We start from the raw sequence: 57671 nt of genomic DNA on the forward strand, positions 1-57671 counted from the left end.
TGGACGCCAACGACAAGATCCATTTCGATATCGGCGGAATTGCTTGGTCCTGTTATGAAATTAATGCAGGAAGGAACCAGTTCACCTCGAGTGACTTTTGAACGAATGGCCGCTGCAGCCTGGGTCATTCGCGGAACGATGGTGCTTTTTGGGATGATGGAAACATGGCAGGAGGGAAGGAAGCTGATGGAACGGCCATGATCCTTGCTGCTGAACAAGACGACGGTCGCTGATTCTGCCAGTGTCATTTCACTGAATGTGATTCCGATGTTAGCACTTTCAGCTTTCTCGATATTTTTTTTCCCTGCTTGATGATCCCATATATGGACACCTTTTTCCTTTAAGGTATGCTCCAAGTCATAGTCAGAAAATCGATCGTCCTTCGGGATGATCAATGGTCCATTTCCAAGCTCCTCGATCACCTGTTTTAAACACTGCATCACTTGCTTGGAGTCGGTGAGGTGAAACTGTGTATGTACCCGTTTGCATTGCTCCTGCAATTCCTCGACAAGATCATTTTGTGTCGCATGTTTCAAAACCTCTTTTTGGGGGGCGTGCTTCCATACTGGAACGGAAATACCTTCCGTTATCGGAGCTCTTCCCAGGTTTTGTGCAATTTTATTTAAAAACGTCCCTTCATTATGGATGGTTCCATTCATGATGGTTTCCCTCCTTTTTCACGATTTTTGAACCAGTCCCGAAAGCTTTCTTTGCCTGGAGCAGGGAACTCGCGGCTTTCGGTCCACGTTTTGAGTGGTCCCGGTCCTTTTGAGATGATATCCCCCGTTTGAAAAGGAGACATCGCTGATGGGACCATTTTGGAACCGAACTTATAAAGCATGGGAGAGGCTGCACCGATTCCGAAGGCCTTCATGGCGATCTTTTCTGATAATGGAGCCATTTTTTCCTTTTCGACGATTACCTCACGATGCTTTCTTAATAAATCGTGCAGAGGGATTTTTACCGGACAGGCATCTGTACAGGCTGCACAAAGAGTCGAGGCATATGGCAGCTCCTTGAAATCATCATATCCTCCGAGCAAGGGAGAAAGCACGGCACCGATGGGACCCGGATAAATAGAACCGTATGAATGGCCGCCAACCTGGCGATAGACCGGGCATACATTAATACAGGCAGCACAGCGAATGCATTGAAGGACGGATTGAAACTCGGTTCCTAAAATGGAGGAACGTCCATTATCTACGATCACAAGGTGGAATTCCTCAGGTCCATCGACATCGCCTTCATCACGTGGACCGGTAAGTGCAGTGATGTAGCTGGTCAATCTTTGACCGACAGCGCTTCTGGTCAATAAACTGACTAGGACCTCGAATTCATCGAAAGTAGGGACAAGCCGTTCCATTCCCATTACGGTAATTTGCGTTTTTGGAAGGGCTGTGACCAAATCGGCGTTTCCTTCGTTCGTGACCAAACCGATCGAGCCCGTTTCCGCAATCGCAAAATTACAGCCGGTAATGCCTACATCGGCGCTTAAGAAATCTTTACGGAGAATGCCCCGGACATGGGCGGTAAGCTCTTCCGGCTTTTCGGTTTGCGTATATGCAAGCTTCTCTTTAAAGACATCCCTTATTTGTTCTTTATTTTTATGGAGAGCAGGTGCGACGATATGGGAAGGGGGATCATGATCATCCACTTGTAATATGTATTCACCAAGGTCGGTTTCAACAACATCAAGGCCAACAGCCTCCAGGGTTGCATTCAAATTGATTTCTTCCGTGACCATCGATTTGGATTTCACGACCTTTTTAGCTTTCTTTTTGACAATGACATCCTTGATGTATCCGCTTGCTTCTTCAGCCGTTTCAGCGAAAAAGACATGACCACCCCTTTTCGAAACGTTTTCTGCAAGCTGGTGCAAATAAAAATCAAGGTTGCTAAGGACATGCTGACGGATTTCCTGCCCAAGGGAACGCCAATCTTCCCAGCTTCCCAATTCATCAACGGCTGTCAGACGCCGGCCGTGTAATCGTTCTTGGGCACTCGATACGGCCAAGCGCATAAAATCATTTTGTATTCCTTCATCCACCCGGTCTTTAAACTTGGCAGAGCTTGTTTTCATAGCCATAATTTTTCCCTCCTCGCATTTCTTAAATACTATTCAGGACTTCCGCAATATGAAGCACCTTCACCGGCTGCCCCTTCCTTTGGATACGTCCGCCGATATTCATCAAGCACCCCGCATCCCCGCCAATTAAAAAATCGGCTCCGGTATCTTCAATATTGCAAACTTTCTCCTCCACCATTTGTCCGGATATATCACCCATCTTAACTGAAAACGTTCCACCGAACCCACAGCAGTTTTGAGCATCTGGAAGAGGTGTCATTTCCAGGCCTTTAACATGACTTAACAAAATGGCAGGGGCTTCTTTCACTTTAAGCAGCCGTGTCATATGGCACGAAGTATGATAAGTTGCCTTCCCCTTAAGCGTTGCTCCGACGTCGGTTACTTTTAAGACATCCACGATGAATTGGGTCAATTCATAGGTTTTTTCCGCTAATGTGGCGGCCTTCTTTTCCCATTCGGCATCGCCTTTGAATAGGACCGGGTATTCTTTGAACATCGCTGCACAGGAACCGGAAGGAGTTACGATGTATTCAGCATGCGCAAACGTATTAATCATCTTTTTCATAGCTACCTTCGAATCTTTCGTATACCCGCTATTATATGCCGGCTGTCCACAGCATATCTGGGATTCCGGGAAATCAATCTCGCAGCCTAATCTTTCGAGTAGCTCCACTGTTGCCTTCCCGACATTGGATTGAAATAAATCAACTAAACATGTTGCAAAGAGAGTCACTTTCAATCTGAACTCCTCCTTTTTTTATTTAAGTTAACAGGTCATCTGATGACTAAAAAATGGAAAAAGGAAATGGTTAATATACCAATTTCCAAGAATTTTAAATGAAGAAATCGTTTTCAAAATAATATATCAATTTTATCTTTGTTTGTATAGAGTTTTTTGAAAATTAAAGAAAGATCAACTATTCTATTGCTGATTTTTTTGGATGACCCTATCCAGTGCTTCTTCTACACTTTGAAGGTGAAAGAGCATGGCATTGCGGGCTCTAGCTTCATCTTGTTCCACTATCGCATCATATATCAGGACATGCTGCTGGTAAAGCTGTTTAAGCGTCATTTCTTCAGAATATAGCGCAACCCGTCTTATATCACCCATCTTTTCCGTCATTAATTCAGAGACGTGGTTCATCAATGTAATCAGCAACTCATTCTGGGAAGCGTTTGCCACTGCAACATGGAAGGCTATGTCCGCTTTATCACTCAGTTCTTCATCATCAGATACCTGTTCCATATCAGAAAGCTTTTCCTTGAGTTCGCTAAGGTTTTCTTCCGTTCTTTTCTTTGCAGCTACTTCTGCCGTACCGGACTCAAGAATTTTCCGAACTTCCAGCAGATGCTTGATATTGTCTTTATCCATCAAAAGGGCAGCAGACAAGGGATGGTTCATGATAGTCGGGTCGAATGTTTTAACGAATGTTCCTTCCCCTTGTTTGATTTCAATGAGGCCCATTGAACTTAATGCACTTAATGCTTCACGGATGGCTGGACGCCCGACTTGGAAATTCTCCGCAAGCTGTTGAATGGAATCCAATTGTTCACCTGGTTTCAGGTTACCGGACCGAATCATTTCATAAAGTTCATCGCTGACTTCTTCATAAATTTTTTTCGGCTTTATTTTTTTATATACCAAGTAGTAGCACCTCTATTTTCTTTGAGTTTCTCTGGTTAATATTATATAACACAAATGATCATTCACACTTCTGGAAGGGTAAAAATCACAAAAAATAAAAAAAAATATTGATTTTATATTTTTAATCATTTAATTTTAATGAATACTCATCAAGTCATCTGATGTCTAAGAATATTTAGATATGTAAGGGTTTTCACATCGAGGTAGATTTCTGAAATTTTAAAAAAATTCAAAGAAAATGGAGTCGAAAATGAATGACATGGACACAAAACTTTACGCCGATCACCGATAATTTAGTTTTATCTTCTCTTGTCGCACTCATCCCAATTCTTTACTTTTTCTGGGCCCTTACCATCAAACGGATGAAAGGCTATATTGCAGGCCTAACGACTTTGCTTATCGCTCTTGCAGTGGCTATATTACTTTACGGAATGCCTGCAGGGACGGCAGTGATGTCTGCTTCACAAGGAGCGGTTTACGGGCTGCTCCCAATCGGTTGGATAATCATCACTTCGGTTTTTTTGTACAAAATGACTGTCAAAAGCGGACAATTCAATATTATTCGTTCTTCAGTGCTTTCACTTACCGAAGACCGCCGCCTTCAGGCCTTATTGGTCGCCTTTTCTTTCGGCGCCTTTTTGGAAGGTGCCGCTGGATTTGGTGCACCGGTTGCCATTTCAGCCGCACTTTTGGTTGGTCTAGGTTTTAACCCGCTATATGCAGCCGGGATTTGTTTGATCGCGAACACCGCTCCAGTAGCATTCGGGGCGGTTGGCATACCGATCATCGCCATGGAAGGCCCCACTGGTATCGCCGCGATGGAGATATCAAAAATGGTCGGCCGTCAATTGCCATTCCTTTCGGCCTTCATTCCGCTTTATCTCATATTGATAATGACAGGGTGGAAAAGGTCACTCGAAGTCCTGCCAGCCATTTTAGTTTCCGGATTTTCCTTTGCCATCACCCAGTACTTAAGTTCAAATTTCCTTGGGCCAGAGTTACCGGATATCCTCTCTGCATTAGTGTCACTATTTGCTTTAGCGATCTTTCTTAAATTTTGGAAACCTAAAACGATCTTTCGTTTTGCATCCGAGGAAACGGCAGCAGCTGTCGAACCATTGGATGATATGGCCGAAGCCAAAACTACGTACACGAAAATGCAGATATTCCATGCTTGGTCCCCCTTCCTTTTGTTAACGCTTTTCATAACAATATGGGGGATGAACCCAATAAAGCCGGCGCTATCCGGTCATTATGAAGGCAGCAATGTGTTGCTTGGCGGAATCAATGAAATCGGGAAACTATTAACCTTTCAAATCCAAGTGCCAGGTCTACATAACGAGATAATCGGAAGCAATGGATTGCCGATTGCCGCTTTCTATAAAATAGAACTGCTTGGAGCAGCGGGAACGGCCATTTTATTGGCTGCAATCGTCACGAAGTTCATTGCACATATGTCTGCAAAAGCCTTTTTTAACACATTTGCCGAAGCGATGAAAGAGTTGGCAAAACCGATCCTGATGATTTCTTCCGTGGTGGCTTTTGCTTACGTGACGAATGCTTCCGGCATGTCGACTACACTCGGGATGACTCTTGCGAAATCCGGGGATTTGTTTCCGTTCTTCGCACCTGTTCTCGGCTGGCTGGGTGTGTTTATAACCGGGTCGGATACATCAGCTAATCTCCTATTCGGCAGTCTTCAAAAAGTAACGGCTCTTAAAGTGGGGATGGAACCGGTCCTGGCGCTTGCAGCGAACTCATCCGGAGGGGTCACCGGGAAGATGATTTCACCTCAATCGATAGCGATTGCTTGTGCTGCCGTTGGATTGGCAGGCAGGGAATCAGAATTATTAAGGTTCACGATCAAACATAGTTTATTCTTATTGCTGCTTGTTTGTGTGATTACTTTCTTGCAAAATGGCGTCCTTTCCTGGATGATACCATAAGTAGAATGGGGCTCCCTTTTGAAAGCCTCCATATTTTCCAAGGACATTCGAAAAGGAGGACATCTTATGCAATTGGCAGCTGTCGCAGAAAAGCTAGTTCAAGAGGTTCGAAAGCTGATTGATGAAGAAATCATCATTATTGATCATGCAGGCACGATTATCGCAAGCACTGATAACAGCCGTATTGGATCCTATCATGAAGGTGCCATACACGCTTTCAAAAATCGTGAGAAATTGATCATCAATAAACAGGATGAACAAAGTTGGATAGGTGTGAAGGCGGGAATAAACCTACCTATTTTCTTCAATCAGGAAGCTGTTTGTGTAATTGGAATCACCGGAGACCCTAAACATGTTTCCCCCTATGCAGAACTATTGAAAAAGATGACGGAGATGTTCATTCAAGAAAGCTATCACTTTGAACAAGCGGAGTCCCAATCACGTCTGATGGAATTCTTTGTATTTGAATGGCATCAGCTGCAAAGTTTCAATGAGCCATTCCTTCAGAAGGCAAAGCTGCTTGGGATCGATGTTCATGCAGACCGGATCATCATTCTTGGTGAATTTAATACTGAAAAAATCATAGAACCCCATGTGTGGAGAACGCTTCAAATCTACATAAAGCAGCAGCATCCATTGGATATCGCAGTCCGATGGGGGAGGAACCAGTTCGTCATTCTTTCAATAGCCGACTTTATCGGTTCAAAAATCCAACAATTATCGAAGCTGAGCCTACTTCAAAGAAAGCTAGAAGAAAGTTCCGGTTATAAAGTGAGTATAGGGGTTAGCTCTCGCACACCAGGATCCTCATTCCGGCAAGCGTTTTTTAAAGCAGAACGTTCCTTGAAAATTGCGTTCCCCTCATCGGGAATCATCTTTGATGAGGACTTGAAGCTTGAAGTCCTGCTAGATGAAGTCACTCCTGAAACAAGACATGAATATTTATCGCGGACGATTTCAGATTTGCTTCCTAATGAGGAGCTGCTTAAAACCCTTTCCATGTATTTTGCATGTGATCTATCTTTGAAGGAAACAGCGGCAGCCCTCCATATACACATCAATACTCTCCATTACAGGCTCAAACGCATAGAAGAGATGACACAACTGAACCCTAAAAAGCTAGCTGATTTAGTCACTATGTATCTAGCGCTAAGAGTATTGGATAAACCTACAAATTAATGCTATGGAAAGTAGTAAAATCTATATGTTCATACATAGAAGGTTGAGTGGTTTATTCCTTATACTTGAATCATATGAAAAATATCGAATGTAGTTTTTATATGAGGGGGATGTATATGTTAACAAAGCAGGTTAAGCAACTACTTATTAACATCGTTGGTCAGGAAAATTACGATGAGTCGAAAGTGGAATGTCTTGTCTATTCTTATGATGCTACACCAGGGTATCAAGCGATGCCGGATGCGGTCATTAAACCGGGCTCCACAACCGAGGTGGCAGCCATTGTCAAGGTTTGCAACGAATACAAGGTTCCAATCGTTCCACGCGGGTCGGGGACGAATTTGAGCGGAGGTACATGCCCGACAAAGGGTGGGCTTGTCCTACTATTCAACCGAATGAATTCATTGCTTGAAATAGATCAGGAAAACTTAACGGCGACGGTACAACCTGGGCTCATCACATTGGACTTGATATCAGCAGTGGAAGAGAAGGGATTGTTTTATCCGCCCGATCCAAGTTCGATGAAAATCTCCACGATTGGCGGCAACATTAATGAAAACTCTGGTGGTCTTCGAGGGTTAAAGTACGGAGTCACCCGTGATTATGTCATCGGGCTTGAAGTGGTCCTTCCAAATGGGGACATCATTCGAACAGGGGGCAAGCTTGCCAAAGATGTAGCAGGGTATGATTTAACGAGGCTTTTCGTCGGCTCCGAGGGAACACTTGGTATCGTTACGGAAGCGACCTTAAAACTGATTCCCATTCCGGAAACGACAAAGACGATGCTTGCCCTATATCAAGATCTGGATGCTGCAGCTCAATCAGTGGCCAAGATCATTTCAAACAAAATCATTCCTGTCACTCTTGAATTTCTGGATCGGCCGACGTTGATCGTGGTAGAGGAATTCGCGAAGATCGGTTTGCCCACCAATGTGGAAGCGGTGCTGCTGATTGAACAGGATGGTCCCCCTGAAGTGGTTGACCGTGATATGAAAAGGATGGCCGATATCTGTATAGAGGAGAAGGCTGTTTCCGTGGAAATTGCCGAAACGGAATCTGACGCAACTGCCTTGAAAACGGCTAGACGTACAGCCCTTTCCGCACTAGCACGCCTGAAGCCTACGACTATTTTGGAAGATGCAACCGTTCCTCGATCGGAAATTGCCAAAATGGTCAGAGCGATTAATGAAATCGCCAGTAAGCATAACGTGAACATATGTACATTCGGTCATGCAGGGGATGGGAACCTCCACCCAACTTGCATTACTGACGCTCGTGATCATGATGAAATGGAGAGAGTGGAGCTCGCTTTTGCCGACATTTTTGCCGTGGCAATCGACCTTGGCGGGACGATTACCGGAGAACATGGTGTGGGAGAGATGAAGGCCCCATATCTTGAATGGAAGTTGAAGAAAGAAGGAATTGCCGCCATGAGAGCGATAAAACAAGCATTCGATCCTAATAACATCATGAATCCCGGCAAAGTATTTGCCAAGGAGAGCAGGAAAAGGGTGGTGGTATCTTCATGACGACCGTTCAGGAAAGGGAAACCATTGCCACTCAATTCGCGGAGAAAATGAATGAAGATGAATTATTGAATTGCATGCGCTGCGGCTTTTGCTTACCCCATTGCCCGACATATATTGAATCGGGTTTAAAGGAATCCCATTCACCAAGGGGCCGGATTGCACTTATGAAAGCGGTGACGGATGGTGTGATCGAGCCAGACGAAGATGTCGAACGTTCATTAAGCCTATGCCTCGGCTGTAGGGCTTGTGAGCCTGTTTGCCCTTCTGGTGTGAAGTATGGACATCTTCTCGAAGAAGCAAGGGATATCATCCATCAGAATAAAAGGCACAGTTTCCCTGTAAAAACAATCCGTAAGGCCGTTTTTAGTGGATTATTCCCGCATCAGGAGCGAATGCAGACCATGACTAGTTTGCTTGGCTTCTATCAAAGGTCAGGCCTGCAATACATGGCCCGAAAAACGGGAGTCTTAAACATGCTTCCGGATAATTTGGCAACCATGGAAAAAGTGCTGCCGAAAGTCCCAAAAAAATCAGAAATGAAAAATAGACCAACCGAACTGCCTGCAATTGGAACTGCATTGAAAAAGGTGGCATTCTTTTCAGGCTGCTTAATGGATACGATGTTTTTGGAAACGAACAAGGCCACACTAAAGCTTCTTCAGCTTGCTGGATGTGAAATCGTGATTCCAAAATCCCAGGCTTGTTGCGGAGCATTACATGGGCACAGTGGTGAAAAAGAAGGAGCAAAGCAACTGGCCAAGCGTAATATTGAAGCTTTTGAAGCGGACGAAGTTGATTATATTATTACGAATGCCGGCGGTTGTGGGGCTTTTCTCACTGATTATGACCATTTGCTTCAGGATGAAACGGTATGGCACGATCGTGCAATCGCATTTAAGAATAAGATGAAAGATATTAGTGAAATTCTTGTTGATTTGCGTTTTCATGAAAAGGTTCGCCTGAAGCTGCCAGCTCAATCCATAACCTTTCAAGATTCCTGTCACTTACGGAATGTAATGAATACCTCCCTGGCTCCGCGGATTCTCCTACAATCGATAGAAGGAATCGATTTCAGGGAAATGAAGGATGCGGATCGGTGCTGCGGCTCGGCAGGTATTTACAATATCGTTGAATCAGAAATGTCCATGAATATTCTCGACTCGAAAATGGAGCACACTAAATCGACTCAGGCGGATATAGTTGTCACGGCAAACCCTGGTTGTTTGCTGCAAATGCAATTGGGAATCGAGAGGGAAAACTTGGGGGAGTGTACGAAAGCGGTGCATATTGTGGACCTGCTAATGGAGGCCGTGGCTTTATAATAGAAGAAAAAAGATTTCAAGCAGTATATGAAAATAATGAATAGCAGTATTTGGTTAAACATTACAATTTTAAAAATGGGGAAACCCTTGTATAGCCTAGAATTCATTTGAAGGCACGGCCTGTGCTGAGAACGAATTGTAAATGATATAACAAAAATGAAATAATGATTCCTCGTTTACTTAGGAGCATGGTGGGTAGTGTTTATATATAGCATCCACTTAACGAAACAACAAAACCTAAGGAGGAATGTAAAATGAATAAAACAGTATATGGAGTATATGAATCAAATGCAGAAGTGATCCAAGCAATTAATGCACTTAAGGCAAAGGGGTTTGAAGGGGACGATATTACGGTCGTCGCAGACAAGGAAGAAACTTTGGATTTCACGAATCATCAACGTGAAACGGATGTTCATACTATGACGAATATACCTAGCGACGAATCATTTATGGACAAGGTGGCACGTTTCTTCATGCCGGATGATACGGCAGACCTTTCAACAAGATTGGCAAATGCAGGTCTTTCGAATAGTGAAGCGGCGGAACATGTCTTTGATGTAGAAAACGGAAAAGTCCTGGTTCTTGTCGATGAAAGTGAAGGCCACTTTGGAATGGAAAAGGATAAATTCACGACTGGAACAACGGACACCGCCGGTACAAGGCTCGATACAAACTCCACCAACCCACTTTATAACGGTACTGAAAAAAACGATGCATTAAATAAAGAAGATATATATGGAGTGAACGGACAAGGTCGTGAATCGAATCTGGAAACCGGGAGCATTAAAGATGGAGAAACCTTACGTATTCCCGTTGTGGAAGAACAGTTGGAAGTTTCAAAAAAACCGGTTGTCACAGATGAAATAGTCATCAAGAAACATGCTGTACAAGAAACGGAACAAGTTCAGGATACGCTTAAAAAGGAAGATATCCAGCTTGATAGTACAGATGAATCGATCGTGAATGAGAAAAAGGCAATTGGAAGTAGAAGCGACCGCTTCTAAGAGTGAAGGAAATGGCCTGCAGTTATAAAAACTGCAGGTTTCTTTTTGATTTTAAAGACTGATTAAAGGTTCGAATCTAGGTCAGGTAAACCTTTAAAGGGTCATTTTTTGTTTAATTAGCACCCATCAGGGTATAAATACACATAAGAAGAAATATCGGAATAATACGAGGAGGAAGATGCATGGGAAAAACATTATATGGAGTTTTTCGTACGAATACGGAAGTTACTCAGACCATACAATCGCTCAAGGAAAAGGGAGTTCATGAAGGGAAAATAACCGTAATAGCTGATAAAAAAGGAGATTTGGATTTTGTGAATGAAAAGCGGGATCCGGATGTAGATGTCGTTACCAACTCAAGTGAAGTTTCCTTCATAGATAAGATGAAACACTTCTTCCTGAACGAAGGTTCTGAAGATATAAGGAACCGACTAGGTGATTTAGGGCTTGCCGATAGTGAAGCGACCGCTTATATAAACGAAGTGGAGGCAGGGAAATTCCTGATTCTTTTAGATGAAACTGATACCGCATCAACAAGAGAAGGAGTGACTTTCAACGGCTGGCAGGATCAGGACGAACTATTTACAGATAATCCGCTGAAAACAGGTGTGGTGAACAATCCGGATCCGAACCTTTTTCCGGAGACAACAACGAATGCCTTTCAAACAAGGGAAGTGGAAGCACAGCCCGGAAGAAGCGAAGAACTTCACGGAAATTCTGCCAACATCTTTGATAACGAAGAGCTGGATACGAGGCGAGCCCAAGAAAGGGAAATCAGGGGGAACTCCACCGAAAAATATGAGGAGCAAAAGCCAGGGAATTATGAAGGGACACTAGCGAATGCCAGCGGGCAGCAAGAGGAAGATTTGAGGGATGAATATATCAAAAATAGAATTAATACCGACAATCTGTAATACGCAAAATAACAGCCTGAACAAGGCTGTTCAGACTGTAGACAAACTAGATGAAAATCGAGTTTGTCTACAGTTTCTTTATGGCTTGTAAAATTTGGACGTTGATTTCCATACCAGGCACTCGCTTTCCGCAGGCGGTCCACCCTCAACGCTCTTTTCGGCTGTGGGGTCTCCCTTAGACTCGCTTTTGCCGCAGAGTCTCGCACCTTCCACTCCAATGCAACTTTGTTATAAAAGATACAAATCATACCTAAGGAGTTGAAGGTTTGCTTGGTTCAGTTGGATCAGGAACATCATTTGATGAAAGATATATTTTCCGAACCCTTTTTATCTACAAACTGAAACAGTCAGTTATTTTCTTAAAAAACCTTTAGGCAAAGGGCTCCCTCGTTCATTAGTTAGGAATCCCCATTAGACTATTTGCTTGTTTATTGTTAAAGCGGCAAGGTATAATTACAAAGGAATTTTATTTTATGTAGAGTAACAAGGAGGGGGAGAAACATGGAAAAAAACGTATATGGTGTTTTTGACTCTAATCCGGAATTACTTGCTGCAATTCAAGAATTACAAGCTAAAGGCGTGACTGGCACCCAAATGACAGTAGCAGCTGATATAAAAAATGATGTGCAGCTTGGAAATGAACATACGGATATCCTGATCATCGCCAATCAGGATAAGGAGGACACTCTTTTTTTAAGAATCTTCCACTACTTCACAGATGAAGGATCTGGAGATTTACGCAGCTTTTTTACGAAATACGGCTACTCATTTGCTGAGACAAAAGCGATGCTTAAAGAAGTGAGCGCAAAAAAATTCATCTTGCTGCTCGATGAAGAAGTGTCCATTGAAGAACTGAAGGCTGGCCATGATAAAGTAGTACCGATAAAGAAGTAAGCGAATCAAAAAAATAACAGCCTGCGAGGGCTGTTATTTTTTTAGTCCTGATTCTAGGGTAGTGATCATTTCCTGTTTTTCCTGCTCTGATGAATTTTGCCAGATGACCTCGAATAATACTCCCAAGCCAGGAAGCATTTTTTCCTCGCCATTCTGTATGGCATCGACAATCGTGTCTTCCAGCTGATCTTGCGAATTTCCGCTTACATTTTGGATGATCGCATTACGTAGGTTTAAGTTCACATTTATTCCTCCTCTAACACATAATGACTGACATTAATAGCATTTCACAAACTGGCATGCAATATGTATGTGAATTGCGTTATAATAGGAAAATCAGTGTGAAATTAAAGGAGCGTTTACCCTTGAAATATATCGAATCCGTAAAAAACCCGCAAGTGAAGCAATGGAAAAAGCTATTGACGAAAAAAGAGCGAGATAAAACAGGGAAATATTTAGTCGAGGGTTTTCACCTTGTTGAAGAAGCTTTAAAAGTAGATATCGTCATGGAAGTGATCATCAATGAAGAAACAGAAATGCCTGCTCATTTTAAACTGGAAGGCGCAGAAGTCATTTATGTCAAAAATGATATTATGAAAGCGATTTGCGATACCGAGGCACCACAAGGAATTGCGGCGGTCTGTGAACAGAAGTCAATGAGCATGACATCCATTAATCCGGATAAACTATTGTTGATTGATGCTGTCCAGGATCCAGGAAATATTGGAACGATGATCAGGACCGCGGATGCGGCAGGGATCGATGCGGTCATTCTTGGCGAAGGCTGTGCAGACTTGTATAACCCTAAAGTGGTCCGTTCGACGCAAGGAAGCCTATTCCATATGCCTGTCATCAAAGGGAACCTTGCAGATATCATCGATGAGCTGAAAGAGCGCGGCACACCGGTTTATGGCACGGCTCTTGAAGGGGCTTCACCATTTGAAGAAGTGGAAAAGACCTCCCGATTTGCCCTGCTGGTCGGTAATGAAGGCAAAGGCGTATCGAAGGAATTACTGGAGAAAACGACGAAAAACCTTTATATTCCCATTTACGGAAAAAGCGAGTCATTGAATGTGGGGATCGCCGCCGGGATTTTAATGTACCATTTACGAAAATCAATTTGAAACGGCCGACGAATTATAATATAATAAAACAGAATTTTATAATGAAAACAACGATGACAAAGAATAGTAACTTAAGTTATCCATATCCAGGGAAAAAATGCCTCGACTGAAAGCATTTTTATGGCGCTGCTTAAGGGAATTCACCTTTCGAGTTGGCATTGGGAAGACATATAGTCCGAAAAATGTTCCGGTGAAGAGCCGTTATTTTTATGAAGTGAGTGCGTAGTTTGTTTGTTTGTGCACTAATAAGGGTGGTACCGCGATACATAAACCTCGTCCCTTTCTGGGATTGAGGTTTTTTTGTGTTCATTTTTTTAAAAGGAAAATAAAGGAGGAAGACATGATGCAGGAACGTTTATTAGAACTGCAGGAAGAAGCGTTGCAAAAAGTGGCCGCAGCTTCCGAATTAAAGGAACTGAATGAAGTCCGAGTTGCTTATTTAGGGAAAAAAGGACCAATCACTGAGGTATTGCGTGGCATGGGTAAATTGTCAGCTGAAGAGCGTCCGAAAATCGGGGCACTTGCCAATGATGTCCGGGAAGCGATCGCTACAAAGATTGAAGAGAAACAAAAAGCTCTTGAAACTGAGGCTGTCAATGCAAAGCTAGCAACAGAAACGATAGACGTCACACTTCCAGGACGTCCGGTTAACAAGGGGAATCTTCATCCATTAACACGTGTCGTGGAAGAAGTCGAAGACCTGTTCATCGGTATGGGGTATACCGTTGCGGAAGGTCCGGAAGTCGAAAGCGACTACTATAACTTTGAGGCACTTAACTTGCCGAAAAGCCATCCGGCGCGTGATATGCAGGACTCTTTCTACATTACGGATGAAATCTTGATGCGTACTCACACTTCACCGGTTCAAGCAAGAACGATGGAAAAACATAAAGGACAAGGTCCTGTTAAAATCATCTGCCCAGGAAAAGTATACCGCCGTGACAATGATGATGCCACACACTCCCATCAATTCCAGCAAATTGAGGGCTTGGTCATCGATGAGAACATCAGCATGAGCGACCTGAAAGGTACACTTGAAGTTTTTGCGAAAAAAGTATTCGGGCAAGACCGTGAAATCCGTCTTCGTCCAAGTTTCTTCCCATTTACAGAGCCTTCAGTTGAAGTGGATATTTCTTGTAAAATCTGCGGCGGAAAAGGTTGCAGCGTTTGTAAACAAACAGGCTGGATCGAAGTGCTTGGCGGCGGGATCGTTCATCCGAACGTCCTTGAAATGGCTGGATTCGATTCCAAGAAATACTCTGGATTTGCATTCGGAATTGGCGTGGAACGGATTGCCATGTTGAAATATGGCGTGGATGATATCCGTCACTTCTATACGAATGATGTTCGATTCTTAAAACAATTCAACCATCACGAAGCATAAATTTTTATTTTATAAAGGAGGACCTACCATGTTTGTGTCATATAAATGGTTACAAGATTATGTTGACCTTTCAGGCATCAATGCAACGGAGCTTGCTGACAAAATCACAAAAAGCGGCATTGAGGTTGAAGGGGTGGAAAAGAAAAGCGAAGGGCTTAAAGGAGTGGTCATCGGGCATGTTATTGAACGTGAACAGCATCCTAACGCGGATAAATTGAATAAATGCCTAGTTGATATCGGGGCAGAAAATCCCGTTCAAATCATCTGTGGAGCACCGAATGTCGATAAAGGCCAAAAAGTTGCAGTCGCAACTGTCGGGGCAGTCCTTCCAGGCAATTTCAAAATTAAGAAAGCGAAACTTCGCGGTGAAGAATCGCACGGGATGATTTGCTCGCTTCAAGAATTGGGCTTCGAATCCAAACTCGTGTCCAAGGATTATGCAACAGGTATCTTCGTCTTCCCAAATGATGTCGAGGTAGGTAAAGATGCATTGGAAGAGCTTGGTTTAAGCGATGAAGTACTGGAACTTGGGCTGACTCCAAATCGTTCTGATGCATTGAGTATGCTTGGTGTTGCTTACGAAGTGGGAGCCATTCTTGGCCGGGAAGTGAAATGGCCGGTTATCGAGAAAGAAGAAGTAACTGAAAAAGCAACTGATTACATCAGTGTCAAAGTGGAAGCGAAAGAGGATAACCCGCTATACATCGCCAAAATCATCAAAGGTGTAAAAATCGGGCCATCGCCGCTTTGGATGCAGACTCGGCTAATGTCTGCAGGTATCCGACCTCATAATAATGTGGTCGATATCACGAACTACATCCTGCTTGAATACGGTCAACCGCTGCATGCCTTTGATTATGATCGCTTTGGTTCAAAGGAAATCGTCATCCGCAGAGCGAAAGATGCTGAAAAAATCGTAACATTGGATGAAGCCGAACGCACTTTGACACAAAATCATTTAGTGATCACAAATGGCACCGAGCCGGTTGCGATAGCAGGTGTGATGGGCGGAGCCGATTCCGAAGTGAAAAATGATACAACGAATATCATTATTGAAAGTGCATATTTTGCAGGCACAGTAGTCCGTAAAGCATCAAAAGACCACGGCTTACGCAGTGAAGCAAGTGCCCGCTTTGAAAAAGGCGTCGATCCGGCCCGTGTTCGTGAAGCTGGAGAACGTGCGGCACAATTGATTGCACAATATGCTGGCGGAACCGTTTTACAAGGAGCAGCTGAAGTTGATGAATTGACAATGGAACCAGCGGTCATTAGCATCACACTTGAAAAAATCAACACCCTTCTTGGAACGAGCATGACCGTAGCTGAAGTGGAGTCCATTTTCAAACGCCTGCAATTCGGAGTGGAACTTGACAATGAAACGTTCACGATCACTGTGCCTACACGCCGTGGTGATATCACGATTGAAGCAGATTTAGTTGAAGAAGCGGCACGTTTGTATGGATATGATAACATTCCCGTTACACTGCCGATCGGTTCGGCTACTCCAGGCCAACTGACAGACTATCAAATAAAACGCCGGAAAGCTCGCCGCACACTTGAAGGCGCAGGCCTTTATCAAGCAGTGACCTATTCATTGACGAGCGAGGAAAAAGCTTCCCAATTTGCGTTGGAAACTCGCGAATCCATTCGTTTGGCAATGCCAATGAGTGAAGAACGGAGCCAACTGCGCTTGAGCATCGTGCCACAATTATTAGAAGTCGTGAAATACAATAATGCTCGCCAACTTGATTCACTTGCTTTGTATGAAATCGGTTCAGTATTCTTTAAGAAGGACGGACAAGAGCTTCCTGAAGAGAAAGAACATATTGCAGGAGCCATCACAGGCCTTTGGGAAGCGCACCTATGGCAAGGGGAAAAGAAACCAGTGGATTTCTTTGTTGCTAAAGGCGTGATCGAAGCGTTATTCGATACACTGGGATTAGCTGACCAAATCAGTTACCGCCAAGCGGAAATCAATGACATGCATCCAGGACGTACTGCCGAAGTACTATTGAATGGAAATGTGATCGGCTTTATCGGCCAAGTGCACCCAACTGTCCAAAAAGACTTGGATATTAAAGAAACATATATTTTCGAACTTTCCTTAAAAGCGCTGTCAGAAGCCGAAGTGGCGCCTATTGCATATGAAACCATTCCGCGCTTCCCATCGACAACACGCGATATCGCGCTTGTTGTGGATCAAGCGACAAAAGCTGGTGACATTCAAGGTATTATTGAAGAAGCCGGAGGCAAGCTACTCAAAGAAGTAAGCATCTTCGATTTATACGAAGGCGAAAGAATGGAGGAAGGCAAGAAATCCATTGCCTACTCACTGAAATACTTCGATCCGGAACGTACGCTAACGGACGAGGACATTACGAAAGCACATGAAAAAGTTCTTGAAGCCGTGAAAGAAAAGGCTGGCGCAGAACTAAGAGGATAAAAACAAAAAGACAGCTCCCAGAAATCATGGGAAGCTGTCTTTTTATGAACTCACGAGTAAAGCATGCCCTTATTAATCGTTCTTACAGAAATGGCGGCTGTTCACGGAAGAACAGCCCATTTTCGCTTATTTATGATATTTCTTTTGATATAATCGCTTCGCTTTTTCTGTATTGGCAAAGTGGGTTTTTGTGAATTCGTGCAATGAATCGATTCCTTTTTCATGTATCAATCTTGCTGCCGCTTCATCGACTGCAGAGCCGGCTCCTTTAGGGATTTTGAACCCGGCTTTTTCACTCAGCAAATCAAAGCGTTTGACGAATGCATATCGTGCAAGGATGGAAGCAGCTGCTACGCCAAGGTGTATCCCTTCCGCTTTTGTACACAAATAGGTGGCGTTTGCCTGAAATAGTTCTTGGCCTTTCAAGTAATTGAAAAATACATCAGGTTGAGCGAATTGATCAATAAGGACGGCCTCCGCGTGTTCTGGCTGGATTTTTTCCATAAGAAGTTTGATCGCTTGATTATGGAGGAGTGCCTTCATTTTTCCTTGAGACATACCCTTTGCCTGAAGCGCATTATATTTCGGGTTGTCGCACGTGAGTAGGCTGAAAGGCACCACATCCTTAATCTGTTTGGCAATTTCGATGATTTGTGGATCTTTCAGATTTTTAGAATCCTGGACACCAAGTTCTTTCAATAATGCGAGTTGCTCCTTTTTTGCATAGACAGCGACGACGGTGATTGGGCCGAAATAGTCCCCTGTTCCGACTTCATCAGAACCGATTACTGACATGGTTCCGATATTTGCAGGTGGTGAATAGCGATGGACGTTGACTGATGCGGATGATGCTGTTTTTTTCTTTGGAGTGGCAGCAGTCGCACCTTGTTGCCATTTTACTGCTTCTATTTCAGCATTCTTCCCTTGAAAGAGTACTTTTCCTGATTTATAGGCGGTTACCGTACATAGCGGCGGTTTGGCGGAAAAGATGCTCCCTGGGGGCAGTTTGGCGGCTAAGGAAGCGGAATAATGAGATTTCATCGCCTGTATTTGTGCAGGACTGATAACTAAAACAACATGTGACATAATGGATAACTCCTAACTTCATATTATTTTTAAGGTAATCTTCATCCTAAGGTCGTTTTCATTTGACAAATTATTGCATTTTTTATACAAGAAATGACGTTGTACTCTCTTTCATGACGAAAAAGTTCATGATATGATAGAATTAGGATTGTTTAGATTGGGGGCATCATTTTGTCAGACGATAAACGAAATAAAACAACAGTTGATATATACGGACAACCATATACAATCGTCGGTACAGAAAGCGCAAGTCATATGCGCCTGGTCGCTTCGATGGTTGACGAAAAAATGAGAGAGATCAGGATGAAAAATCCATACTTGGATACAAGTAAGCTAGCGGTACTGACCGCCGTGAATACCATCCACGAATATATTAAATTAAAAGATGAACTAGACCAGCTTCAACTGGAATTAAAGAGAGAGAAGGACTGAGTACATGCTTGATTTAGCAATTCTGGCCATTCTATTAATCGGTTTATTAATCGGTTTAAAGCGTGGCTTCATTTTACAAACGGTTCATATGACAGGGTTCATAGTAGCCTTCATCGTCGCATATGTGTTTTATGGAGACCTTGCTCCCAATTTGAAATTGTGGATTCCATTTCCAACGATGGGTGAATCCTCGACCCTTACTATGTTTTTCGAAACAGTCGGGCTTGAAACGGCGTATTACAACGCGATTTCCTTTGCGATCATTTTCTTTGTTGCCAAGATACTTTGGCAAATGATAGGATCCATGCTCAATTTCATTACACATATTCCAATTTTAAAACAGCTGAATCGCTGGGGTGGCGGGATATTGGGTTTTATCGAAATCTATCTTATCATGTTTATTATATTATACATAGCTGCCATGCTGCCAATGGATTCCATTCAGAGACCATTAACAGGTTCTTTTCTGGCAGAAACCATCGTGAAACATACGCCGTTCCTTTCCGAGAAAGTGAAAGAACTTTGGTTTCATAATGTAAATCAATCTTTATGATAGTATACGAGGGCCTGCCTCCCTTCTCAAAGTCATAGATTCTTATACTTTGAATGGGAGGCTTTTTATGTAGCAGCAAGTAACTACCACCACATTGATTCGAAAGGTAAGAATCGGACTGCTTGTACTTTACCTCCAAGAAAGGTATCTTTAAGAAAGTAAACAAGGGACACCCAATTAATTTTTTCGGCGGTGAAAAATATGACAATAAATAAAAAAGATATCATTAGATTATTAGAAAAAATCGCAATATATATGGAATTAAAAGGAGAGAACCCGTTCAAGGTTTCAGCTTTCCGCAAAGCAGCGGGAGCCTTGGAAACGGATGATCGGAGTCTGGCGGCCATCGAAGACTTTACCGCATTAAATGGAATCGGGAAAGGAACGGCTTCCGTCATCGAAGAGTATATCAATGAGGGGAAATCTACCGTACTTGAAGAGCTTCAGGAGCAGGTGCCAAAAGGGTTGATTCCGCTCTTGCAACTTCAAGGTTTGGGCGGGAAGAAAATCGCCAAACTTCATAAAGAGCTGCAGGTCAATGATGTGAATGATCTTAAAACCGCCTGTGAAGAAGGCAGGGTCGCGGCGCTTGCCGGTTTCGGCAAAAAAACGGAAGAGAAAATCCTGGCTGCAATTGCCGAGGCAGGTTCAAGGCCTGATCGGCTTCCACTTGCCTTCATGAGACCGATAGCGGATGATATTGAAACCGCCCTTGCCAACATGGAACATATCTTCCGTTCATCCAGAGCAGGCAGCATCCGTCGCATGAGGGAAACCATCAAGGACCTCGATTTCATCATCTCGACAGATCATCCCGAAGAAGTTAAGAATCAGCTTCTTGCATTAGCGGGCATTAAGCAAGTGATTGCGGCCGGTGATACAAAAGTATCGGTCGTGCTTGATTATGAATATGATATTTCGGTCGATTTCCGAATTGTGAAAGATAAGGAATTCATCACAACACTCCATCATTTTACTGGCTCGAAAGATCACAATGTGCGTATGCGCCAGCTGGCTAAAGAACGCGGAGAAAAAATCAGCGAATATGGGGTGGAAGTGGCTGAAACAGGTGAGATATTGACGTTCGAAACGGAAGAACAATTTTATAAACACTTCGGTCTTCCATTCATTCCCCCAGAATTACGAGAAGACGGAACGGAAGTGGAGCAATATGATGCAAAGGAACCTCTCATATCGTTAGAGGCCATTCAAGGTGATTTGCATATGCATACCACATGGAGTGACGGGGCTTATTCCATTGAAGAAATGATTGAAGCATGCCGTGCCAAAGGTTATCAATACATGGCCATTACCGATCATTCGCAATATTTGAAAGTGGCGAACGGATTGACTGTGGAACGTTTACGTGAACAAAAACGCATCATCCATGAACTGAATGAAAAATACGATGATTTTACCGTTCTTTCGGGGATTGAAATGGATATACTTCCTGATGGGACACTTGATTATGACGATGAGCTGCTTGCTGAGATGGATTTGGTTATCGCATCGATCCATTCAAGTTTTTCACAACCTCGTGAAACGATCATGGAGCGTTTAAAAACAGCTTTGAATAATCCGCATGTCGATATCATCGCCCATCCAACGGGAAGGATTATCGGCAAACGTTCCGGATATGATGTTGATATAGAAATGCTGATTGAACTGGCACGCGACACGAATACTGCCTTGGAATTGAATGCGAATCCGAACCGATTGGATTTGGCACCTCCCCATCTGCGCAAGGCACAGGAAGCAGGCGTTCAGATTGTAATCAATACCGATGCCCACAGCATTGATATGCTTGATCATATGCCTGTTGGTGTGTCTTCGGCCAAGAAGGGCTGGATTAAAGAAGCAACGGTCCTTAATGCAAAGGATACGGATGGATTATTAAAGTTTTTAAAGAGAAATGACTAACTATTTGCCCATAAATAAGGAGGAGCTTTAACTCCATGCATAATAAAGCTTTAAAGACATTGGAATTTCATAAAATTAAAGAACAATTAATCTCTCACGCATCTTCGTCCATAGGAAAAGAGAAGGCGCAGCAACTGATGCCTTCAACGGACTTTGAAGAGGTGACGAGATGGCAGGAAGAAACGGATGAGTCAGCCAAAATCGTACGTTTGAAAGGTAACTTGCCATTAGGCGGGATTTTTGATATCCGTCCACATGCAAAAAGGGCCCAGATTGGCGGAATGCTTTCACCGATGGAATTGATGGAACTCGCGAGTACGATTCGTGCAGGGAGGATCCTTAGTCGTTTCTTCGAAGAAATCGCCGAGCAGGAAATAGATGTTCCGCTTCTAGCCGAATATATCGATTCCCTGCATCCATTGATTGAATTGCAACAGGAAATTACGTTTGCAGTAAGTGAACATGGCGAAGTGATGGATTCTGCGAGCGATAAGCTCCGTACACTAAGAAATCAGATTCGGACGAATGAAAGCCGTGTCCGGGAAAAACTAGAAAGCATGATTCGTTCCTCCAACGCATCAAAAATGTTATCGGATTCCATCATCACCATCCGGAATGACCGGTTTGTCATCCCAGTAAAACAGGAATACCGCAGTGTGTATGGCGGGATCATTCATGATCAATCATCATCTGGACAGACGCTGTTCATTGAGCCGCAAGCAATCGTGCAACTGAATAATGTCCTGCAGGAAACCAGAGCGAAGGAAACACAGGAAATAGAACGGATATTGGTCGAATTATCGGAAAAAGTCGGAGCGTACACCCCAGAATTGCTTCATAATGTCAAAGTACTCGCACAAATCGATTTCCTTGTCGCGAAGGCAAAATATGCAAAAGCGATAAAAGGATCCAAACCGATTTTGAATAATGAGGGACGCGTGAAATTATTCAAAGCGAAACATCCGCTCATTCCGAGTGATGTTGTCGTAGCCAATGATATTTTCCTAGGTGATGACTTTACGACAATCGTTATCACGGGTCCGAATACTGGGGGGAAAACGGTTACCCTGAAAACGCTGGGCCTCTGTACGTTAATGGCCCAGGCCGGTCTGCAAATCCCTGCGCTGGATGGTTCTGAAACGGCCGTGTTTTCCTCCGTTTTTGCCGATATTGGCGATGAACAGTCGATTGAGCAGAGCTTAAGTACGTTCTCATCTCATATGGTCAATATTGTCGACATCCTAAAGCATGTCGATTATGATAGCCTTGTTTTATTCGATGAGCTTGGAGCGGGAACGGACCCACAGGAAGGTGCCGCTTTAGCCATTTCCATTTTGGATGAAGTATATAAGCGCGGGGCGCGTGTGATTGCAACGACACATTATCCGGAATTAAAAGCATATGGATATGATCGGGAAGGCGTTATTAATGCAAGCGTTGAATTTAATGTGGAAACATTGAGTCCTACCTATAAGCTTTTGATCGGTGTACCGGGACGTAGTAATGCGTTTGAAATATCCAAGCGCCTTGGCTTGGAAGAGAGCGTGATAAGCAACGCCCGCAGCCATATTGGCGAGGATACCAATAAAGTTGAGAATATGATTGCATCCCTTGAAGATAGCCGTAAGAAGGCAGAAGAGGAGGAGCAGGAAGCCAAGAATCACCTTGAACAGGCGGAAATCCTTCATAAAGACCTTCAAAAGCAAATTGGTGAATACCATGAGGAACGGGATGCGTTGGTCGAAAAGGCAGCAAAAGAGGCTGCAGCGATCGTTGAAAATGCACAAAAAGAAGCGGAAGCGATCATTGCCGACTTACGTAAACTGCGACTTGAAAAGCATGCCGATGTTAAAGAGCATGAACTGATCGATGCGAAAAAACGGCTTGAAGAAGCGACGCCTAAAGTGAAAAAAACATCAGTTAAAGTTGCTAGGCCACTGGATAAAAGCTTGAAACCTGGAGATGAAGTAAAGGTCGTAAGCTTTGGTCAAAAGGGTCACTTGATCGAGAAAGTTTCAAGTAATGAGTGGCAGGTTCAGATCGGCATCATGAAAATGAAGGTGAAGGAGTCTGACCTAGAATTCATCAAGGCCACGAAAGTGAAGGAAACAAAGCCGCTTACCACGATAAAAGGTCGGGATTATCATGTTAGCGTGGAACTTGACCTACGTGGGGAACGCTTTGAAAATGCCATTTCAAGAGTCGAAAAATATGTTGATGATGCTTTATTGGCCGGATATTCGAGTGTCTCCATCATTCATGGTAAAGGAACGGGCGCTCTTCGGTCCGGGGTCCAGGAATACTTGAAAAATCACCGCTCTGTCAAAAGAATTCGGTTCGGCGAAGCCGGAGAAGGCGGTACAGGTGTTACGGTGGTGGAATTTAAATAAAGGAAAGTGGTCATTCCGGCTATTCTGCCAAGCTGGATGGCTGGTTACCATTCGGGAGTTGGACCATGGAGAATATGTGGGAAAATGAATATGTATATATAGCTGCTCGTTACAGTGTCGTTATTTTGTGCATGATTGTTTTTTTAGCCATTTTTGAACTTGTCACAAAGTACAAGAACTGGGAGGAAATCAAACAGGGAAACCTTTCTGTCGCGTTGGCAACAGGTGGTAAAATATTTGGGATCGCTTATGTATTCCAACAATCCATCCTCCATCAGAATTCACTTCTTACCATGATTGGCTGGGGTGTATACGGTTTTGTCCTTCTATTGATCGGTTATTTCATTTTTGAATTTATGACTCCTGGATTTAAAATAGATGAAGAGATACAAAAAGATAATCGGGCAGTTGGGTTCCTATCGATGATCATTTCAATCGCTTTATCTTTTGTCATCGGCGCCGGAATTTCTTAATGCCCTTCATGAGAGGGAGAAAACTGTGGAGAAGCTTGCAAAAGTCTTAATTGTTTGTTGCGGAATCTTTTTTCTGCTTGGAATCATTTATATGATATTCTTCACCTGAAAGAAGCGGCCTTTGTGTCGCTTCTTTGATTTCAACTCTATTAAATAGAGGCGTATAAAATGATATGGTCAAAAAGATGCTCGGAAAGAGGAGGAGTGACATGGATAAGTCCAAACTGATGCAAAAGATTGAAGAATTATCGATGAATGCTTTACCGGCCCTGCAAACGCAAATCTATGATGGATGGGTTTTACGATTTGCGGATGGATATACAAAACGGGCGAATTCAATCAACCCTATCTATTCATCGAATGAAGATTTGAAAAAGAAAATAATGAATTGTGAGAAAGTATATTTTGAAAGAAATGATCGGGTAGTATACAAAATGACGCATCAAGCTAAACCTATCAACTTGGAAAGTGTTCTGGAAGAGTCGGGTTATGTCCTTGAAGGCACAACAAGTGTCCAGGTATTGGAATTGGTAGAAACAGAGGCACCTAATGAAAGCAATGTCATGAAGTATGACCATTTACATGATGACTGGTTTAATGATTTCTGCCTGCTAAGTCATGTTACTGATGATGATCAAACCCACTTGAAAAAAATGTTCGAAAATATCATTCCAAAAACATGCTTCATGTTGTTGACGGATGATGGTGGAACCGTGGCGGCAGGAGGACTAGGTGTATTAGAAGACGAATACATAGGTCTGTACAATATTTTCACCCATAAAAACTTTCGAAACCGAGGCTATGGTGCAAAACTCATTCGTAACCTGTTGCATTGGGGTAAAGAAAATAGGGCGAAAAATGCTTATCTCCAGGTGATGGAAACGAATGCGCCTGCTCTATGCTTGTACGGAAAATTGGGATTTGAAGAAAAATATACATATTGGTATAGAACTAAAATGAAGGAGTAACCACTCCTTTTTTTTGTACCTTCCAATAATCCCTCATGGCTGGTACAGGTCATATTGACTGCTTCAATCCATATTATCAGCCCTTATGCTTATTTTTTCTAAATTTCATCAATTGTAAGAAAATCCCGGTTGTATTATAATGATTAGAGTAGTGAGAATATTCAGAAGGAGGGGGCAAATGAGCAATAAGCCATGGCAAGCTATGTATCCGGAACAAATACCAGCTGTTTTGTCGTACGAAGATAAACCCTTGTATTCATTTTTGAAGGAATCAGCCGAAGAATTCCCTGATAAAGTATCGATTCATTTCCAGGGAAAAGAATTAACTTACCAAGAAGTTTATGAATCAGCCTTAAAGTTCGCAGCCTATTTAAAAAGCATCGGCCTTCAAAAAGGGGAACGAGTTGCCGTCATGCTTCCTAACTGCCCTCAGGGTGTCATAAGTTTTTTTGGAATATTGATGGCCGGCGGAGTCGTGGTTCAAACGAATCCAACCTATACGGAACGTGAACTCGAGTATCAAATGAAAGACTCCGGAGCGAAAATGATTTTAGTGATGGATATTTTATTTCCCCGTGTCACTGCAGTCGCTTCCAGAACGGATATAGAACATATCATTGTAACCGCCATCAAGGAATATTTGCCTTTTCCGAAAAATCTTATCTATCCTTTTATACAAAAAAAGCAATACGGTATCGTCATCAATGTGGAGCACGCGGGCAATCATCATTTATTTACTGAAATCATGAAACGAAAGATTCCTGAAGAGGTCGCTGAGCCGATTGATGTGGATGAGGACCTTGCCCTTTTACAATATACAGGGGGGACAACAGGCTTTCCGAAAGGGGTCATGCTTACCCATAAGAACTTGCTGGCAAATACGAAAATGTGCAATGCTTGGCTTTATAAAAATAAGCGCGGTGAGGAAAGGGTCCTAGCAATTCTGCCATTTTTCCATGTATACGGTATGACGACAGTTTTGGTACTTTCCGTCATGGAAGGGAACACCATGATCATCATGCCGAAGTTTGATGTTAAAGCGACGCTAAAAACCATCCAAAAACAGAAACCGACGATGTTTCCAGGTGCTCCTACGATGTATATCGGGCTATTGAACCATCCTGATATCGCTAAATATGACCTTTCTTCCATCAATGCCTGTATAAGCGGATCTGCATCATTGCCGTTAGAGGTACAAGAGCAGTTCGAGAAAATTACGGGTGGGAAACTGGTTGAGGGCTATGGACTGTCGGAAACGTCTCCGGTGACCCATGCAAATTTCATTTGGGATCAGCCTCGTGTAAAAGGAAGCATTGGTTTGCCATGGCCAGATACCGACTCAGTGATTCTCTCCCTGGAAACCTTTGATGAGCTGCCACCGAATGAAATTGGTGAGATTGCCATTAAAGGACCACAGGTAATGAAAGGTTACTGGAATCGTCCGGATGAAACGGAAAGCACTTTTAAAAATGGCTGGCTGCTGACAGGCGATCTTGGTTACATGGATGAGCAAGGATTCTTTTATGTAGTCGAGAGAAAAAAGGACACCATCATTGCAGGTGGTTTCAATATTTATCCTCGTGAGGTGGAAGAGGTACTATACGAGCATGAGGCGATTCAAGAGGTTGTTGTGGCAGGAATCCCTGACCCATATCGTGGTGAGACCGTCAAAGCCTATGTCGTACTGAAAAAAAATGCTACGGCGACCGAGGAAGAGTTGAATGATTTTGCAAGAAAGAACCTTGCTTCCTATAAGGTACCACGCAGTTATGAGTTTAGGGAAGAACTTCCTAAAACGATGATAGGTAAGATTTTGAGAAGAGTCCTTATCGAGGAAGAAAAGAAAAAGATATCCGAGGATAGAAAAGAAGCGTAACGAAGCATGCCCTTCATACGGAGCAGCGGAACATAGCTCCGTGTTTTGCAAAGCGACTGGACAACCAATGGATTGGGGCTGTACAATGAACATAGTGGAATGTCGGGTCTTAGAAGTTTTTGCTTGACAGTTAAGGGTCGTCATTTTATGATAGAAATATGAATGATGATTCATTCATTTTCTGAAAGGGGACATCCAGTGAAACGCAACAGACCAAAGTATAATCAAATTATTGATGCAGCCGTTATCGTCATTGCCCAACACGGTTACTATCAAGCCCAAGTATCCAAAATCGCCAAGCAAGCAGGCGTAGCGGACGGCACCATATATCTTTATTTTAAAAATAAAGAAGATATATTAATATCATTATTCCATGAAAAGATGGGCTATTTTGTGGAACAGATCGAAGAAGAGCTAAAAGGAAAGACCACAGCTTCGGAAAAAATGCTTGTACTCATACAAAAACATTTTCAAAACCTTTCAGAAGACGTGAATTTAGCAATTGTCACTCAGTTGGAATTAAGACAGTCGAACAAAGAATTACGCCTAAGAATTAATGATGTGTTAAGAGGATATTTAAATTTAATCGATCAGATCATTATAGAAGGAAAAGAGAACGGCGAATTTATGCCCGATTTAAACAATTTGCTTGCAAGGCAAATGATTTTTGGAACGATTGACGAAACAGTGACGACTTGGGTCATGAATGAGCAAAAGTATTCGCTCTCAGACCTTGCACCTGACGTTCACCGCCTTCTACTTGGCGGCTGTGGCTTGAGAAGTTAACGATTTTTATAGAGGATGGCTAGCCACCCTCCAAGAATCGGTCAAGTTTGCTTCCCGGATTTATCGGGAAGTGATACATATTGAATTTTCAAAAAAGTTTGACTAGCATGCCAGGAGGGATAGATATGGAATACCTTAAGCTTTCTGTCGAAAATCATGTGGCCTTTATAACGATTGATCATGCACCCGCAAATGCGCTTTCCTCGGCAATCATCGGAGAGCTGTCACAGGCCTTCGATCAAATTGAGCAAAACGAAGCCGTACGGGTTGTCCTTCTTCATGGTGAAGGAAGATTTTTCTCTGCAGGAGCAGACATTAAAGAGTTTACAGAAGTGAAAAACGGTAAAGCTTTCGAGAAACTGACCAAGAATGGTCAATCTGTATTTGAAAAAATTGAATCTTTTCCAAAACCAGTCATTGCAGCCATTCATGGAGCGGCGCTTGGCGGAGGATTGGAACTGGCTATGTCCTGTCACATCCGTTTGGTAACCGAAAGGGCAAAACTAGGTTTGCCTGAGCTTCAGCTCGGCTTAATACCTGGATTTGCTGGCACCCAACGACTTCCTCGTTATGTGGGTACGGCAAAAGCAGCTGAGATGCTGTTTACAAGTGAACCGATTACTGGTATCCAAGCTGTACAATGCGGGCTGGCAAATCATGCCTACACGGATGAAGAACTATTTCCAAAAGCGGTGGAGCTAGCCAATAAAATTGCAAAGAAGAGTCCTCTTGCGTTAAAGGCGGCTATAGAACTATTGAATTTTTCTAAGCATGACTCCTACTATAAAGGTGTGGAAAGGGAAGCCGTTCTCTTTGGCCAAGCTTTCGATACGGCTGATGCACAAGAAGGAATTGGTGCTTTCATTGAAAAAAGAGAAGCGGTATTCAAAGGGAAATGATAGGGTTTCCCGTCATATATAAATAACTATTTTTAAATATTATGCAGGATTTTGATGGAATCTGAAGAATAGAATTATATATATCAATAATATTCATAATCTTCAAAACTCAAATTATTCGGGAGGTATTATCGTGAACATTTATGTGCTGCTGAAAAGAACATTTGATACAGAAGAAAAGATTACTCTATCCAACGGGAAAATTAATGAGGATGGAGCAGAATTCATCATAAATCCATACGATGAGTATGCGGTCGAAGAAGCAATCCAAGTGCGTGATGCACATGGCGGCGAAGTAACGGTAATTTCAGTCGGAACCGAAGAGGCTGAAAAGCAATTACGTACAGCGCTTGCTATGGGTGCCGACAAAGCCGTATTGATTAATATAGAAGACGACATAGAAAATGGTGACCAATTCACCACTGCCAAAATCATAGGTGAATACTTAAAAGACAAAAATGCAGACTTAATCATTGCAGGAAACGTTGCAATCGATGGCGGTTCTGGTCAAGTGGGTCCACGCGTTGCAGAAATTTTGGGAATACCTTATATTACAACCATCACTAAATTGGAAATCGCAGCTGGAAATGTAAGCGTTATACGCGATGTTGAAGGGGACTCTGAAACGATCGAAGCATCTCTTCCATTGTTGGTGACCGCTCAACAAGGGTTAAATGAGCCGCGTTATCCTTCATTGCCAGGAATCATGAAAGCGAAGAAAAAACCGCTTGAAGAATTGGAATTGGATGACCTGGATTTGGAAGAAGAAGATGTTGAAGCAAAAACAAAAACGATAGAAATCTATCTTCCTGCTAAAAAAGAGGCTGGAAAGGTATTGAACGGCGATATCGGTGATCAAGTTAGCGAACTTGTTCAATTATTACGCAGCGAAGCAAAAGTGATTTAATCAAACCGTTCTTTTCTGAACTAACAACACACAACAAAAAGATACCAGGAGGTTTTTATAAATGGCTAGAAAGTTTCTTGTATTGGGCGAAGTTCGAGACGGTTCACTAAGAAATGTATCATTTGAAGCTATCGGTGCGGCTAAACTTGCTGCTGATGGCGGAGAAATCGTAGGTGTTTTAGTTGGTGACAGTGTTCAAAATTTTGGGGATGAATTGATTCAGCATGGTGCAGACCGGGTTGTTGCAGTTGAAAATGATCAATTGAAACAATATACATCAGATGGTTATGCACAAAGCTTGCTTGCCGTAATCGAACAGGAAAAGCCAGATGGGATTTTCTTCGGGCATACAGCTCTCGGAAAAGACCTTGCACCTAAATTGGCTGGAAAGCTTGAATCAGGATTGATTTCAGATGTTACCTCCATTGAAGAAGAAGGCGGAAATATCGTTTTTACCCGCCCGATTTATTCTGGTAAAGCATTTGAAAAGAAAATTGTTACAGATGGAGTGATTTTCGCGACAATCCGTCCGAACAATATTGAACCATTAGCGAAAGACGAGTCCCGCTCTGGTGATGTTTCTACATTAAGTGTGGATATTAAGGATTTACGCACCATCATTAAAGATGTTGTTAGAAAAGCAAGTGAAGGGGTTGACCTTTCAGAAGCAAAAGTGATCATTGCAGGCGGACGTGGTGTGAAAAGTGAAGATGGCTTTGAACCATTAAAGGAACTGGCACAAGTTCTTGGCGGAGCGGTAGGTGCTTCCCGTGGTGCGTGTGATGCGGATTATTGCGATTATTCTTTGCAAATCGGGCAAACGGGTAAAGTCGTTACACCCGACCTTTATATTGCCTGCGGAATATCTGGGGCGATACAGCATTTAGCTGGCATGTCCAACTCCAAAGTTATCGTTGCCATCAACAAAGACCCTGAAGCTAACATTTTCAATGTAGCTGACTACGGAATTGTCGGAGACCTTTTCGAAGTCGTTCCATTATTGACGGAAGAATTCAAAAAACTAAAAGTTAACGCGTAAATCAAATAAATGTAAGACAAGGGGCAAGACATTCGGCTAAGCCGATACATGTCTTGCCTCTTTATTTGGGCTAATAGGCAAGCGTAAAGCCTGCATATTCACTCTTTTTTAGGACATCCTACCACTGAAGCAAAATGTTAGCATCGTTTCTACCATCAATGGTATACTGTCTTTAGTTATTTGAGTAAATTTGAGGAGGAAATATATATGGCTATTGTAAATGCAACTGACCAAACTTTCACGACTGATACGAGCGAAGGTGTCGTTCTTGTAGATTTTTGGGCACCATGGTGCGGACCTTGTAAAATGATCGCTCCTGTACTTCAAGAGCTTGATACTGAAATTGGCGATACAGCGAAAATCGTAAAAGTTGATGTAGATGAAAACCAAGAAACAGCAGGAAAATTCGGTGTGATGAGCATCCCGACATTAATCGTCCTTAAAGACGGTGAAGTGGTGGATAAAGTGGTTGGTTTCCAACCAAAAGAAGCTCTTGCTGAACTTATTGCAAAACACGCTTAATAGTAAGATAGCTAAAAAAAGCTTCAAGTCTGCGGACTTGAAGCTTTTTTCGCTATCTTGATATATAATAATTGAAAATGGGATAACAGGAGGCTGTATACATGAACCAACAAATAAAGAATAAACTTGCCCTTCTTCCCGATCAACCTGGTTGTTATTTAATGAAAGATCGTCAGGGAACGATCATTTATGTAGGCAAAGCGAAAGTATTGAAAAACCGTGTCCGTTCTTATTTCACGGGATCCCATGATGGAAAGACATTTCGGCTCGTTAATGAGATAGAGGATTTCGAATACATTGTCACCTCTTCCAATATCGAGGCTCTCATTTTAGAGTTGAACCTAATCAAAAAACATGATCCAAAATATAATGTCATGCTTAAGGATGATAAGACTTATCCTTTCATTAAGTTGACGGCGGAACGGCATCCCCGTCTAATCATTACGCGAAAAGTCAAAAAGGATAAAGGGAAATATTTCGGTCCTTATCCGAACGCTTTTGCGGCTAACGAGACGAAAAAATTACTTGACCGCATCTATCCTCTTAGAAAATGCAATACCTTACCGGATCGAGTTTGTCTCTATTATCACCTAGGACAATGTCTGGCTCCATGTGTATATGATGTAGAGGAACAGGAATATAAAAAAATGGTGGAGGATATCAATCGGTTCTTGAACGGCGGACATACTGAGATAAAAAAAGAACTGACAGAAAAAATGCTGGAGGCATCCGAAGAGCTCGATTTCGAGAGGGCCAAAGAGTTCCGTGACAAAATTGCCCACATAGATATCACGATGGAGAAGCAGAAAATGATGACGACCGATTTCATCGATCGTGATGTATTTGGCTTTGCCTATGATAAAGGCTGGATGTGCGTTCAAGTATTTTTTGTGCGACAGGGTAAATTGATAGAAAGGGATGTTTCACTTTTTCCTGTCTATGATGAACCGGAACAGGAACTTCTTACATTCCTGGGTCAGTTTTACGAGATTACCAACCACTTTAAACCAAAGGAAATTTTGCTGCCTGAATCAGTGGATGCCGAAATGGCCGAAGGGCTGCTTGGTGTGAAAACGATTCACCCAAAACGGGGAGCGAAAAAAGATATGCTTAAACTGGCGAATAAAAACGCCTCCATCGCCCTTCAGGAAAAATTTTCTTTGATTGAACGAGATGAAGAACGAACGATCAAAGCCGTGGAAAACCTCGGGGTCCAATTGGGCATCTATACCCCGCATCGAATTGAGGCTTTCGATAACTCCAATATCCAGGGGAGTGACCCTGTTTCCGCTTTAGTCGTGTTCATTGATGGGAAACCGGAAAAAAGGGAGTACCGCAAATATAAGATCAAAACGGTCCAGGGACCTGATGATTATGAATCGATGCGTGAAGTGGTCCGAAGAAGATATTCACGAGTATTGAAAGAAGGGCTGCCTCTTCCGGATCTAATCATCATTGATGGCGGAAAGGGACATGTGGAAGCGGTCCGGGATATTTTGGAAAATGAATTGGGCCTTGATATTCCACTTTCAGGTCTGATTAAAGATGAAAAACACAGAACATCGCAATTGATGATTGGAAACCCGCTTGAACTTGTTCCGCTTGATTCACGGAGTCAGGAATTTTACTTATTGCAAAGAATTCAGGATGAAGTGCATCGGTTTGCAATTACGTTTCATCGCCAGCTACGCGGGAAAAATGCGGTTCACTCACAGCTTGATGATATTCCGGGAGTCGGGGAAAAGCGGAGAAAGCAATTATTAAAGCATTTTGGGTCATTGAAGAAAATCAAAGAGGCATCGACCGAGGAAATTATGGAAGCGGGTATGCCAAAAGGGGTGGCCGAGGGAATCGTTAGAAAATTGCAAGAATAATCTTGCTAGCGATAAATCTCTATGCTATGATTAGAAGGAATTTTTAATTAGACAACTTAAAAGTGCTGATAGAGGTGCGGAATTCAAGAGTAAAAACCTGGAGAAGTATGAGCTTCCATGAAAGGTTTTGAAAGGGGATGACGCCGAAGGAAGACAAGACTCATACCTTGTTTTTCTGGTCTGACATTTAATAAATGGCGGATTGTCAGGGGTTATACCCTGGAGAGCTATCTCACTGTGTTTACAGTATTTGATATGTGATCACAGCAATGAGATATTTCTCATTGCTTTTTTTATTGCCTAAAAAGATAGAGAGGGTGCATGAGGATGGCATTAATCGTTCAAAAATTCGGCGGAACATCCGTCGGTAGCGTAGAAAAAATCAAAAATGTTGCCAAACGGGTAATCGAAGAAACGGAGAATGGAAATGAGGTAGTCGTCGTTGTTTCAGCAATGGGGAAAACCACGGATCAATTGGTTTCCATGGCCCGGGATATTTCTGGAACCCCGAGCAAGAGGGAAATGGATATGCTATTGACTACGGGGGAACAGGTAACGATTTCCCTGTTAACGATGGCATTGATTGAAGAAGGACATGAAGCCATTTCGTATACTGGCTGGCAAGCTGGCATGCAAACGGAATCCGTTCATGGGAATGCCCGGATTTTAAACATCGATGCTTCAAGGATCCAAGCTCAGCTTTTGGATAGGAAAATAGTGGTCGTAGCCGGTTTCCAGGGGAACGATGCAAATGGGGAAATCACTACCTTAGGGCGAGGCGGTTCTGATACGACGGCGGTTGCCATCGCTGCAGCGCTGAATGCGGATAGATGCGATATTTATACGGATGTAACGGGTGTTTTCACAACGGATCCACGCTACATAAAAGGCGCGCGAAAACTCCAATCCATTTCTTACGATGAAATGCTGGAACTTGCCAATCTGGGGGCAGGCGTCCTTCATCCAAGGGCTGTCGAATATGCAAAAAACTATCAAATTCCGCTTGAAGTCCGTTCGAGCATGGAGAAAGAATCAGGAACGATCATTGAGGAGGAAGCAACTATGGAAGAAAACTTAATCGTACGCGGCATTGCTTTTGAAGACAGTATTACAAGAGTCACAGTATTTGGTTTGCCCCAATCACTTGGTGTTTTATCAACGATTTTCACGACACTTGCGAAAAACAGGATTAATGTGGACATCATCATTCAAAGCATGACCGCCGAGGATACGACCAATCTATCATTCTCCATTAAAAGTGAAGATACGGAAGCGGCCTTGATCGTGCTGGAAAATAATAAAGAAAAATTGGCATTCAATCGTATTGAAACGGAAGGCGGTTTGGCCAAGGTGTCCATCGTCGGATCCGGTATGGTTTCCAATCCAGGAGTGGCCGCCGAGATGTTCGAAGTGATGGCCCATACTGGCATCCAAGTGAAAATGGTCAGCACATCGGAAATAAAAGTCTCGACTGTCGTCAACGAAAAGGAAATGGTGAAGGCTGTCGAATCGCTTCATGAAGCATTTAAACTTGGGCAGCATGCAAATGTACTAGCTTAAATGAATGGAGCCCAATAAAAAAACAGACTTCCGGTTAAAAGGGTAAGTCTGTTTTATGGGCTCATTAGATTGGATCTCTGGGATCCCATTGAATGGTGAAGGTCACCTTTTTTGCGCGGCGTTTGACTTCTTCCGTTGATTCGCTGAGGAATTTTTTTTGCAGTGTAAACTGCTCGGCAAGGAAGCCGGCTTCAAGTTGGAAGTGACAGTCAGGATGTAAATCCAGGCGGCGGCTGATTATTTCACCAGTCAATGAGTATTCCATCTCGTTTTTCGTATACTTCATGATTTCGAGATTGCCCCATCCAGCGCTCTGGAAAAATTCAATGATTTCCTGATCGCCATTCAATGGGAATTTTCTTGCTAACTGTTTACCTGCCCAATAGAGGATTTGATTAGAGTCTTTTCCGAGAATATCGTTCAATAGAACTTCTCTGATTAATTCATATCCGAAAGCTGGAACTTGGAAATCTTCAGTTTGAATTTGTTCAGTTTCAATTTCTTCTTCTATCGCAGCAGCAATATTTTTTTTCATAGATTATCGCCTCTTTCTGTAAATCTATTATAAACGTTTTTCTTTTGCAAATTATACTGTTTTTTATTTATTTAAATAGCAATTGGAAAAAAATGAGAAATTATATCGAGATATTAATAGATTAATGAGTAATTTCTCCAAAATATTAACTTGACAAATAAAAAATAGTAAATTTAATCCAATAAAATCTATTCTGAAAAAGAGATTTCTTGTATCCGTTTTCTTGACGCACATAGAAGTCAGGAGTAAAATGGACATGTCACATAATTGTAAAGGGAGTATAGGGGAGTTTTCTGACTCTATACTTTATTTTCACGCGGAGATAAAAGGTAGCCACCAGATTATCTTTGCATGATTTTTCACAAATTAAGGGGGGGCACTTAGTGGCAAAGAATCGTGAGTTTGGGAATCGCAGGCTTCATTCACTTCTAGGAGTAATTCCAATTGGTCTATTCCTAATTTTTCATTTATCGGTAAACTTTATGGCAACAAAGGGAGAAGAGACTTTTAATGGGGCAGTTCATTTAATTGAGTTTACGCCCGTAAAGATTTTGGTTGAATGGGTCGTCATCTATCTACCAATCCTTTTCCATGCTGTGTACGGAATTTATATCGCCTTTACAGCAAAAAACAATTTAGGCAGATTTGGATTCTTCCGTAACTGGATGTTCATGCTGCAACGTCTAACTGGAATCATAACTTTGATTTTCCTTGTTTGGCATATTTGGGAGACAAGAGTTCAAGCAGCACTAGGGGCAACAGTTGATTTCGATATGATGGCGGAAATTTTCTCTAGTCCATTTATGGTTGGTTTCTATATTGTTGGTATTATCTCAGCAATTTTCCACTTCGCTAATGGATTATGGTCATTTGCAGTGAGCTGGGGTCTGACAGTTTCACCAAGATCGCAAAGAATCATGACTTACTTTACATTGATCGTTTTCGTTCTTCTTTCTTATATTGGTGTTAGCGCAATTTTCGCTTTCGTATAAGAAGATAGAGTTCATTTATAAGTATTAGGAAAAACATAGCTTGGCTAATGGAAATAAGGGAGTGACAGAATTGGGTAAAGGTAAAATAGTTATCGTTGGTGGAGGTCTAGCTGGATTAATGGCTACGATCAAAGCAGCAGAGCTGGGACAACAGGTTGATTTATTTTCTTTAGTGCCTGTTAAACGCTCTCACTCAGTTTGTGCCCAAGGCGGAATCAATGGGGCAGTAAATACAAAAGGTGAAGGGGATTCTCCATACATCCACTTCGACGATACAGTTTATGGCGGGGATTTCTTGGCTAACCAACCGCCGGTTAAAGCGATGTGCGAAGCAGCACCATCGATCATCCATATGTTTGACCGTATGGGTGTTATGTTCAACCGTACTCCGGAAGGTCTTCTTGATTTCCGTCGTTTCGGTGGTACTCAACATAGCCGTACAGCATTCGCTGGTGCAACAACTGGTCAGCAATTACTTTACGCATTGGACGAGCAGGTTCGCCGTTATGAAGTGGAAGGCCTTGTAACGAAATACGAAGGCTGGGAATTCCTTGGAGCTGTTATCGATGATGATCAAACAGCTCGCGGTATCGTAGCTCAAAACCTGACTTCAATGGAAATCAAATCATTCCCTGGCGACGCAGTCATCATGGCGAGCGGCGGCCCTGGAATCATTTTCGGTAAATCAACTAACTCAATGATCAATACAGGATCAGCAGCTTCCATCGTTTATCAACAAGGTGTAAATTATGCAAATGGTGAGTTCATTCAAATTCACCCGACAGCAATCCCTGGAGATGACAAACTTCGTCTAATGAGTGAATCCGCTCGTGGTGAAGGTGGACGTATCTGGACATATAAAGACGGAAAACCTTGGTATTTCCTTGAAGAAAAATATCCTGCTTATGGTAACCTGGTACCTCGTGATATCGCGACTCGTGAAATCTTCGACGTATGTATGAACATGAAGCTTGGCATCAATGGAGAAAACATGGTTTACCTAGATCTTTCTCATAAAGATCCTAAATTACTTGATATTAAACTTGGCGGAATCATTGAAATCTACGAGAAATTCATGGGTGAAGATCCTCGTAAAGTTCCAATGAAAATTTTCCCTGCCGTTCACTATTCTATGGGCGGACTTTGGGTGGATTATGACCAAATGACTAACATCAAAGGTTTATTCGCTGCAGGTGAGTGTGACTACTCTCAACATGGCGGTAACCGACTTGGTGCGAACTCACTTCTTTCTGCAATCTATGGTGGTTCAGTCGCTGGACCGAATGCCGTTAAATATATTGAAGGCCTTGATAAAACTTCAGAATCCATTCCATCTTCATTGTATGAAGGGTACGAAAAACAAGAACAGGAAAAATGGAATGGTGTCATGTCTCTTGATGGTAACGAAAATGCGTACGTCCTTCATAAAGAACTTGGTGAGTGGATGACACAGCATGTTACTGTAGTTCGTTACAATGACAAGCTGAAAGAAACGGATAACAAGATTCTTGAGTTGATGGAACGTTACAAGAAAATTAACATCAATGACACGGCAAAATGGAGTAACCAAGGAGCTGCATTCACTAGACAGCTGCAAAACATGATGCAATTGGCTCGTGTAATCACAATTGGTGCGTTAAACCGTGACGAAAGCCGCGGAGCGCATTACAAACCTGATTTCCCAGAACGTAATGATGAGGAATTCATGAAAACGACTATGGCAACATTCAAAGGCTTGGATCAAGCACCTGAATTCCATTATGAAGATATTGATGTATCACTAATCGCACCGCGTAAACGTGATTACACTACGAAACACTAAAGAGGGGGAGCAAAAAAATGGTTGAAACTAAATCTGAGACTAAAACAGTCCGTTTTATAATCACTCGTCAAGATACACCGGATTCAGCTCCTTATGATGAGGAATTCGAATTAGCGTACCGCCCGAATATGAACGTAATTTCCGCTCTAATGGAAATTCGTCGTAATCCAGTAACTGTACAAGGTAAGCACACTACAGCAATCGCATGGGACATGAACTGTCTTGAAGAGGTATGTGGTGCTTGTTCAATGGTTATCAATGGGAAACCAAGACAATCATGTACAGCTCTTATCGATCAATTGGAACAGCCGGTTCGTCTTGCTCCAATGCGTACTTTCCCTGTTGTTCGCGACCTACAAGTCGATCGCAGCCGTATGTTCGACTCATTGAAAAAGGTAAAAGCATGGATTCCAATCGATGGAACGTACAATCTTGGACCAGGACCTCGTATGCCAGAAAAGAAACGTCAATGGGCTTACGAGTTATCTAAATGTATGACTTGCGGTGTTTGTTTGGAAGCTTGTCCAAACGTAAACAGCAATTCAGACTTCATGGGGCCACAACCATTATCACAAGTTCGTTTATTCAACGCACATCCAACGGGTGCAATGAACAAAGCTGAACGTTTAAATACAATCATGGGTGATGGAGGACTTGCAAACTGCGGTAACTCTCAAAACTGTGTGCAGTCTTGCCCTAAAGGCATTCCATTAACGACTTCGATTGCAGCGTTGAACCGTGATACTACGATCCAACAATTCCGTAACTTCTTCGGAAGCGACGAAGTTTAATAATGAACATGTAAGAACCTGTATCTTAGGATATGGGTTCTTCTTTTTTTATCGCCTATATTAGTTCCAGACCTGAAGGATGGAAATCGATATTATGTTCTTCACTCTAAAAATATAAGGATTGATAGGCAATACTGGATTGAAACCAGAATACCTCCACTACGCATAGTAACTTTTAGCCTGCAAAAAATGGAGAGAATATGTCATATGAACTGTGTATGATTCAAAATAAACAGATTTCAATAGAAAATCCTTTTCATATTCCTTATTTTCTTATAAAATGAGTGAATAGCCATTCATTTCTGAAAGGGAGTGCACAAGTTGGGCAGAATATCATATATCGATAATATAACGGAGTGGATCAATGATTTTTCTTTTAAACATGAGATGAAGGTCCGCTTTTCTGAAACTGATATGTTCGGGCACTTGAATAACACGATTCCTTTTACTTATTTTGAGGAAGCACGGATCGAGTATTTTAATAGCCTGGGGTTTATGACGGATTGGACTTCGGCTGGAGGTGAAGAGATACCGGTCGTTGCCGATTTACAGTGTGATTATCTACAACAGGTGTTTTTCAATGATCAATTGACGATCCATGTGAAAGCTGACAGTATCGGAAAATCTTCTGTAGACATCCATTACATGGGAACGAAACAAGATGGTTCAATTTGTTTAACGGGCAGGGGAACGATTGTCCAAGTCTCCAAGACAACCGGAAAGCCGATACCTTGGTCAGAAGAGATGAAGCATTGGATGTGGCAGACAGAGGTCGAACATTCCTAAAATAATTTTCAGGTTAGACAAGTAAAAGAGTCACTCCCTTGCCCCGCCCGACATACTATATCTTGACTAAATAGACACCCACTCCGGGTTTTATGCTGGTGAAGGCAAGGAGGGTAACATTACTTGAAGGAGAACGAATTCACTCATAAGCCACTACTCACCAAAAGAGAAAAAGAAGTATTTGAGTTACTAGTACAAGACAAAACAACAAAAGAAATCGCAGGTGAATTGTTTATTAGCGAAAAAACAGTTCGAAACCATATCTCGAATGCGATGCAGAAGCTTGGAGTCAAAGGACGTTCGCAGGCAGTCATAGAACTCCTTCGTATGGGAGAACTTAAACTTTAATGTGTTGACTCTTAATACGTAAGCATTATAAATAATTTCTCTCCCGTTCTATTTGGCAGCATATAAGGAAGTCCAAAACAATTTGGTTGTTTTGACTTCTTTGGATGCTGCTTATTTTAATGAAGGGGGTTTCATTATGGATTTCCAACAATCAATCTTGAAATTCATTTCACTTTCATCCAAAATGGTAGTATGATAAGTTTCATGAAGTGGGGAGCGGAGTCAATGGATGAAGAAAATCAGGTTGCTTATGTAGCCGAAATCGAGAAGGAATTACGCTATGTATCGACATGGCTTAAGCAAAGGGGAAGAGAAATTCTCCATGATTATAAAATAACCATTCCTCAATTCGTGGCTTTGCAATGGCTTTTTGAATCGGGCGACATGACGATTGGCGAATTGTCCACGAAGATGTTTCTCGCGTTCAGCACAACGACGGAACTGATTGACCGCATGGAGAAACATCAGCTTGTTTTGCGTGTCAAAGATGAAAAGGACCGGCGTGTCGTTCGTATCCACCTTCTGGAGGAAGGTGAAAGGATTATCGAAGAAGTGATTAATAAAAGGCAACAGTACTTAAGTGGCGTGTTGGCCAATTTTAATGATTCTGACATCGTTTCCCTCCAACGGATTCTGGCAAAACTACATCAAGAAATGAAAGAAAAATGAGGCGAGTTTTTTGAAACAACCAATAGGAATCATTGATTCAGGCGTAGGCGGCTTGACTGTAGCTAAAGAGGTCATGCGTCAACTGCCAAATGAAAATATAATTTACTTAGGTGATACCGCAAGATGCCCTTATGGTCCAAGGTCCAAAAAGGATGTCCAAACCTTCACATGGCAAATGACGAGGTTCTTGATGAAGAAGGATATTAAAATGCTGATCATTGCTTGCAATACGGCTACTGCAGCGGTACTGGATGAAATCAGGGCCATACTTCCGATCCCTGTATTGGGTGTCATTCACCCTGGTGCAAGGGCGGCATTGAAAGTTTCGAATTCCTTACATATTGGCGTTATTGGTACGGAGGGCACGGTGAAAAGCAAAGCATATGACGACGCGCTGTTCTCCATCAATTCCGATGTGAAAGTAGATAGTTTAGCATGCCCGAAATTTGTTCCGATCGTAGAAAGCGGCGAATTTCAAGGGGGTATTGTAAATAGGGTCGTGGCACAAACCTTGAACCCGTTGAAGAAAACGAAGATCGATACATTGATTCTGGGGTGTACCCATTATCCACTGTTGGGACCAGTAATCTCATCCTATATGGGGGATGGAGTACAAGTCATATCCTCTGGGGAAGAGACGGCCCGTGAGGCAAGTGTCATTTTGGATTACTATAAATTAATCAATAGAAGCAAGCTCCGTCCAGTTCATCGCTTTTATACAACAGGTTCAAGAGATATGTTTGGTTCAATCGCATCGAGCTGGCTCGGTATTCATATTAATACAATCGAAACCATTAAAATTGACCACTTATAAGGCTTCCATTTGGAGGCTTTCAGACTGTAGACAAACTCGATAGAGAGTTTGTCTACAGTTTTTTTATGGCTTTTACAAGTTGAACGTATATTGGGGAATGGGGTTCGATTGTTTCAAGCGGAAAGTCCCGTAATCCCATTAAAGCTGACAAACATCCAGCAGTACGGGCAAATTGCCCAGCTCCATTTATGAGAGTTAAAAATAATTGGTCTATTTTCCCTTAGGGCTCGTATAAATAGGAGTACAAACTGTCCTAGGAGTGATTTTATGTCCAATAAATCAAAAGTAACAATGGTTGTGACCATTCTGGCATCATCTTTTTGGCTTTCGGGCTGCGGATTATTTGGCGGTGAAGAGAAAAAGGAGATTGATCCACCAAAGGATGTTTCATTAGTCGAGGATGAATCTTCATTAAAAGAGACGAATGGTGAAGAACAGCCGGCAACAGATGGAGAAAAAGGCGCTGTTGAATCAAAAACAGTAAAGACGGAGTTATATTTAATTGATAAAAGTGGGTATGTCGTTCCACAGACTTTGGAACTTCCGAAATCTGAAGCCGTCGCTAAACAGGCGCTTGATTACCTTGTCGATAATGGGCCTGTCACAGATAAACTTCCAAATGGGTTCAGGGCAGTCATTCCTGCCGATACCCAAATAAGCGTGAACATTAAAGAAGGGGTGGCCGTGGCGGACTTTTCGCCAGAGTTCAAAAACTATCAAAAAGAAGATGAACTTAAAATCCTTCAAGCCATTACATGGACCCTGACACAATTCGACTCAGTCGATAAAATCAAAATGAGAATAAATGGGGAAGATATTTCCGAAATGCCGGTCAATGGCACACCGATTGATGAGAATATTTCAAGGTCTTCAGGAATCAATATCGATACGAGTGACGTGGTCGACATTTCCAATTCCAAAGCCCTGACCGTTTATTATGTAGGCGGTGACGAGGAGTACACCTATTATGTGCCGGTAACACGGAGGATCAGTGAAACGGTGTCTGATAATGTCACAGCGGTCATTCAGGAATTGACGAAGAGTCCTTCGGGTTCGAACTTACAGACAGGGTTCATGAGTGATGTAGCATTACTTGACCAGCCTAAAGTGGCGGAAGGTAAGGTCAGTCTCAATTTTAACGAAAATATCCTTGGCAGTTTCAAGGAGAAAAAGGTGTCACAAGAAGTCCTGGATGCCTTGGTCCTTTCTTTAACGGAACAGAAAGGAATTGAAAGCGTTGAAGTACAAGTACAGGGCAGCGCAGATATTCTTAATGAAGAGGGCAAGAAGTTATCAGAACCTGTGGTCCGTCCAGAAAAAGTCAACACAGGCAGTTTTTAAAGAGCACTATTTTATATAGAAATAGCACAAAGAGGCAGCCAGAAGCTGCCTCTTATTTTTTACCTCAAGCATTGAATTGCCACGTTGTTAGAGCCCATGTTGTATAAATTCTAATTATTGTATTAGTTGAAATCTAATCCCCCCGCCAAGCCATTTCTCGTATCGTGAGAAAGTTTTACATAAATAAATTTTTAAAAGGGGAAATTACTTTTAATAATGTAATTAATGGGGGGGATATTATGGATCAAAAGGTCATTTAGGCCTTACACATCTATGTTTTAATCATTATGAATACAGGATTCATGGTACATGTCCTGCTCCTTCCCTATATCTTAACTGCATCTCAACGCGACGCATGGATAAGTGTCATCATAAGTGTGGTTCCCTGTATCGTTTGGACTCTATTTATTTTTTATATATATAAAAAACTAGATAAAGAAGATATAATCGCTTTTCTAAAAAAATGGTCTACACCTTTTGTTACATATATTTTCTCTATAGCATTTGGGCTGTACTTTATAATTAACGCCTTCATAAGCTTCAAATTTACAATGATTTGGGCAAAAGCTAATTATACTCATGACATACCAAACATCGTAGTCGTTAGCATATTCACTTTTATTTGTATTTTTGCAACTTATAAAGGGATACGCACCATAAGTACTTTGGCTCTCCTGTTTCTTCCGTTCGTCACTTTTTTCGGGATATTTGTGGGGCTGGGGAATACGAGTAATAAGAATTACGAATTATTGTTCCCGATATTTGAAAGCGGGTATCGCAATACTTGAAGACATTGGAGAAGGGGGGGAAATCAATACAGACCTTTTTAACATTAGTGAAAAGGCATACAGATACCATGTCAATAAGTGAGATAATAAAATTATTAATTCCTTTGATAAAACCTCAATAAATAACATAAAAGTTAAAATGCATATTGAACATAGCGAAAATTACAAACGTTAGATTACAAGTTTCGGGTTATTGCAGATGAGGGAGTTGTGTTAGACTTAACTTATCCGGATAATTCAGCAGCCGTTGTTGATCATGATAGGCAGCGATGAATTCGTCCGATTTGGCACTGGAGAAGAAGAGGCTTTTACATATAACGAGTTACAGCAAATTCTTTCTTAGCTCCAAAAAGTCTTATGCTGATAAAATTAAAAAGGGTGAAATGAAAAATGAAGACAGTAATCATTGCAACGAAAAATAAAGGGAAAGCCAAGGAGTTCGAAAGCCTATTCTCTGCTAAAGGATATGATGTCAAAACACTTCTTGATGTACCGGATGCTCCGGATGTTGAGGAAACAGGCACGACTTTTGAAGAAAATGCGATCCTGAAGGCAGAGGCCATTGCCCATCAACTAGGCCACTTTGTCATTGCTGATGATTCCGGATTGATTGTAGATGCATTGGAGGGCCGTCCAGGCGTATATTCTGCGCGCTATGCCGGAGAGTCCAAGAGTGATGAAGCAAACACGGAAAAAGTCCTCCGGGAACTGGAAGGCGTGCCAAAAGAGGATAGAACGGCGAGATTTTATTGCGCCTTGGCACTAGCGTCACCCCACCAGGAAACGATTACCGTATCGGGCACGATGGAAGGCTTGATTACGGAACAGCCATCGGGAACGAATGGATTTGGTTATGATCCCATCTTTTTTGTTGAGGAACAGGGCAAAACAAACGCCGAATTGACAAAAGCGGAAAAAAACAAAATCAGCCACCGCGCCAACGCATTGAGGGCTCTAGATGAAAAACTTGATCTATTTCTAAAAAGGGAAGAAGGAATGTGACGATGAAAGTGCTAATTATGAGTGACAGTCATGGCTTAACTCATGAAATCAGCATGATTACCGACCGTCATAAAAAAGAGGTTGCCGCCATGATCCATTGCGGTGATTCAGAGTTGGAAAGAAATGACCCTCACATGTCGGAGTTCTTAGCCGTTCGTGGGAATTGTGACTATGATTCGGCATATCCGAATGATATTGTGGAGAGTATCGCAGGCAAGCGTTTCTTCCTTACGCATGGACACCTCTATAACATAAATATGACGCTGATGAACCTATCTTATAAAAGTGAAGAGACAGGGGCGGATATTATTTGCTTTGGTCATTCCCACGCTGCAGGTTCAGAATTGATTGACGGCAAGCTCTTCATCAACCCGGGAAGCATACGTCAGCCGCGTGGACGAAAAGAGAAAACCTATGCCATTTTGGATATCGGAAATGGCCAACTTGAAATCATCTTTTATGACCTTGAAGGAAAAATCGTTGAGGAACTAAGAAATGCTTATCAAATGGAATGACTTCATGTAATATGAACAGGAAGCGTTTTTACCCGCTTCCTGTTCATAAAAAAGAAAAAACTTTTTATGAAAAACCGTTGACTTTCTTTTGATATCCTACTATAATAAGAAGTGTCCTAAGGGAACAGTTAAGGTAATACATAAGTTTTACCGCAACTTATATCATAAACGTCTCAGTAGCTCAGCTGGATAGAGCAACGCCCTTCTAAGGCGTCGGTCGGGAGTTCGAATCTCTCCTGGGACACTAAAAAAGTGGCTTTAAAGCCCGATGTGAAAACCTTCTATATCGTTTAGTGAAACGATCCGTATAACGGTCATGTAAGAAATTACACCGTATATCGATTTATCCTACTAATGATATAGGTGGTTTTTTCGTTTTATCAGATGTTGAAGTAGAAATAAGTTATATATGATAACTTCGAATTGTTCGATAAAGTGTATTCTCCATTTTTTACTGCAAACTTCATTCAAATACCATGATAAATATTGAATGAATGGTAGGGGTGTTCTAAAACTCTTCAAAATTTTATATTACTAGTATTGCAATGAGTATTATACTAAGTTATAATAAGAAGCACCATTACGGTCTAAGTTCGAAACGTGGCCTTATACTGAACTGAAGAAAAATAGCGATATGTCTCAGTAGCTCAGCTGGATAGAGCAACGCCCTTCTAAGGCGTCGGTCGGGAGTTCGAATCTCTCCTGGGACACTAACTTAAAAACGCCAAAACCTTTAAAAGGTTTTGGCGTTTTTTCTTTTTGTTTTACGGATGATATGTGGCAAGAAGTTTTTTATTTCTTATTTATCGCAGGTGGATTGTCTTTTATGTCGAATTTGTAATAAATAAGGAGTTGTTTAGATGAATAAAGATAGATTATTTAAGTTCATTCAAACTTCCACTCGGGGTAATTTCTTTTCAGTAGAGATAGCCGAAGATGGAACTGAAGTAGTTCAATTAGCCAAGGAATTAGAAATGGAAGGAAGAATTAAGTTAAGAGCGTGTACGAGAAAAGAACAAGGTGTTTATCTGGAAGGAATACTTAAGTTTGTGCCTAGCTAATACTTATTGAGTTTTTTCGAATCAAAGGAATTATACAACGTTCAAACCATTTCATATCTTTATTTGAAAAAAACATCCAACTAGTTGGATGTTTTTTTACTTTGTATATCAATTCCCATTTAATGTTTGAATGTTTTGCCGAAACGATTTTAGAATAGATTCCTGGGTTTAATGACAATCTTGCTCTGATATCAACTTTTACAATGGTATTTTAATGAAGGGTATAAATACCACGGCAATAGTGGAGCAATTATTAAGAACGGAGGCGTCTGTCGGGTCTGCCAGTTTTTACTGATCGACCTTTTTGTTTAAAACAATCCAGCGAGCTATGTGAACCCTGAGGGTAATCGAATATCCCTGCAATTAAGAGATTTCACTGGTAATCTCCTATTATATACGAAACAGACCTAACTATTTCCCTCATTTTTGATGGCATGTTTTTTGCATGATTTATGGGTGCAGTCCACAAAAGTAGAGTTGAAGACGATCAAAAGTCAAGAAGCTTAATGGGTGACATAGAAGGGAATGATTGTGTTTGTTACAGGTACAGATGTGAACAAATGAGTAAAGAAAGGATCAGGGCAATTCGTTTATAAAAAGAATCAAAATTGTAATGAGGCTGTTTGTATTGATTCATTACCAGTTTGTAAGAGCGGGTACAGCACCTACCAATAGTAAGAAGGGAAGCGGAAAAGTGCATTATATTGAAAGTGGTAGCCGTGAGTATCGTCGGGCGCTAATTGGATTGTTATTGGGAAGTATTGTTTCATTTTCCATCTTGTATAGCCCTCAACCACTGATCAGTCTTTTTTCAGAGGAATACCATGTTTCACCGTCAACTGCCAGTTTTGCCGTTTCACTGCCCACGATTGCGTTAGCAATTGGTTTGCTTTTTATCTCGACTTTATCCAATGCCTATGGCAGAAAGACGATAATGAGCCTTTCGTTAATATTAACTTCCATTCTAGCTATTGCTTCATCTTTTACTCATTATTTTCATGTATTCCTAGCGATTAGATTTTTAGAGGGCGTTACCATATCCGGTTTTCCTTCCATAGCCATGGCGTATTTGAATGAGGAATTTTCCCCGAAGAGCATTGGGAGAGTAATAGGGGTTTATGTTGCTGGAAACGCTGTGGGCGGCTTTGTGGGACGCATCGTAATTGGCACTTTGACGGATCTTTTTTCTTGGCAAATAGCCTTGATGGTCCTGGGGATAGCCAGTTTATTATGCAGTCTTTGGTTTTTTGGTTTTCTGCCTGAATCCAAAAACTTCCGAATGATTTCAATCTCGTTTAATCATTGGGCATGGAACATGAAAGAAGGTTTAAGAAGTAAAAATTTATTATGTGTGTATGGTATCGGGTTCTTATTCATGGGTGTGTATGTTACATTATTGAACTATCTCGGATATCCACTCACAAAAGCACCGTATAACTTAAGTCAAACGGTTTTTAGCTTTGTCTTTGTCGTTAATTTAATAGGTATATGGAGTTCGGTATGGTTTGGGAAATTGGCTGATCGCTATTCTTGCAGAAAAGTGATTAGTTGGTCGGTTACTATCCTGCTATTTGGAGCGCTGCTAACATTACATGATGAGTTACTTGTTAAAATAACAGGGATTACAGTCTTTACATTTGGTTTTTTTGCTGGACATACGGCTGCCAGCGGATGGGTAGGCTTTTTGGCAACAGAAAAACAAAAAGCGCAAGCTTCTTCCTTCTATTTATTATTCTATTATACCGGTTCAGGCCTTGTCAGTTGGTATGGTGGATTCTTTCTACATCATTTTGGCTGGGGAGGAATCATCGGGTTTATCAGTGTACTGCTGATCATTGCCGTATTGGTTTCTTTTCAAATGACGAATCTTGTTCGCGTAACACGAGATAAGCAGGAAGGAAAATGAAAAGTATACTTTCATTTAAGTGGGACAGGTCATTAGCAAGTATACAGTCCTGTCATTTAATAAGCCTTTTCTTTAGATAAGGTGATTTTTTGTGTAAAAACGCATTAATATAATGCAATTTTACATTGATGATACCAAGATTCGGCGGAAAAGAGAGATATTTTTCAATTTATATTTTGGCATGTTTCTTGCAAGTTTATCAGATTAGAAAGGAGAAATGTAAATTGACAGAAGAAAAAACACAGTCAAACAAGAATCTGGATGAAGAAGAATATATAAGCCTATTTAAAAATGAGTATGAATCCTCCCCATTCTGGAAGCAAATGGGGATAGAAATGGATCAATTGGATCAAAATCATGTCAGGATAAAAATGCACATGACCCCTAATTTTCTTAATGTAAACGGATCTGTACATGGAGGGGTAACGGCTGCCTTGCTCGATTCCATAATGGGCGTCACCCTGCGTCATAAATTTTATGAAGCAAAGGTCGCAACCATATCTTTGACAACCCAATTCATTGCACCGGTTTTTGTAGGAACAATCATCTATGCAACAGCCAAGGTAGTCCATAGTGGAAGGAGAATCGCTTCCCTTGAGGCGAAATTAGAATCAGAAACTGGTGAACTACTTGCTGGGGGCATAGGCACGTTCATGATATGGAAAACAGAAAAGTAAAAAAATAACGATAGGCTATTCCATTATCGATGCGAAAAATCATTTCAGCGCCTTATGGAAGTGGATGCCTTTTTTAGTGAAGCTTTGGAGTTTGCCGAAACCATTGGAAGAATTGCCGGATAGCAATTCAATCCGACCAAAGCCATTGTGGAAGAAGTGTTTGGCATCCCGGATAAAGACGCTAGAAAACAGATACTATTTATATTGCTGTGGATACGGAAGATTTTTTAGAAGGAGTTCGCTCATTTGTAGAAAAGCGTACTCCCCAGTTTTCAGGATGATAGTGAGTGATGGGAAGAACTATTGATTAGGAGAGGATGATTAAGGTGGCATACAACCATATTGAAACTTCTGTTGAAAACGGGGTTTGTCTTGTTACATTAAATAGACCGGAAATCAGAAATGCGCTAGTTGTCGAAATGCGGGAAGAATTATCAGATTTCTTTAAATCGCTCCAACATGATGCAAGTGTAAAAGCAGTTATTTTAACGGGTGAGGGGAAAGCATTTTCCGCAGGTGGTGACCTGAGCACATTACAAGGTATAAGCGCTGCCGCTGGAAGAAAGAGATTGCAAGTGGGACATGAGGTGATCCACTCCATAATGGATTTGGAGAAACCCGTGATTGCCGCAGTGAACGGGGCAGCAGCAGGAGCTGGAACCAGTCTCGCCTTAGCCTGCGATATGATTATTGCAGCCAGATCATCTTTTTTTGTTCAGAGCTTTCTGAATGTTGGGTTGATACCTGATCTTGGATCCATTCATTTCCTGCCTAGGTTGATCGGACGCCATCGTGCAATGGAATTAATGCTTATGGGTGAACGTGTTACTGCGGAACAAGCTTATGAAATAGGTCTTATTAATAGAGTGGTTGACGACAACTCTCTTTTGGATCAAGCATCTTCAATTGCTCTAAAGCTTGCCAATGCTCCAGGTATGGCAATGGGGTTAACGAAGAGGCTAGTAAACAGGAGCATGCATGCTGATATTAGTGAAACATTTGAATTTGAAGGCTTTGTTCAAGGCCTATGCTTCGAATCAAATGATTTCCAAGAAGGTGTAAGTGCCTTTATGGATAAACGCAAGCCGCAGTTTAATAGGTGACGTATATTGGATACTTAATTGCCACCATCATTGAAAACGTGCAAGTGTAAGAGAATGAAACATCATGCGGTGAATGGTACTGCCCAATGTGTTTGTTCTTTCTATAAAATGAGAGTGTGGTGTTTGATTTATATTACCTTTTCTTCTAAACTATAAGAATAGTATGAATATTAACTTAATTACACACTCATTTTCGCCTCATGCATATGAGGGGAAATACTTAGTTAAGGAAAGATTGGGAGATTTTTTATCAAAGAAGGCTAACAAACGCAGAAAAGGGAAGCTTGGCTATTAAGTCCACAAGTCTTCCATGCCCCTTTTTGAAATGAGCCGAGAAACGCTCGTGGAGGAGCTGGTCCGTCAAAAAGGGCGATTACATAACGTCTTCTTTATAATTTAATTATTGGCATTCCTTGTGTTTATGCCCTTGACAGTCACCTTTCGCATTTTCATATCCGTACGTTCTTGCAGTCCCCTTCCTAGAAACCTTTTCCATGGAGTCATGTGACTATTTTCCAGTTAATCTTTCAGAGATTCTATGTTGAATCAAACAGGGGGGAGACGATGAAGCACTTATTCAACTATCCCCTCGTATTGATAAGGGCTTTTGTAAACTTGGTTTATCTGTCGATGTTGTCCAATCGCTTATTCAGAATGATACATGTGTCATTTCTGAACTAAACAACCATCTTCCCCGGACCTATGGGGACACAATGGTTCACGGCAGGGACATCGATCACATCGTTCTTTCATCACGTCAATTGCTTTCCATTCCACTCGGAAAATCGAACAAATTAGAAAAAAGAATTCAGCGTATCCATTGTCGGGCACATCCTAGATCGGGCTACCATCCAGGTCGGATAGGCATTCATATTACACCCATAATGGAATGATTCTATCAAAACTAGAAAGGTTTCACTCTGTTAATTCAGCGAGCTGGTGTATGAGGACAAATGGACTTTATCCGTGGGAGTGGGGGCAATCATCACAATGGCATCAACAGCAAAAAAGATTCAAGTTAAAGATGCCGTATGTACCTTCTTTAATATCAGAAGTTGATTCCGATGTAACGGAGTGCCTGTCGCGTCTTTATTTGGTAAATCTCTAAAAGAGTGGGCTAAATAGAGCTGATTTTCGTGAGAAACGTACGAATGATCTAGAAAGGGAATACAATTTTTTCTAGAAATAAACTGAGGAAAAGACTACTTGGAGGGATTGTTCAATGAACATGCTTAGTAAAGATATAATCATTAAAACTTCTATGCGGGTAAAGGAAAACCAGCCTATAAAAGAGGTACAGGCATTTTTTGAACAATCCTCCCTAGATGGTCTGCCAGTATTCAGTATTCATGATCGATTGCTTGGAATGATTACCAGGGACTCAGTATATGCCGCCATCCAGAACAATGAAATTGAAGTTTCGCCATTGCATTTGGACCAGGATTATATGTATGTTTCAGAGAAAGAGGATATTCATTTTCTTCTAAAGCTGAATAGGGCCTTTTATTTGGTTCAAAACAAATATGATTCTATCGTGGGAATCATTAGCCAAAAGCGGCTTAACCATATGCATATTCAAATGTTGGAAAGGCGCTTAAAAGAACTGGAGTCCGTTTTTGAACATGCCCATAATGGAATAGTAGCCATTGATAAAAACGGGATGATCACTTCCTTTAATCCAGCAACCGAAAGAATAAGCGGAGTAAAACGAAATGGTGCGCTAGGTCGCTTTTTAAATGATGTATTTATTCCGAGCGGGATGCTTGAAGTACTTCGAACCGGAGAACCTCAATATGCCACAAAGTATCAAGTTGGAAATCGGAAATATATAACGAATCGGACGCCGATTATAGAAAATGGTGAAGTGACCGGAGTTGTAGGGGTCTTTCAGGATATTTCTGAAATGGAAAAAATTTCAGGGGAGCTGGAAACGGTACGGGAGTTAAATCAACAATTGGAGGCTATCATATCCGCTTCTTATGATGGGATCGTGATTACGGATCCCACAGGAAGAATTATCAGATATAACCAAGCGTTCATCGCGTTAGTTCAGGAAGAAAGTAACCATGACCTTAACGGGAAGAGGATTTTTGAGATTTTTCCGTCTTTTATAATTAAGGAAATAAAGAAAATCGTTAAGGAGAAACAATCCGTAACGTTAGTGGAACAACTGGAGTCCAATATTAATTTAATCATTACCGTCAATCCTGCACTCAGTAACAATGGAGAGGTTGACTTTATCGTCATTAATGTCCGGAACATTACAGAACTAATCCAGCTGCAGGAAGAAGTGGAAAGTAATAAGCAATTGACAGAACGCTATAAAGAGGAATTATCACAATATCGAATGGAAATCAAGTCACGCTGCCATTTCATTGCGGATTCCCCAAAAATGAGAAAAATCGTCGATGTAGCAAAAAAGGTAGCTTCATTCGAGTCTACCGTCATGATTTTTGGAGAATCCGGAACAGGGAAAGAAGAGGTTGCAAGAATCATTCAACTTAATAGTAATAGGAGCGATGGACCTTTCATTACCATCAACTGTGGTTCCATCCCTGAAACATTGCTTGAATCCGAGCTATTCGGTTATGAAGTGGGCGCCTTTACAGGGGCGGGAAAGAAAGGGAAACCCGGTATGTTTGAATTGGCGAACAAGGGAATCATTTTCCTGGATGAAATTGGGGAATTCCCGCTTCCCCTGCAAGTGAAGCTGCTGAGGGTGATTCAAGAAAAAGAAGTGACGCGACTTGGTGGAACAAGACCTATTAAAGTGGACGTCCGAATCTTGGCTGCCACCCATCGTAATCTTGAAGAGCAAGTGAAAAAAGGGGAATTTCGTGAAGATTTATTTTTCCGATTAAATGTAATACCTATTACATTGCCACCCCTTAAAGAAAGAACGGAGGATTTGATTCCTTTAATTGAACTGTTTTTAAATGAATATAATCAAATCTATGGGATGTCTAAAAAGATTACACCAGATTCATTTGAAATGCTCTTACGTTATAATTGGCCGGGAAACGTTCGAGAATTACGGAATGTCATTGAGCGCTTTTTTGTATTGTCCGAAGGAGACTCGATTAACATAAAGGATATTCTATATTCTTCGATTTTTTTTCAAGGTGAACTCACAGAACAAGATTCCGAGGTTGAGGAAGAAGTCCTCCCGCTAAAGGAAGCTGTCATGAATTTTGAAGAAAAGCTAATTAAAAGGGCGTTGAATAAGCATGGAAGTACTTACAAAGCGGCTGAAATATTAAAAGTGGATCAATCAACAATCGTTCGTAAACTACAGAAGATGAAAGCGTTATCAATCGCAGGAAAAATTGAGTGAAACCATAAAATAGGGGGAAGGAAAATGTCCAGATCAGAAGTGGTAAAACAATTTTTACACCCTAAATCGATTGCAATCGTCGGAGCTTCCCAGGATCTAACTTCTATTGGTGGAAAACCGATTAATAACCTCATTCAGCACAAATATAAAGGAAAGATTTATCCGGTCAATCCAAAATATCAAGAAATTTGCGGATATCCTTGCTACCCAAGTATTTTGGATATCCAGGGAAAAATAGATGTAGCTCTTATTGCCGTAGCTGCAAGTAGAATTTTACAGACGATTGAGGACTGTGGGAAAAAGGAAATAAGACATTTGATTTTATTCAGTTCAGGTTTTGCAGAGACTGGTCCGGAAGGTAGATGTCTGCAAAATGAACTGCTGCAAATCAGCCGGAAACATGGGATTCATATTATTGGTCCGAATAGCATCGGCTGCCTGAATGTCATTGAAAAGATCCCGATGGGGTTTTCGACATCATTTGAATCAAAAAAGGAATTCATCTCAGGCAATATCGGCTTAGCTTCTCAAAGTGGAGCACTCGGTTTTTCACTTTTTGGACTGGCACAGGATGAGAATATCGGTTTTTCCTATATTGTGAATACAGGGAATCAATCAGATATCAATGTATTGGATTGTATTTCATTTATGCAGCAGGATACCTCTACAGATGTGGTTGCCGCCTATTTAGAAGGAGTTCCGGACGGAGAACAGTTAATTGAGCTTTCCAAGCAGTCCATAAAATGTGACAAGCCTTTGCTTATTTTAAAGGCAGGCCGCTCGGAGTTGGGGAAAAAGGCGGCAATGTCCCATACGGCTTCGTTAGCGGGATCAGAGCAAGCCTTTAATGCCATTGTTAAACAGTTCGGTCTCATTCCCATTCGTGATATAGATGATATGATCGATACAATGAAAATTTTTGCCCGTGGTAAGCGTGCAAAAGGTTCCCGTATAGTTACAATATCAAACTCTGGTGCAGCAGGGATAACGATGGCCGATTATAGTGAACAGTTGGATTTGGAATTGATTCGTCTTCAGCCAGAAACACAAGAAAAAATACAATCCATCATTCCAGTTTACGGATCAGCTTTCAATCCGATAGATATTACCGCTCAAGCGTTGAATGAACAACATATATTAACCGAAACACTTGAAGTGTTAGTAAAGGATGATCAGGTCGATGTCATTATCGTCCATTCTACATTCGGCGGAACTCTTGGCAAGAAAATTTGTGAAAAGATCATTGATATTGACCAAAAAACCGATAAACCCATTATCATAACTCTGACAGGAACGAAAGAACTCATGGACGAAGGCCGTACCTTACTGCAAACGGCAAGAGTCCCTGTATATCATACCTCCTATAAAACGATGGCGGCTGTCAAGCAGCTTGTAACGTTTTCCTCGCATGTCAATGCTGCAACTGAGGTTCAAGAAGAAACTCAGGATCCAATGATAAGTCCTTATGAGAAGAAAGGAGTTTGGACGGAAGAAAAGGTTAAGCAACAGCTCTCTGACCTAGGGATGATTGTTCCAAAAGGGATGATTGCAAAAAATAGAGAGCAACTGGAGCAAATGAAAAATAAGGTTCAGTACCCCGTCGTTTGTAAGGTGATTTCTGATGAAATTATTCATAAAACGGACGAGGGAGGGGTTATCTTAGGAATCAAAAATGAACTGGAATTAATTCAAGCTTACGAGTCGATAGGTAAATCCATAAAGGAGAATCTCCCTGAAGCAAAAGTAAACGGAATTCTAATAGAAGAGATGATCACCGAAAAAGGGGTCGAAATGTTCATCGGGATAAAAAATGATCCACAGTTCGGCCCTTTAATCGTATGCGGCCTTGGCGGGATTTTTATTGAAGTCTTAAAAGACATTTCAATTAGGAGGGCGCCCATTACCTCGCTGGAAGCTCATTCCATGCTGAAAGAGCTGAAAGGCTACTCTTTACTTTTAGGTGTCCGTGGCGGAAAAAAGTCCGACATAGATGCTTTGGCAAATGCGCTTGTTCAGCTTTCTCATTTTGCTGATCAAAATAAAGGAAATATTATGGAGATGGACATTAACCCTTTGATTGTATTGAATGAAGGAAAGGGTGTCGCTGCACTGGACGGTATCGTCGTTTGGAAAAACGGAAAGAAAGAAGGGGATGAATTTGAAATTCAGAACAGCCATTACGGATTTGTTAGGAATTGAGTACCCAATTATTCAAGGCGGATTGCATAGATTGGGTATAGAACCGTTGGTATCTGCTGTGTCTGATGCGGGAGGACTTGGTTTACTCACTGCCGGTTCATACCCCTCAAAAAAAGAAATGATTCAAGATATTGAGTTAGTGAGGTCCAGAACGGATAAACCTTTTGGGGTGAATTTGGCGATTGGAATAAGACGGCCGATGGATGAATTTGTAGACGGGGCCATAGAGGCCGGAATCAAAATCGTGTTTACGTCAGGGTACAGTCCAGTTCAGTATATGGAACAGTTTAAGAAGGCAGGTATAAAGGTCATCCATGTAGTCCCTACTCTAAAATTTGCTAAAAAGGCGGAAGAGTTAGGGTGTGACGCAGTAGTGGTCGTAGGCTTTGAGTGCGGTGGCCACCCGGGACTGGATGAAGTTTCGTCATTGGTTTTGCTGCCGGAAGTCGTGCAAGAGCTGACCATCCCGGTTATTGCTGCAGGGGGATTTGTCGATGGAAAAGGTTTGTTGGCCGCACTATCAATGGGGGCGCAGGCCGTGCAAATGGGAACCCGTTTTGTCATGACTGAAGAATGCCCGCTGAATCCTTCGATAAAAGCAGAATTAATGAACGCTGGATCACACGATACGATGATCATAAAACGGTCCATTAAAAAACCAAACCGGGTATTCAAAAGTGCAGCCGCTATCAAAGTAGATAAATTGGAAAAGAGCGGCGCAGGGATAGATGCGCTGTTACCGATGATCGGAGGGGAAGCATATGAAAAAATGCTGACAAGCGGCGATGTCCATTCTGGTATTCTTTCCATTGGAGAAGGGATCGGAAGAATCGATACATGTAAAAGTGCCAGGTCCGTGATTGAAGACATCATGAAAGAAGCTGAAGAGAGTTTCAGGCAAATCAACATGTATGCCCATTCGAGTACAGGAACTTTGTAAAACTGAACAAAAGTAACCAAGAGCTATTCAAGTTGCCTTGGTTATTTTTTATGAATCAAAAAGGTTTAATGTAGTATTACATTAAAAAAATGAGAACTTGCATTGGTTTTAGGATGTCGAGCTTTAGAACAGTAGTCATTTAGCGTATTTTAGAATTGGCATGATTTTTGCAATGTAGTAAGTATGGTGATTGAAAATTAAAAGGTGGTGATCAATTGATTGGTTACAGTGCACCTGATTTATCCCTTTTACTTTCACCAGGTTCGATTGCAGTCATAAGTGCAAATTTCGAAACGGGCCATGTTGGAGGAAGGGTATTACTGAATCTGCAAAAATCTAAATACAAAGGTAAAGTTTATCCCGTTCATCCTAGATACGATGAGACGTTTGGGATGAAGACATATCCAACGTTGATGAGTATATCAAATAAGGTGGATACAGTTGTCATTACTCTGCCTCTCAAGTCTATTTTACCGATTCTGGCTGATTGTGTGGAAAAAATGGTGAAATTCATTGTTATTCCAAGTATCGATTGCAATGAGTCAGAAGCAGAAAAACTTCATTGCAGAAAAATATTGAAAGCGTTTTCCGAGGAATCAGGAATTCGGGTACTCGGTCCAGATTGCCCTGGATTATTTAATATAGGGGGTTCGGTAGGCATTTCCTGTACATCTTATTACGAACCAAACCGTTTGCAATATGGCGGAATCTCCCTTATCTCTCAGGGAGAAGGTTTAGGGAGAACGATTTTGGATGCAAACGACAGGGGAATTGGTTTTAATCATTGGATTTCTACGGGCGATGAAGCGGACTTAGAAATCTCTGACTTTATCAATTATTTGGCTTACGATTCCGCTACCAAAGTTATTTTCGTGGTAGTAGAAAGGTTAAAAGATGAATGGACGTTTCGATATGCTGCCGAAGCAGCGAATAAAGCCGGGAAGCCGATTATCGTGTTAAGTATAAATCATTCAGAGCATGGAGCCGATAAAAGGATCCACCCGATTTTTTTTAAAGAATTGGGCGTCATTCAGGTACATGATCTTGATGAACTGATAAACGTAGGCTGGCTCTTCCTCAAATATGCAAACCCGCAAGGAAACCGAATCGGAATCTTTTCATACTCTGATGGTGCGGCTAGCTTACTTGCTGAGAAGTGCAGGGGGGGCAATCTTCTTGTACCGGATATTACGAATGAAACTAAATATAAAATTCAAGGTTTGTTACCGGATGAAGTAGCCCCTTCAAATCCAATAAATAGTAAAATACATGCCCACCCTGATATGAATAGGG

Annotated in this window: 50 protein-coding genes, 2 tRNA genes, 1 riboswitch and 1 other annotated feature (2 of these 54 only partly in view); of the genes, 45 read left to right on the plus strand and 7 right to left on the minus strand. The window is 41.7% G+C overall.

The window, feature by feature from the left end:
• The 4 genes from ACQKMH_RS02975 to ACQKMH_RS02990 form a co-directional block, all read right to left on the minus strand.
• Positions 1 to 662 carry the 5' portion of a LutC/YkgG family protein gene (locus tag ACQKMH_RS02975; RefSeq protein ID WP_427587493.1) on the minus strand. The gene continues 43 nt to the left of window position 1, outside the view, so the window shows 662 of its 705 coding nt (coding positions 1-662); it begins with the start codon at positions 660 to 662; its stop codon lies off the left edge, out of view.
• A complete protein-coding gene (locus tag ACQKMH_RS02980; RefSeq protein WP_427586010.1) occupies positions 656 to 2086 on the minus strand; it encodes a LutB/LldF family L-lactate oxidation iron-sulfur protein in 1431 nt (476 codons plus the stop codon). The genes ACQKMH_RS02975 and ACQKMH_RS02980 overlap by 7 nt, the downstream gene beginning before the upstream one ends.
• Before the next feature lie 22 nt (positions 2087 to 2108).
• Complete coding sequence (locus ACQKMH_RS02985) at positions 2109 to 2825, minus strand: (Fe-S)-binding protein (protein ID WP_427586011.1); 717 nt, start codon at positions 2823 to 2825, stop codon at positions 2109 to 2111.
• Positions 2826 to 3008: 183 nt separating this feature from the next.
• Entirely contained in the window at positions 3009 to 3731 is a 723-nt protein-coding gene (locus ACQKMH_RS02990) for a FadR/GntR family transcriptional regulator (RefSeq protein ID WP_427586012.1), read from the minus strand.
• A gap of 254 nt (positions 3732 to 3985) precedes the next feature.
• Here ACQKMH_RS02990 and ACQKMH_RS02995 point away from each other — a divergent pair, with 254 nt between their 5' ends.
• The 7 genes from ACQKMH_RS02995 to ACQKMH_RS03025 all read left to right on the plus strand — a co-directional run bounded on the left by ACQKMH_RS02995 (position 3986) and on the right by ACQKMH_RS03025 (position 12519).
• Positions 3986 to 5677 (plus strand): L-lactate permease, encoded by a 1692-nt coding sequence (locus tag ACQKMH_RS02995; protein ID WP_427586013.1) that lies wholly within the window; start codon positions 3986 to 3988, stop codon positions 5675 to 5677.
• A gap of 66 nt (positions 5678 to 5743) precedes the next feature.
• On the plus strand, positions 5744 to 6856 hold the full coding sequence (locus ACQKMH_RS03000; protein WP_427586014.1) for a CdaR family transcriptional regulator: 1113 nt from the start codon (positions 5744 to 5746) through the stop codon (positions 6854 to 6856).
• A gap of 116 nt (positions 6857 to 6972) precedes the next feature.
• Complete coding sequence (gene glcD, locus ACQKMH_RS03005; RefSeq protein WP_427586015.1) at positions 6973 to 8385, plus strand: glycolate oxidase subunit GlcD; 1413 nt, start codon at positions 6973 to 6975, stop codon at positions 8383 to 8385.
• A complete protein-coding gene (locus tag ACQKMH_RS03010) occupies positions 8382 to 9707 on the plus strand; it encodes a (Fe-S)-binding protein (protein ID WP_427586016.1) in 1326 nt (441 codons plus the stop codon). Before glcD ends, ACQKMH_RS03010 begins: the two co-directional genes overlap by 4 nt.
• Positions 9708 to 9961: 254 nt before the next feature.
• A complete protein-coding gene (locus tag ACQKMH_RS03015) occupies positions 9962 to 10711 on the plus strand; it encodes a YsnF/AvaK domain-containing protein (RefSeq protein WP_427586017.1) in 750 nt (249 codons plus the stop codon).
• 182 nt (positions 10712 to 10893) lie between these two features.
• Positions 10894 to 11625 carry a general stress protein gene (locus ACQKMH_RS03020; RefSeq protein ID WP_427586018.1) on the plus strand — a complete coding sequence of 244 codons (732 nt, stop codon included), beginning with the start codon at positions 10894 to 10896 and terminating at the stop codon, positions 11623 to 11625.
• A 501-nt stretch (positions 11626 to 12126) separates the two neighbouring features.
• A complete protein-coding gene (locus ACQKMH_RS03025; RefSeq protein ID WP_427586019.1) occupies positions 12127 to 12519 on the plus strand; it encodes a hypothetical protein in 393 nt (130 codons plus the stop codon).
• A gap of 33 nt (positions 12520 to 12552) precedes the next feature.
• On the opposite strand, the gene sspI is transcribed toward ACQKMH_RS03025, so the two are convergent.
• A complete protein-coding gene (gene sspI / locus ACQKMH_RS03030; protein WP_427586021.1) occupies positions 12553 to 12762 on the minus strand; it encodes a small acid-soluble spore protein SspI in 210 nt (69 codons plus the stop codon).
• Positions 12763 to 12884: 122 nt separating this feature from the next.
• Between sspI and ACQKMH_RS03035 the strand changes: the two genes are divergently transcribed.
• The 3 genes from ACQKMH_RS03035 (at position 12885) to pheT (ending at position 17470) form a co-directional block, all read left to right on the plus strand.
• On the plus strand, positions 12885 to 13643 hold the full coding sequence (locus tag ACQKMH_RS03035) for a TrmH family RNA methyltransferase (protein ID WP_427586022.1): 759 nt from the start codon (positions 12885 to 12887) through the stop codon (positions 13641 to 13643).
• Positions 13644 to 13687: 44 nt separating this feature from the next.
• Positions 13688 to 13927: a binding site (T-box leader), on the plus strand.
• Positions 13928 to 13986: 59 nt separating this feature from the next.
• Positions 13987 to 15027: a phenylalanine--tRNA ligase subunit alpha gene (gene pheS, locus ACQKMH_RS03040; protein ID WP_427587494.1), complete on the plus strand. Its 1041-nt coding sequence runs from the start codon at positions 13987 to 13989 to the stop codon at positions 15025 to 15027.
• Positions 15028 to 15055: 28 nt separating this feature from the next.
• Positions 15056 to 17470, plus strand: a complete 2415-nt coding sequence (gene pheT, locus ACQKMH_RS03045; protein ID WP_427586023.1) for a phenylalanine--tRNA ligase subunit beta — start codon at positions 15056 to 15058, stop codon at positions 17468 to 17470.
• Positions 17471 to 17596: 126 nt separating this feature from the next.
• On the opposite strand, the gene rnhC is transcribed toward pheT, so the two are convergent.
• A complete protein-coding gene (gene rnhC, locus ACQKMH_RS03050; RefSeq protein ID WP_427586024.1) occupies positions 17597 to 18556 on the minus strand; it encodes a ribonuclease HIII in 960 nt (319 codons plus the stop codon).
• A gap of 171 nt (positions 18557 to 18727) precedes the next feature.
• Here rnhC and zapA point away from each other — a divergent pair, with 171 nt between their 5' ends.
• The 14 genes from zapA to ACQKMH_RS03120 all read left to right on the plus strand — a co-directional run bounded on the left by zapA (position 18728) and on the right by ACQKMH_RS03120 (position 34755).
• Positions 18728 to 18988, plus strand: coding sequence for a cell division protein ZapA (gene zapA / locus ACQKMH_RS03055; RefSeq protein WP_048678967.1), 261 nt, complete (start codon positions 18728 to 18730; stop codon positions 18986 to 18988).
• Positions 18989 to 18992: 4 nt separating this feature from the next.
• A complete protein-coding gene (locus tag ACQKMH_RS03060) occupies positions 18993 to 19541 on the plus strand; it encodes a CvpA family protein (RefSeq protein WP_427586025.1) in 549 nt (182 codons plus the stop codon).
• Between the two features lie 201 nt (positions 19542 to 19742).
• Positions 19743 to 21461 carry a DNA polymerase/3'-5' exonuclease PolX gene (polX, locus tag ACQKMH_RS03065; protein WP_427586026.1) on the plus strand — a complete coding sequence of 573 codons (1719 nt, stop codon included), beginning with the start codon at positions 19743 to 19745 and terminating at the stop codon, positions 21459 to 21461.
• A 35-nt stretch (positions 21462 to 21496) separates the two neighbouring features.
• Positions 21497 to 23851, plus strand: a complete 2355-nt coding sequence (locus ACQKMH_RS03070; protein WP_427586027.1) for an endonuclease MutS2 — start codon at positions 21497 to 21499, stop codon at positions 23849 to 23851.
• 65 nt (positions 23852 to 23916) lie between these two features.
• On the plus strand, positions 23917 to 24324 hold the full coding sequence (locus ACQKMH_RS03075; protein ID WP_034309012.1) for a DUF350 domain-containing protein: 408 nt from the start codon (positions 23917 to 23919) through the stop codon (positions 24322 to 24324).
• A gap of 209 nt (positions 24325 to 24533) precedes the next feature.
• On the plus strand, positions 24534 to 25292 hold the full coding sequence (locus ACQKMH_RS03080) for a GNAT family N-acetyltransferase (RefSeq protein WP_427586028.1): 759 nt from the start codon (positions 24534 to 24536) through the stop codon (positions 25290 to 25292).
• Between the two features lie 178 nt (positions 25293 to 25470).
• The gene (locus tag ACQKMH_RS03085; RefSeq protein WP_427586029.1) at positions 25471 to 27168 is read left to right on the plus strand and encodes an AMP-binding protein; all 1698 of its coding nucleotides are present in this window, start codon (positions 25471 to 25473) and stop codon (positions 27166 to 27168) included.
• Between the two features lie 198 nt (positions 27169 to 27366).
• The gene (locus tag ACQKMH_RS03090) at positions 27367 to 27954 is read left to right on the plus strand and encodes a TetR/AcrR family transcriptional regulator (protein WP_230154818.1); all 588 of its coding nucleotides are present in this window, start codon (positions 27367 to 27369) and stop codon (positions 27952 to 27954) included.
• A gap of 125 nt (positions 27955 to 28079) precedes the next feature.
• The gene (locus tag ACQKMH_RS03095) at positions 28080 to 28853 is read left to right on the plus strand and encodes an enoyl-CoA hydratase (RefSeq protein WP_427586030.1); all 774 of its coding nucleotides are present in this window, start codon (positions 28080 to 28082) and stop codon (positions 28851 to 28853) included.
• A gap of 133 nt (positions 28854 to 28986) precedes the next feature.
• Positions 28987 to 29760, plus strand: a complete 774-nt coding sequence (locus ACQKMH_RS03100) for an electron transfer flavoprotein subunit beta/FixA family protein (RefSeq protein WP_427586031.1) — start codon at positions 28987 to 28989, stop codon at positions 29758 to 29760.
• Positions 29761 to 29821: 61 nt separating this feature from the next.
• Positions 29822 to 30799: an electron transfer flavoprotein subunit alpha/FixB family protein gene (locus ACQKMH_RS03105; protein ID WP_427586032.1), complete on the plus strand. Its 978-nt coding sequence runs from the start codon at positions 29822 to 29824 to the stop codon at positions 30797 to 30799.
• Between the two features lie 207 nt (positions 30800 to 31006).
• Complete coding sequence (gene trxA, locus ACQKMH_RS03110) at positions 31007 to 31321, plus strand: thioredoxin (RefSeq protein WP_034308995.1); 315 nt, start codon at positions 31007 to 31009, stop codon at positions 31319 to 31321.
• Positions 31322 to 31422: 101 nt separating this feature from the next.
• Entirely contained in the window at positions 31423 to 33195 is a 1773-nt protein-coding gene (gene uvrC, locus ACQKMH_RS03115; RefSeq protein WP_427586033.1) for an excinuclease ABC subunit UvrC, read from the plus strand.
• A 61-nt stretch (positions 33196 to 33256) separates the two neighbouring features.
• A riboswitch (Lysine riboswitch) is annotated at positions 33257 to 33433 on the plus strand.
• Positions 33434 to 33522: 89 nt separating this feature from the next.
• Positions 33523 to 34755, plus strand: coding sequence for an aspartate kinase (locus tag ACQKMH_RS03120; protein ID WP_427586034.1), 1233 nt, complete (start codon positions 33523 to 33525; stop codon positions 34753 to 34755).
• 64 nt (positions 34756 to 34819) lie between these two features.
• Here ACQKMH_RS03120 and ACQKMH_RS03125 read toward each other — a convergent pair whose 3' ends face one another.
• On the minus strand, positions 34820 to 35290 hold the full coding sequence (locus tag ACQKMH_RS03125) for a YslB family protein (RefSeq protein ID WP_427586035.1): 471 nt from the start codon (positions 35288 to 35290) through the stop codon (positions 34820 to 34822).
• 383 nt (positions 35291 to 35673) lie between these two features.
• On the opposite strand from ACQKMH_RS03125, the gene ACQKMH_RS03130 reads away from it, so the two are divergent.
• The 21 genes from ACQKMH_RS03130 to ACQKMH_RS03230 form a co-directional block, all read left to right on the plus strand.
• Positions 35674 to 36282 carry a succinate dehydrogenase cytochrome b558 subunit gene (locus tag ACQKMH_RS03130; protein ID WP_427586036.1) on the plus strand — a complete coding sequence of 203 codons (609 nt, stop codon included), beginning with the start codon at positions 35674 to 35676 and terminating at the stop codon, positions 36280 to 36282.
• Positions 36283 to 36352: 70 nt separating this feature from the next.
• The gene (sdhA, locus tag ACQKMH_RS03135; RefSeq protein ID WP_427587495.1) at positions 36353 to 38104 is read left to right on the plus strand and encodes a succinate dehydrogenase flavoprotein subunit; all 1752 of its coding nucleotides are present in this window, start codon (positions 36353 to 36355) and stop codon (positions 38102 to 38104) included.
• A 17-nt stretch (positions 38105 to 38121) separates the two neighbouring features.
• Positions 38122 to 38895 (plus strand): succinate dehydrogenase iron-sulfur subunit, encoded by a 774-nt coding sequence (gene sdhB, locus ACQKMH_RS03140; RefSeq protein WP_048689018.1) that lies wholly within the window; start codon positions 38122 to 38124, stop codon positions 38893 to 38895.
• A 321-nt stretch (positions 38896 to 39216) separates the two neighbouring features.
• Complete coding sequence (locus ACQKMH_RS03145; protein ID WP_427586037.1) at positions 39217 to 39681, plus strand: acyl-CoA thioesterase; 465 nt, start codon at positions 39217 to 39219, stop codon at positions 39679 to 39681.
• Positions 39682 to 39804: 123 nt separating this feature from the next.
• A complete protein-coding gene (locus ACQKMH_RS03150; RefSeq protein ID WP_028392149.1) occupies positions 39805 to 40029 on the plus strand; it encodes a helix-turn-helix domain-containing protein in 225 nt (74 codons plus the stop codon).
• Positions 40030 to 40254: 225 nt separating this feature from the next.
• Positions 40255 to 40698 carry a MarR family winged helix-turn-helix transcriptional regulator gene (locus tag ACQKMH_RS03155; protein ID WP_427586038.1) on the plus strand — a complete coding sequence of 148 codons (444 nt, stop codon included), beginning with the start codon at positions 40255 to 40257 and terminating at the stop codon, positions 40696 to 40698.
• A gap of 10 nt (positions 40699 to 40708) precedes the next feature.
• Positions 40709 to 41512 carry a glutamate racemase gene (gene racE, locus ACQKMH_RS03160; protein WP_427586039.1) on the plus strand — a complete coding sequence of 268 codons (804 nt, stop codon included), beginning with the start codon at positions 40709 to 40711 and terminating at the stop codon, positions 41510 to 41512.
• Positions 41513 to 41779: 267 nt separating this feature from the next.
• Positions 41780 to 42853 carry a GerMN domain-containing protein gene (locus ACQKMH_RS03165; protein ID WP_427586040.1) on the plus strand — a complete coding sequence of 358 codons (1074 nt, stop codon included), beginning with the start codon at positions 41780 to 41782 and terminating at the stop codon, positions 42851 to 42853.
• A 287-nt stretch (positions 42854 to 43140) separates the two neighbouring features.
• Entirely contained in the window at positions 43141 to 43641 is a 501-nt protein-coding gene (locus ACQKMH_RS03170; RefSeq protein WP_427586041.1) for a GerAB/ArcD/ProY family transporter, read from the plus strand.
• 390 nt (positions 43642 to 44031) lie between these two features.
• Entirely contained in the window at positions 44032 to 44643 is a 612-nt protein-coding gene (locus ACQKMH_RS03175) for an XTP/dITP diphosphatase (RefSeq protein WP_427586042.1), read from the plus strand.
• Positions 44644 to 44645: 2 nt separating this feature from the next.
• Positions 44646 to 45158 (plus strand): metallophosphoesterase family protein, encoded by a 513-nt coding sequence (locus tag ACQKMH_RS03180; protein ID WP_427586043.1) that lies wholly within the window; start codon positions 44646 to 44648, stop codon positions 45156 to 45158.
• A 170-nt stretch (positions 45159 to 45328) separates the two neighbouring features.
• Positions 45329 to 45402 (plus strand) — tRNA-Arg (locus ACQKMH_RS03185).
• Positions 45403 to 45794: 392 nt separating this feature from the next.
• Positions 45795 to 45868: transfer RNA gene (locus ACQKMH_RS03190), tRNA-Arg, on the plus strand.
• A 150-nt stretch (positions 45869 to 46018) separates the two neighbouring features.
• The gene (locus ACQKMH_RS03195; RefSeq protein ID WP_427586044.1) at positions 46019 to 46219 is read left to right on the plus strand and encodes a hypothetical protein; all 201 of its coding nucleotides are present in this window, start codon (positions 46019 to 46021) and stop codon (positions 46217 to 46219) included.
• 628 nt (positions 46220 to 46847) lie between these two features.
• The gene (locus ACQKMH_RS03200; protein WP_427586045.1) at positions 46848 to 48125 is read left to right on the plus strand and encodes an MFS transporter; all 1278 of its coding nucleotides are present in this window, start codon (positions 46848 to 46850) and stop codon (positions 48123 to 48125) included.
• A gap of 224 nt (positions 48126 to 48349) precedes the next feature.
• A complete protein-coding gene (locus tag ACQKMH_RS03205; RefSeq protein ID WP_427586046.1) occupies positions 48350 to 48802 on the plus strand; it encodes a PaaI family thioesterase in 453 nt (150 codons plus the stop codon).
• A 326-nt stretch (positions 48803 to 49128) separates the two neighbouring features.
• Positions 49129 to 49905, plus strand: coding sequence for an enoyl-CoA hydratase/isomerase family protein (locus ACQKMH_RS03210; protein WP_427586047.1), 777 nt, complete (start codon positions 49129 to 49131; stop codon positions 49903 to 49905).
• Positions 49906 to 51127: 1222 nt separating this feature from the next.
• Entirely contained in the window at positions 51128 to 53239 is a 2112-nt protein-coding gene (locus tag ACQKMH_RS03215; protein ID WP_427586048.1) for a sigma 54-interacting transcriptional regulator, read from the plus strand.
• A 24-nt stretch (positions 53240 to 53263) separates the two neighbouring features.
• Positions 53264 to 55438: an acetate--CoA ligase family protein gene (locus ACQKMH_RS03220; RefSeq protein ID WP_427586049.1), complete on the plus strand. Its 2175-nt coding sequence runs from the start codon at positions 53264 to 53266 to the stop codon at positions 55436 to 55438.
• Positions 55398 to 56378: an NAD(P)H-dependent flavin oxidoreductase gene (locus tag ACQKMH_RS03225; protein WP_427586050.1), complete on the plus strand. Its 981-nt coding sequence runs from the start codon at positions 55398 to 55400 to the stop codon at positions 56376 to 56378. Before ACQKMH_RS03220 ends, ACQKMH_RS03225 begins: the two co-directional genes overlap by 41 nt.
• 215 nt (positions 56379 to 56593) lie before the next feature.
• Positions 56594 to 57671 carry the 5' portion of a CoA-binding protein gene (locus ACQKMH_RS03230; protein WP_427586051.1) on the plus strand. The gene runs 308 nt beyond the window's last position, so 1078 of the gene's 1386 nt are visible here — the first part of the coding sequence; the start codon lies at positions 56594 to 56596; the stop codon falls past the right edge of the window.

Origin of the sequence: Peribacillus sp. NPDC097895 (assembly GCF_050277555.1) — a bacterium.
Taxonomy (GTDB): Bacteria; Bacillota; Bacilli; order Bacillales; family DSM-1321; genus Peribacillus.

Bases quoted from the DNA above. Each gene is read 5' to 3' on its own strand.
- sdhB (WP_048689018.1), top strand. From the start codon at position 38,122: ATGGTTGAAACTAAATCTGAGACTAAAACAGTCCGTTTTATAATCACT.
- ACQKMH_RS03175 (WP_427586042.1), top strand. From the start codon at position 44,032: ATGAAGACAGTAATCATTGCAACGAAAAATAAAGGGAAAGCCAAGGAG.
- glcD (WP_427586015.1), top strand. From the start codon at position 6,973: ATGTTAACAAAGCAGGTTAAGCAACTACTTATTAACATCGTTGGTCAG.
- ACQKMH_RS03025 (WP_427586019.1), top strand. From the start codon at position 12,127: ATGGAAAAAAACGTATATGGTGTTTTTGACTCTAATCCGGAATTACTT.
- ACQKMH_RS03195 (WP_427586044.1), top strand. From the start codon at position 46,019: ATGAATAAAGATAGATTATTTAAGTTCATTCAAACTTCCACTCGGGGT.
- ACQKMH_RS03020 (WP_427586018.1), top strand. From the start codon at position 10,894: ATGGGAAAAACATTATATGGAGTTTTTCGTACGAATACGGAAGTTACT.
- ACQKMH_RS03105 (WP_427586032.1), top strand. From the start codon at position 29,822: ATGGCTAGAAAGTTTCTTGTATTGGGCGAAGTTCGAGACGGTTCACTA.
- ACQKMH_RS03095 (WP_427586030.1), top strand. From the start codon at position 28,080: ATGGAATACCTTAAGCTTTCTGTCGAAAATCATGTGGCCTTTATAACG.
- rnhC (WP_427586024.1), bottom strand. From the start codon at position 18,556: ATGTCACATGTTGTTTTAGTTATCAGTCCTGCACAAATACAGGCGATG.
- ACQKMH_RS03085 (WP_427586029.1), top strand. From the start codon at position 25,471: ATGAGCAATAAGCCATGGCAAGCTATGTATCCGGAACAAATACCAGCT.
- ACQKMH_RS02980 (WP_427586010.1), bottom strand. From the start codon at position 2,086: ATGGCTATGAAAACAAGCTCTGCCAAGTTTAAAGACCGGGTGGATGAA.
- ACQKMH_RS03010 (WP_427586016.1), top strand. From the start codon at position 8,382: ATGACGACCGTTCAGGAAAGGGAAACCATTGCCACTCAATTCGCGGAG.
- pheT (WP_427586023.1), top strand. From the start codon at position 15,056: ATGTTTGTGTCATATAAATGGTTACAAGATTATGTTGACCTTTCAGGC.
- ACQKMH_RS03080 (WP_427586028.1), top strand. From the start codon at position 24,534: ATGGATAAGTCCAAACTGATGCAAAAGATTGAAGAATTATCGATGAAT.
- ACQKMH_RS03220 (WP_427586049.1), top strand. From the start codon at position 53,264: ATGTCCAGATCAGAAGTGGTAAAACAATTTTTACACCCTAAATCGATT.
- pheS (WP_427587494.1), top strand. From the start codon at position 13,987: ATGCAGGAACGTTTATTAGAACTGCAGGAAGAAGCGTTGCAAAAAGTG.
- ACQKMH_RS03060 (WP_427586025.1), top strand. From the start codon at position 18,993: ATGCTTGATTTAGCAATTCTGGCCATTCTATTAATCGGTTTATTAATC.
- trxA (WP_034308995.1), top strand. From the start codon at position 31,007: ATGGCTATTGTAAATGCAACTGACCAAACTTTCACGACTGATACGAGC.
- ACQKMH_RS02995 (WP_427586013.1), top strand. From the start codon at position 3,986: ATGACATGGACACAAAACTTTACGCCGATCACCGATAATTTAGTTTTA.
- ACQKMH_RS03170 (WP_427586041.1), top strand. From the start codon at position 43,141: ATGAATACAGGATTCATGGTACATGTCCTGCTCCTTCCCTATATCTTA.
- ACQKMH_RS03000 (WP_427586014.1), top strand. From the start codon at position 5,744: ATGCAATTGGCAGCTGTCGCAGAAAAGCTAGTTCAAGAGGTTCGAAAG.
- ACQKMH_RS03155 (WP_427586038.1), top strand. From the start codon at position 40,255: ATGGATGAAGAAAATCAGGTTGCTTATGTAGCCGAAATCGAGAAGGAA.
- polX (WP_427586026.1), top strand. From the start codon at position 19,743: ATGACAATAAATAAAAAAGATATCATTAGATTATTAGAAAAAATCGCA.
- ACQKMH_RS03075 (WP_034309012.1), top strand. From the start codon at position 23,917: ATGGAGAATATGTGGGAAAATGAATATGTATATATAGCTGCTCGTTAC.
- ACQKMH_RS03215 (WP_427586048.1), top strand. From the start codon at position 51,128: ATGAACATGCTTAGTAAAGATATAATCATTAAAACTTCTATGCGGGTA.
- ACQKMH_RS03125 (WP_427586035.1), bottom strand. From the start codon at position 35,290: ATGAAAAAAAATATTGCTGCTGCGATAGAAGAAGAAATTGAAACTGAA.
- ACQKMH_RS03070 (WP_427586027.1), top strand. From the start codon at position 21,497: ATGCATAATAAAGCTTTAAAGACATTGGAATTTCATAAAATTAAAGAA.
- ACQKMH_RS03120 (WP_427586034.1), top strand. From the start codon at position 33,523: ATGGCATTAATCGTTCAAAAATTCGGCGGAACATCCGTCGGTAGCGTA.
- ACQKMH_RS03165 (WP_427586040.1), top strand. From the start codon at position 41,780: ATGTCCAATAAATCAAAAGTAACAATGGTTGTGACCATTCTGGCATCA.
- ACQKMH_RS03180 (WP_427586043.1), top strand. From the start codon at position 44,646: ATGAAAGTGCTAATTATGAGTGACAGTCATGGCTTAACTCATGAAATC.
- uvrC (WP_427586033.1), top strand. From the start codon at position 31,423: ATGAACCAACAAATAAAGAATAAACTTGCCCTTCTTCCCGATCAACCT.
- ACQKMH_RS03015 (WP_427586017.1), top strand. From the start codon at position 9,962: ATGAATAAAACAGTATATGGAGTATATGAATCAAATGCAGAAGTGATC.